General features: G+C 41.3%; 52 protein-coding genes and 1 pseudogene (2 of these 53 running past the window's edge). 25 read left to right on the forward strand and 28 right to left on the reverse strand.

Annotated elements, in window-relative coordinates; genetic code table 11:
- From C1E24_RS08620 to C1E24_RS08650, 7 genes and pseudogenes are all read right to left on the reverse strand, one after another.
- On the reverse strand, window positions 1-1,182 hold the 5' portion of the coding sequence (locus C1E24_RS08620; RefSeq protein ID WP_138480560.1) for an adenylate/guanylate cyclase domain-containing protein. The gene continues 78 nt to the left of window position 1, outside the view; only the first 1,182 of its 1,260 coding nucleotides appear in the window; it begins with the start codon at window positions 1,180-1,182; its stop codon lies off the left edge, out of view.
- Window positions 1,183-1,337: 155 nt separating this feature from the next.
- Window positions 1,338-2,999, reverse strand: coding sequence for a S8 family serine peptidase (locus C1E24_RS08625; protein WP_138480562.1), 1,662 nt, complete (start codon window positions 2,997-2,999; stop codon window positions 1,338-1,340).
- A gap of 394 nt (window positions 3,000-3,393) precedes the next feature.
- Window positions 3,394-3,813 carry a hypothetical protein gene (locus tag C1E24_RS08630; protein ID WP_138480563.1) on the reverse strand — a complete coding sequence of 140 codons (420 nt, stop codon included), beginning with the start codon at window positions 3,811-3,813 and terminating at the stop codon, window positions 3,394-3,396.
- A 23-nt stretch (window positions 3,814-3,836) separates the two neighbouring features.
- Window positions 3,837-4,172, reverse strand: a pseudogene (locus tag C1E24_RS21230) (GNAT family N-acetyltransferase); the annotation flags it as partial.
- A gap of 21 nt (window positions 4,173-4,193) precedes the next feature.
- On the reverse strand, window positions 4,194-4,364 hold the full coding sequence (locus tag C1E24_RS08640) for a GNAT family N-acetyltransferase (RefSeq protein WP_138480565.1): 171 nt from the start codon (window positions 4,362-4,364) through the stop codon (window positions 4,194-4,196).
- 10 nt (window positions 4,365-4,374) lie between these two features.
- The gene (locus tag C1E24_RS08645; RefSeq protein ID WP_138480567.1) at window positions 4,375-4,818 is read right to left on the reverse strand and encodes a GNAT family N-acetyltransferase; all 444 of its coding nucleotides are present in this window, start codon (window positions 4,816-4,818) and stop codon (window positions 4,375-4,377) included.
- A gap of 68 nt (window positions 4,819-4,886) precedes the next feature.
- Window positions 4,887-6,386, reverse strand: a complete 1,500-nt coding sequence (locus C1E24_RS08650; protein ID WP_138480569.1) for an amidohydrolase family protein — start codon at window positions 6,384-6,386, stop codon at window positions 4,887-4,889.
- Between the two features lie 120 nt (window positions 6,387-6,506).
- Between C1E24_RS08650 and C1E24_RS08655 the strand changes: the two genes are divergently transcribed.
- The 11 genes from C1E24_RS08655 to C1E24_RS08705 all read left to right on the forward strand — a co-directional run bounded on the left by C1E24_RS08655 (window position 6,507) and on the right by C1E24_RS08705 (window position 20,741).
- Entirely contained in the window at window positions 6,507-8,354 is a 1,848-nt protein-coding gene (locus C1E24_RS08655) for a tetratricopeptide repeat protein (RefSeq protein ID WP_138480571.1), read from the forward strand.
- A gap of 99 nt (window positions 8,355-8,453) precedes the next feature.
- Complete coding sequence (locus C1E24_RS08660) at window positions 8,454-9,836, forward strand: M20/M25/M40 family metallo-hydrolase (RefSeq protein WP_138480573.1); 1,383 nt, start codon at window positions 8,454-8,456, stop codon at window positions 9,834-9,836.
- A 251-nt stretch (window positions 9,837-10,087) separates the two neighbouring features.
- Window positions 10,088-10,885 (forward strand): DUF6671 family protein, encoded by a 798-nt coding sequence (locus C1E24_RS08665; protein ID WP_138480575.1) that lies wholly within the window; start codon window positions 10,088-10,090, stop codon window positions 10,883-10,885.
- Window positions 10,886-10,894: 9 nt separating this feature from the next.
- Window positions 10,895-11,908 (forward strand): L-threonylcarbamoyladenylate synthase, encoded by a 1,014-nt coding sequence (locus tag C1E24_RS08670; protein WP_138480577.1) that lies wholly within the window; start codon window positions 10,895-10,897, stop codon window positions 11,906-11,908.
- 277 nt (window positions 11,909-12,185) lie between these two features.
- Complete coding sequence (locus C1E24_RS08675) at window positions 12,186-12,617, forward strand: hypothetical protein (RefSeq protein ID WP_138480579.1); 432 nt, start codon at window positions 12,186-12,188, stop codon at window positions 12,615-12,617.
- A complete protein-coding gene (locus tag C1E24_RS08680) occupies window positions 12,617-14,398 on the forward strand; it encodes a hypothetical protein (protein ID WP_138480581.1) in 1,782 nt (593 codons plus the stop codon). The genes C1E24_RS08675 and C1E24_RS08680 overlap by 1 nt, the downstream gene beginning before the upstream one ends.
- 154 nt (window positions 14,399-14,552) lie before the next feature.
- Complete coding sequence (locus C1E24_RS08685) at window positions 14,553-15,449, forward strand: LysR family transcriptional regulator (protein ID WP_138480583.1); 897 nt, start codon at window positions 14,553-14,555, stop codon at window positions 15,447-15,449.
- Window positions 15,450-15,538: 89 nt separating this feature from the next.
- Window positions 15,539-18,703: an HD domain-containing phosphohydrolase gene (locus C1E24_RS08690; RefSeq protein ID WP_138480585.1), complete on the forward strand. Its 3,165-nt coding sequence runs from the start codon at window positions 15,539-15,541 to the stop codon at window positions 18,701-18,703.
- Between the two features lie 135 nt (window positions 18,704-18,838).
- On the forward strand, window positions 18,839-19,819 hold the full coding sequence (locus tag C1E24_RS08695; protein WP_240721971.1) for an alpha/beta fold hydrolase: 981 nt from the start codon (window positions 18,839-18,841) through the stop codon (window positions 19,817-19,819).
- A gap of 98 nt (window positions 19,820-19,917) precedes the next feature.
- The gene (locus C1E24_RS08700; RefSeq protein WP_138480586.1) at window positions 19,918-20,337 is read left to right on the forward strand and encodes a hypothetical protein; all 420 of its coding nucleotides are present in this window, start codon (window positions 19,918-19,920) and stop codon (window positions 20,335-20,337) included.
- On the forward strand, window positions 20,334-20,741 hold the full coding sequence (locus C1E24_RS08705) for a DCC1-like thiol-disulfide oxidoreductase family protein (RefSeq protein ID WP_138480588.1): 408 nt from the start codon (window positions 20,334-20,336) through the stop codon (window positions 20,739-20,741). Before C1E24_RS08700 ends, C1E24_RS08705 begins: the two co-directional genes overlap by 4 nt.
- A 12-nt stretch (window positions 20,742-20,753) precedes the next feature.
- On the opposite strand, the gene C1E24_RS08710 is transcribed toward C1E24_RS08705, so the two are convergent.
- The 13 genes from C1E24_RS08710 to folE2 form a co-directional block, all read right to left on the reverse strand.
- Window positions 20,754-21,293 carry a hydrolase gene (locus tag C1E24_RS08710; RefSeq protein ID WP_138480590.1) on the reverse strand — a complete coding sequence of 180 codons (540 nt, stop codon included), beginning with the start codon at window positions 21,291-21,293 and terminating at the stop codon, window positions 20,754-20,756.
- A gap of 22 nt (window positions 21,294-21,315) precedes the next feature.
- The gene (locus C1E24_RS08715; RefSeq protein WP_138480591.1) at window positions 21,316-21,615 is read right to left on the reverse strand and encodes a hypothetical protein; all 300 of its coding nucleotides are present in this window, start codon (window positions 21,613-21,615) and stop codon (window positions 21,316-21,318) included.
- Between the two features lie 194 nt (window positions 21,616-21,809).
- Window positions 21,810-22,721 carry an SMP-30/gluconolactonase/LRE family protein gene (locus C1E24_RS08720; protein WP_138480593.1) on the reverse strand — a complete coding sequence of 304 codons (912 nt, stop codon included), beginning with the start codon at window positions 22,719-22,721 and terminating at the stop codon, window positions 21,810-21,812.
- 8 nt (window positions 22,722-22,729) lie between these two features.
- Entirely contained in the window at window positions 22,730-25,180 is a 2,451-nt protein-coding gene (locus tag C1E24_RS08725; protein ID WP_138480595.1) for a family 20 glycosylhydrolase, read from the reverse strand.
- 3 nt (window positions 25,181-25,183) lie between these two features.
- Window positions 25,184-26,146: a PfkB family carbohydrate kinase gene (locus C1E24_RS08730; RefSeq protein WP_138480597.1), complete on the reverse strand. Its 963-nt coding sequence runs from the start codon at window positions 26,144-26,146 to the stop codon at window positions 25,184-25,186.
- Window positions 26,143-27,591: a sodium:solute symporter family protein gene (locus C1E24_RS08735; protein ID WP_138480599.1), complete on the reverse strand. Its 1,449-nt coding sequence runs from the start codon at window positions 27,589-27,591 to the stop codon at window positions 26,143-26,145. The genes C1E24_RS08730 and C1E24_RS08735 overlap by 4 nt, the downstream gene beginning before the upstream one ends.
- Before the next feature lie 93 nt (window positions 27,592-27,684).
- Window positions 27,685-28,071, reverse strand: coding sequence for a RidA family protein (locus C1E24_RS08740; RefSeq protein WP_138480601.1), 387 nt, complete (start codon window positions 28,069-28,071; stop codon window positions 27,685-27,687).
- 10 nt (window positions 28,072-28,081) lie between these two features.
- The gene (locus C1E24_RS08745; protein WP_138480603.1) at window positions 28,082-29,557 is read right to left on the reverse strand and encodes an N-acyl-D-amino-acid deacylase family protein; all 1,476 of its coding nucleotides are present in this window, start codon (window positions 29,555-29,557) and stop codon (window positions 28,082-28,084) included.
- On the reverse strand, window positions 29,557-30,429 hold the full coding sequence (locus C1E24_RS08750) for a MurR/RpiR family transcriptional regulator (protein WP_138480605.1): 873 nt from the start codon (window positions 30,427-30,429) through the stop codon (window positions 29,557-29,559). Before C1E24_RS08750 ends, C1E24_RS08745 begins: the two co-directional genes overlap by 1 nt.
- 9 nt (window positions 30,430-30,438) lie before the next feature.
- The gene (locus C1E24_RS08755) at window positions 30,439-31,665 is read right to left on the reverse strand and encodes an amino acid deaminase (protein WP_138480607.1); all 1,227 of its coding nucleotides are present in this window, start codon (window positions 31,663-31,665) and stop codon (window positions 30,439-30,441) included.
- A gap of 130 nt (window positions 31,666-31,795) precedes the next feature.
- On the reverse strand, window positions 31,796-35,005 hold the full coding sequence (locus C1E24_RS08760) for a TonB-dependent receptor (RefSeq protein ID WP_138480608.1): 3,210 nt from the start codon (window positions 35,003-35,005) through the stop codon (window positions 31,796-31,798).
- Window positions 35,006-35,354: 349 nt separating this feature from the next.
- Complete coding sequence (locus C1E24_RS08765; RefSeq protein WP_138480610.1) at window positions 35,355-37,514, reverse strand: S46 family peptidase; 2,160 nt, start codon at window positions 37,512-37,514, stop codon at window positions 35,355-35,357.
- 175 nt (window positions 37,515-37,689) lie between these two features.
- Window positions 37,690-38,580, reverse strand: a complete 891-nt coding sequence (folE2, locus tag C1E24_RS08770) for a GTP cyclohydrolase FolE2 (protein WP_138480611.1) — start codon at window positions 38,578-38,580, stop codon at window positions 37,690-37,692.
- Window positions 38,581-38,860: 280 nt separating this feature from the next.
- On the opposite strand from folE2, the gene C1E24_RS08775 reads away from it, so the two are divergent.
- The 3 genes from C1E24_RS08775 to C1E24_RS08785 all read left to right on the forward strand — a co-directional run bounded on the left by C1E24_RS08775 (window position 38,861) and on the right by C1E24_RS08785 (window position 43,078).
- Window positions 38,861-39,787 (forward strand): endonuclease/exonuclease/phosphatase family protein, encoded by a 927-nt coding sequence (locus C1E24_RS08775; protein ID WP_138480613.1) that lies wholly within the window; start codon window positions 38,861-38,863, stop codon window positions 39,785-39,787.
- Between the two features lie 36 nt (window positions 39,788-39,823).
- A complete protein-coding gene (locus C1E24_RS08780) occupies window positions 39,824-41,986 on the forward strand; it encodes a M3 family metallopeptidase (protein ID WP_138480615.1) in 2,163 nt (720 codons plus the stop codon).
- A gap of 183 nt (window positions 41,987-42,169) precedes the next feature.
- The gene (locus C1E24_RS08785; protein ID WP_138480617.1) at window positions 42,170-43,078 is read left to right on the forward strand and encodes a bile acid:sodium symporter family protein; all 909 of its coding nucleotides are present in this window, start codon (window positions 42,170-42,172) and stop codon (window positions 43,076-43,078) included.
- Window positions 43,079-43,101: 23 nt separating this feature from the next.
- On the opposite strand, the gene C1E24_RS08790 is transcribed toward C1E24_RS08785, so the two are convergent.
- Together C1E24_RS08790 and C1E24_RS08795 are read right to left on the reverse strand one after the other, a co-directional pair.
- Window positions 43,102-43,773: a hypothetical protein gene (locus tag C1E24_RS08790; RefSeq protein WP_138480618.1), complete on the reverse strand. Its 672-nt coding sequence runs from the start codon at window positions 43,771-43,773 to the stop codon at window positions 43,102-43,104.
- Window positions 43,774-43,871: 98 nt separating this feature from the next.
- Complete coding sequence (locus tag C1E24_RS08795) at window positions 43,872-44,555, reverse strand: CTP synthase C-terminal region-related (seleno)protein (protein ID WP_171040834.1); 684 nt, start codon at window positions 44,553-44,555, stop codon at window positions 43,872-43,874.
- A 179-nt stretch (window positions 44,556-44,734) separates the two neighbouring features.
- On the opposite strand from C1E24_RS08795, the gene C1E24_RS08800 reads away from it, so the two are divergent.
- On the forward strand, window positions 44,735-45,988 hold the full coding sequence (locus tag C1E24_RS08800) for an aromatic amino acid transport family protein (RefSeq protein WP_138480621.1): 1,254 nt from the start codon (window positions 44,735-44,737) through the stop codon (window positions 45,986-45,988).
- Window positions 45,989-46,104: 116 nt separating this feature from the next.
- Here the strand turns inward: C1E24_RS08800 and C1E24_RS08805 are convergent, their stop codons facing one another.
- The 6 genes from C1E24_RS08805 to C1E24_RS08830 form a co-directional block, all read right to left on the reverse strand.
- A complete protein-coding gene (locus C1E24_RS08805; RefSeq protein WP_431188320.1) occupies window positions 46,105-46,857 on the reverse strand; it encodes a peptidylprolyl isomerase in 753 nt (250 codons plus the stop codon).
- A 152-nt stretch (window positions 46,858-47,009) separates the two neighbouring features.
- Entirely contained in the window at window positions 47,010-47,522 is a 513-nt protein-coding gene (gene lspA / locus C1E24_RS08810) for a signal peptidase II (protein WP_138480622.1), read from the reverse strand.
- Between the two features lie 67 nt (window positions 47,523-47,589).
- Window positions 47,590-48,825, reverse strand: a complete 1,236-nt coding sequence (locus C1E24_RS08815; RefSeq protein ID WP_138480623.1) for a sensor histidine kinase — start codon at window positions 48,823-48,825, stop codon at window positions 47,590-47,592.
- A gap of 49 nt (window positions 48,826-48,874) precedes the next feature.
- On the reverse strand, window positions 48,875-49,600 hold the full coding sequence (locus C1E24_RS08820; RefSeq protein WP_138480624.1) for a response regulator transcription factor: 726 nt from the start codon (window positions 49,598-49,600) through the stop codon (window positions 48,875-48,877).
- Window positions 49,601-49,607: 7 nt separating this feature from the next.
- A complete protein-coding gene (locus tag C1E24_RS08825) occupies window positions 49,608-49,991 on the reverse strand; it encodes a hypothetical protein (protein ID WP_138480625.1) in 384 nt (127 codons plus the stop codon).
- Between the two features lie 2 nt (window positions 49,992-49,993).
- On the reverse strand, window positions 49,994-52,567 hold the full coding sequence (locus tag C1E24_RS08830) for a reprolysin-like metallopeptidase (RefSeq protein WP_171040836.1): 2,574 nt from the start codon (window positions 52,565-52,567) through the stop codon (window positions 49,994-49,996).
- Window positions 52,568-52,980: 413 nt separating this feature from the next.
- On the opposite strand from C1E24_RS08830, the gene C1E24_RS08835 reads away from it, so the two are divergent.
- From C1E24_RS08835 to C1E24_RS08885, 10 genes are all read left to right on the forward strand, one after another.
- Window positions 52,981-54,459: a helix-turn-helix domain-containing protein gene (locus C1E24_RS08835; protein ID WP_138480627.1), complete on the forward strand. Its 1,479-nt coding sequence runs from the start codon at window positions 52,981-52,983 to the stop codon at window positions 54,457-54,459.
- 66 nt (window positions 54,460-54,525) lie between these two features.
- Window positions 54,526-54,774, forward strand: coding sequence for a RebB family R body protein (locus C1E24_RS08840; protein WP_240721972.1), 249 nt, complete (start codon window positions 54,526-54,528; stop codon window positions 54,772-54,774).
- A gap of 54 nt (window positions 54,775-54,828) precedes the next feature.
- On the forward strand, window positions 54,829-55,116 hold the full coding sequence (locus tag C1E24_RS08845; RefSeq protein ID WP_138480629.1) for a RebB family R body protein: 288 nt from the start codon (window positions 54,829-54,831) through the stop codon (window positions 55,114-55,116).
- 75 nt (window positions 55,117-55,191) lie between these two features.
- A complete protein-coding gene (locus C1E24_RS08850; RefSeq protein WP_390446018.1) occupies window positions 55,192-55,464 on the forward strand; it encodes a RebB family R body protein in 273 nt (90 codons plus the stop codon).
- Window positions 55,465-55,556: 92 nt separating this feature from the next.
- Window positions 55,557-55,832 carry a RebB family R body protein gene (locus tag C1E24_RS08855; protein WP_058029387.1) on the forward strand — a complete coding sequence of 92 codons (276 nt, stop codon included), beginning with the start codon at window positions 55,557-55,559 and terminating at the stop codon, window positions 55,830-55,832.
- Between the two features lie 68 nt (window positions 55,833-55,900).
- Window positions 55,901-56,194, forward strand: a complete 294-nt coding sequence (locus C1E24_RS08860; RefSeq protein WP_058029386.1) for a hypothetical protein — start codon at window positions 55,901-55,903, stop codon at window positions 56,192-56,194.
- A gap of 146 nt (window positions 56,195-56,340) precedes the next feature.
- Entirely contained in the window at window positions 56,341-56,739 is a 399-nt protein-coding gene (locus C1E24_RS08865; RefSeq protein WP_138480630.1) for a RebB family R body protein, read from the forward strand.
- Complete coding sequence (locus C1E24_RS08870; RefSeq protein ID WP_138480632.1) at window positions 56,732-57,004, forward strand: hypothetical protein; 273 nt, start codon at window positions 56,732-56,734, stop codon at window positions 57,002-57,004. Before C1E24_RS08865 ends, C1E24_RS08870 begins: the two co-directional genes overlap by 8 nt.
- Window positions 57,005-57,013: 9 nt before the next feature.
- Window positions 57,014-57,292: a RebB family R body protein gene (locus C1E24_RS08875; protein WP_058029384.1), complete on the forward strand. Its 279-nt coding sequence runs from the start codon at window positions 57,014-57,016 to the stop codon at window positions 57,290-57,292.
- A gap of 222 nt (window positions 57,293-57,514) precedes the next feature.
- Window positions 57,515-57,671, forward strand: partial view of a RebB family R body protein gene (locus C1E24_RS08885; RefSeq protein ID WP_083496525.1) — the 5' portion only. The gene runs 20 nt beyond the window's last position; only the first 157 of its 177 coding nucleotides appear in the window; its start codon is at window positions 57,515-57,517; its stop codon lies off the right edge, out of view.

The raw sequence follows: 57,671 nt of genomic DNA on the forward strand, positions 1-57,671 counted from the left end.
CTCAAGCTGTGACTGCTCGGCCGTTGATTGGCTTATCAATAACTTATAACCCAATGCTTTGGTTTGGCTTTCGATGCGCGCTGCAACATTAACCGTATCGCCAATCACGGTGTAATCCATACAACTGATGCTGCCCACATTGCCCGCAATGGCTTCGCCACTGTGAATACCAATACCGATTTCTAACTGCGGCAAGCCTTCTTTAGCAAACTCGCTGTTTAAAACAGCCAACTGAGTCAGCATTTCTTGTGCGGCTAAAATCGTGTTATCGGCATTGTTACTTTTCTCTTGGGGCGCGCCAAATACCGCCATAATGGCATCACCGATGAATTTATCTATCATGCCATCATGTTTAAAAATCGGCACACTCATGGCTGAAAAGTAGCGGTTTAGCATGCCAGTCACCACTTCGGGATCGTTTTGCTCACACAGACCTGTAAAGCTGCGAATATCAGCCATTAAAACAGTGACGTTACGGCGCTCGCCTCCGGGCTCTATGTCTACGGCCCCGGTTTCGACCGCACTGACCAGCTTTTCTGGCAGATAACGTAATAACCGCTCGCGATGACGCAAACGCGTGTAAGTATTGGTGATGTAATGAGACAGTGACCACGCGAGCAGCCCTGAAAATAGCACAATAATTTGCTCATGTATTTCTATGGTTCGGGCAGTATGACTGTGCTCTAAAATAAGCGTTGTCGAGGCTAAACAACACAGCGTCGAAAAGTAAATAATCACGCGACCTTGCCTGAATGCACTCATGACATTAAATAGGATTAGCGCACTGATCAGCATCAATTCAAATTGTGTTTGGTGCAAATCGCGTAAGAAATGCCCTATCTCAGCCAAATATTCCATTTCTAATGTAATGGCTAAAATAATCACATAATCGAATAAAATTGACACATACTTGAGCCAAGGCTTATAGCTGCCTGTAGTTGCCCAGTGCCGAACCAGCCAACACCAAACTGCTGTTATAACCATCGAACCAAGATCGACACTGATTAAAATTAAATCCAGTCCCTGACCTAACGTACCGACCAGTAATTCGAGTAAAAACAGCGCCATCAAACCAAAAAAACGAATTTTGTTGATGTGGTTCTCCATTTCCATTTCGCGCTGCTGATAGCAATCAGTCAGCAATGCATCAAAGCTGTCATCAGTATGTTTTAACCATTTCATAAGTTTAAGTGTTCTGATTTTTTATTAAACGTAGCTTGTCATAACAATGAGTACGAAAAATGAATGCAAAGATTAGTCACAAGTCGAGAAAAAAGGCAATTTAGTTACCTAAATTGCCTTTAATAACAAAAGTATTGGGAATTTATTTAAAAACGTTACTTACAAGCGCCTTTGTTCGCCCATACATCCCAACGACCTGAGAATTGCTCTGGGTTTTGATCTATGTTCCACCACTTCGCTTCGTACAAATTGCCATTTAATGAAACGCGATCTTTAGATAAGTAAACCTTACCTGCTGACCATGTTGGCGTACCATTACATCCACCCGTATTGCCATCAGTTACCTTGATGACTTCAGATTTACTAGCAACCTGACCAACTGTGTCCCTTACTGTCAACTTAACAGTATATTCTCCAGCACTTGCATAAGTGTGGCTTGGGTTTTTGCTTGAACTAGTTGCCCCATCACCAAACTCCCACGAGTAAGCTGCAATCCCCTTATCGTCATATGAGCTGTCAGTTAGTTGTATGCTTTTACCGTTCAGCGTTACTTTGAAACTCGCAACTGGTTTAGCATCACCCGGGCCTTCACATGTGCTTGAAGCTAAATAGTCGTATGCTGCTTTTGCTTGCACAATACCATGACCATAGGAAGTATCACGCCCTGCAGCACCTTTATCTTTAGCTGTAGAGTTTAATGCATCACGAATTTGCTGGTTGTTACACTCAGGGAAATGACTCCATACGAGTGCTGCAACACCCGATACATGTGGCGTTGCCATTGATGTGCCGCTAATGCTTCGATAGTTGTTATTATTCCACGTCGAATTAACACCAACACCCGGTGCAGCGATTTCAACTTGGCTGTTGTATTGCGAGAATGATGCTTTGTTTTCACGGCTATCAACCGCTGCTACTGAAACAACCGAGTCATATGATGCTGGATAGCTCATAGAACTATTACCACCATTACCAGCTGCGGCAATATGCAGCATGCCTTGCGCATAGCTGTTTGCAAATGCTTGACGCTCTGCATTTGACTGGCCTGAGCCTCCAAGACTCATACTCGTGACGTTCGCACCCGCTAGTTGACATTGCTCAATCGCTTTTACTAAGTCCGAACCATAAGCCCAACGGCCTGAATCGTTAAATACTTTAACAATATGCAAACCAAGCTGACCAGATGGGTTTACCCCCACCACGCCTTGACCATTACCACCAATTGCAGCAATCGTGCCCGCTACGTGTGTACCGTGACCGTTGCCGTCGTTGTACCAGTTACCAGTATTGTTACTGCCGTAGCCGTCATCACCTGTGATCCCCGTTGAAGGTAAGTCAGGATGATTTAAGGTATAACCTGTATCCATGATACATACCTTACGATTACCCGACATGGTGTCTGCTAATTGGTTAGCTTGCACCATATTGATGCCATAAGGCGTGCTTTCAGCCATCAGGTAACGCTTTGGATCTACTTCGATAGACAACACATCTGAGCGTGCAGCTAACAAAGCTTTTTGCTCAGAAGTTAGAGACATAGACACAGCATTAATTGACGGTAAAACTTGTTCAGCTTGAGCCGATACCGTCAGTGCAACTGACTGAAGACGATTCATTTGAAGCTGTTTGGTTTGTTGTGGGCTTAGCTCAAAAGGCTGGGCAATTGTGCCTTGTTCACTTTTAAGTGTAACTATGTAACGCTCAGCCTGATTTGTTTCGATACTGCTTTCATCTATCAGTGTCGATGCATGAACTGCTGGGACCAATGCACCGCAAAAAATAAGTGCCTGTGTAGTTTTGTTCAACTTGGTTTTCATTTTGATTCCTTATCTTGTTTTTAGATCGCAAATGATTAACAAACCATTTACAAGCAACAAGAAAAGAACAAATGTCCAACGCTGTCAATTTGTTTTTATTATAGGTGCAACAACTCTAAATATTTCATTTTTTACTGTAAAACCTCCATTACACTGGTCTAAAAATGCGCATACGTCTAGACGTGTATTGTTTGAGCAAAGTTTGTACTAACTTAAATACAGCTGCACAGAATTTGTTACGAAATTGTTATAACTTAAAGTGATAAGGTATGACTTTATGATTTTAATTGTTCTAAGAGAATGGGCACTCACTTTAACTTTCAGCAAATAGTCAGCGGCCAAATGTCGTAATGAAATGATTTATGGGCTTACAAAAATATAAGCCCATATGAAATTACAGTGATTTTAACAAGCGATAGCCATTGTCACTTAATTGAAAATGCACGCCGTATACGTCGCCACCACCAAACATCACTTTCTTCGACTCAATTTGAATGCCATTGTCTTTGAATAGTTTCTCTAAAGATTTAGCACCATTTTGAAGCGCATTTTGATCTGTGCTGAAACTCGATTCAGACATAATAAATACGACTTTACCTGACTGACCTGCTGCAGCTCTCAATTTAATACCAGCTAACTCAATATCTTTTGTGGCACCGGTCATGCCTGAACAATCTGTATCTAACAGCATATCGCTACAACTCGCTGCAACACTATATGTACCCACCGTCTCACCATTGAAGTTGACTGATTCAGGCGTAGACATACAACCAGAAAGTACAAGAGCAACTGTTGCTATGGCTAATTTTTTCATTATTTACCTTTTATATTTATTGTTTAACGAATGTATTCATATTGGTAGTCATCAATTGACCTACCTTTTATCACAACATTATCTTTAAGTAATGCTGCTTGGATGAAACCTGACTTTTCTAATAACTTTATCGAGCTCGTATTTTGAGTCGAGCAAATCGCTTTCAGCTTTTTTAGATTAAGTACATCAGAAGAAAACGCCTTTACCTTTTTAAGCGCTTCAAACGCATACCCTTTGCCTTGCTTGCAAGGATTTAATAAAAACCCGACTTCGCCAATACGTTGCTCGTGATCAAGTATTTTAACCGAGATATTTCCGACTTTTTCACCAGTATTAGTTTCGGTGATACCAAAACATAACCAATCATGACTGTTGCTATCCTACGGCTGAGTAAAAGCTTCAAAGCCAGCCTCAGCTTCTTCTAACGTACTAGGATCATAACAGTGTTCCATCACCTCAGGGTCCATACATAACTGAATGAAAAGAGACTTATCGCTTTCATTTAAAGGGGCTAAGGTGAGCCTTTTGGTAACTAATATTGTTTTATTCATTTATTTTTTGTTATTTCTTTGGTGCTTTAATCACAAAGCCCTTCTCAATACCCGCTTTAAACCCGACCGACTCATATACTCGGTGTGCGCCAGTGAGATTTTCACCTGAAAGCAGCATAACTTTGTAGCAATTTAGCTCCCATGCTTTTTGAATGCCAAACTCAAGTACTTGTTGACTTAATCCACGACGACGAAATTTTTCTGCGGTGATAACATGTTCAATAATGGCAAAAGGTCGACCGCCATTTGCAATACTCTTATTTAAACCCAGCGCGCAAGTTGCGGCTAACTCCCCTTCGATATCTGCCACCACTATATGTGTTTCTGGGCAGCGCATCATCTCAGACCATACCTGCTCAGAGAAAGACTTTTCAAGCTCGGGGTCGTGCGGACGTAGTTCTCGGTATAAGTTGAGTACTTGTGGAAGATCTTCTAGGTTTGCAAGGCGGATCATGACTTTTCCTTATCAGGTACATTCTCGACCATAAAAACATCTTCCTAAACAAAATGCAATCTACTGATTTATTTTGTTATTTCTAAATCCGTTCTAGACAAAGGCTCACCATTAAGAATAACCGTATCTATATGATTATATGCTTCGACACTCTGTAAAGGGCTGACATTCAGCAACAACAAATTAGCCACTTTGCCCACTTCGACCGTGCCGTATTGTTTATCTAACGAAAATGCCTTGGCATTATTCAAAGTTGCCGCAGCAAGAATACTTGCCAAACTCATGCCTGCGTCATGCATATCTTTTAATTCCCAATAGGTTGCTAATCCCGGTTGTGATGCATAGGTCGGTGCAGGTGGTGTGTCGGTTGCCAGTGAAATAAGGCCTCCGTTTTGGTAGATGTAATTTAAAACGCGTTTACCAAGTTGTTGGTTAAATTCAAAGCGCGCTATTTTTTGTGCATCACTCATGTTGCCCCAACCTGTTTTCATTTCTCGTGCAAACCATTGCCCTGCTTCTGTTTGGTACCAAGCCATTTGTGCCTTGCTCAATACTGTTTTGTATTCCGTTTCAGTAATATGACCTTCACGCATCACATCGGTCAGTGCACGCATGACGTTGAGTGTTGGTTGATAAGCAACACCTGAGCGAATAATGTCATCGGCGACAGCTTTTACTTTAGGTGGTAATTCACCTTTTGTGCCTACCCTGCTTTCGTCGAGCCAATTCCAATTACCGTGCGCCATCACATCCATTTTATGAGTTAACCCTAAACGCTGCATGTCGGTGGCATTGGCATGAGCCATCATTTTTAAACCGTGGTGCTCACTGGCAGATTTGAGTTCATCTAGCGTGTTAGAAGCGATTAACGGAATATCTGAACGCTCACCAAAACCATCCTCAAGATACACTTTGGTGCATATAGCGCCATCATCGGCCAAGCGTTTTACTAATTGTTTAGGTGAATGACTTTCTAATATATGTTTTTCATGCAGGTGACTTGGATCGCCCTGTTGATGCGCATAATATGGGCGCTTTTCATGTAGGTGTTCATAATTTATACCTTGTGCGTTATATCCTTGATAAATTGGCACAGCACCGCAAAAGTAACTTGTTGGTGCCACACCGTTACTTTGAAATAACGACATACTCTCTTTACTCGCCCCCGGCTCAAGCACTTGAGTCACACCATAATATAAGTAATTTTTTCCCTGCCTTTGCTGGTATTTCAGCTGTAAACTTTCAAGCTCAGCAATCTCCTTTTCATTAAACCGGCTAAGCTCAAAGGGTAACCCAGGCATGCGATTTAGATGCACATGGGCGTCCATCAGACCGGGAATTAAAAACTTGCCGGTACCGTCAATCACATTAGCATCCGAGTCGCTCAAGGCTTTTGCCGATATCGTTTTAATTTTATTATCTTTAATGCCAACCCAATGTTTATCTACAACGCTGGCTTGGTATGGGTTAAGCGGTGAAATAACGGTAACGTTTTTGATGATGACATCAAGCTCTTTCGCATTTAAAACAAAAGATAATAGTAAGCTAGTTAACATAAGTGTTTTCATGATGACTCCTTTTTTGAAACTGAAGTCACCTTAAAAAAACACTGGGTTAATTACCTAAAAAGCATATAATTTTACCCTGAATTTTGTCTCAAAATAAAAATAAGCATAGTAATCAAAAAGATGGAAAAGATAGCAGCCTCTTTCAAACTCGCCAATTGGTATGTAGAGCCGCATTTGAACAAGCTCACTTTAGCCGAACAATCGTTAGAGTGCTCGCTGCCGCCTAAAGTTATGGCTTTATTGGTCTTGCTAACTCGTCATCAAAACACGCCGCTAAGTTTAGATTTTATCGCCAAAGAAATTTGGCCCGCTCGCGTGGTTACTGATAGCTCTATTTATCAGGCCGTAGCGCAACTAAGAAAAACTCTTCATCAAGATAAAACCATTACTGAAGCCATTGAACAGATTTCAGGAAAAGGCTACAGACTCTCCCCTAATATTGAGCTGAGATTTGAGCGTGAAGAACAATATTCATTAACAAAAGGCAGTTCAAAGAAACAAGCTTTACAACAAACGTTGGCAGAAAAAATAACGAAAAAGCATAAGTTAACGGCTTTCGCTGTATGTATTCTTGTGTTTGCGGTTATCGTTTTTTGGTTTATGAACAACGGCTCAATCAAAGAAGATTTAAAAGCGCAGTTAAAAAATCAGCCAAATGAACAAGCTTATTTTGAAGATTTAACCCTTGCAGATCATTTGGTCAAACAGCGTGAGGTTAGTGCAATTAACCAAGCGAGCAAACTCTATAAAACCATTTTGAATGAAAGCCCCAACAACGCTAATGCCTTGTTTGGTTTGTGCAACAGCGATTACCAATTGCTTGTTTACGGTCAGCACAGCCAAACGAAAACCTACGCAAGCTGTTTACCCTTGCTGCAAAAAGCCATAGAAATTGAACCTCATCATATTAATGCCATTGCACTACTTGGTGCCCTCCAACAGCAAAAAGGTGACTTAAAAACAGCAAAAACCTATTTCGAGCAAGGACTATTACTAGAGCAAAAAAGTAGTTTATTTCACCTTTTTTACGGTGATTTCTTACTGTCGCAACAGCAAACAACAGAGGCACTCACCTCACTGAAAACTGCGTTCAAGCTAAGCCCAAATGACCCTGAAGTGCTTATAAAATTAGCCTATGCCTATTTAGTTAAGCGCGATCGCAAAAAAGCGCAACAATACTTTGAACGTGCCCGTTTAATTGCACCGAATCTGCGAAATGCGCCACTTTATGCGTTAGATTTCTACACGCTCACTAAACCTATTGCTGCGGACTATGAAGCTTGGTACGAACAATACAGTTATGACAATGAGAATAGTGAGTACAACAATAAATTTGCCCACTTTCAATTACAGCATGTGCTGTTCTTACTCAGTACAAACCAATTAAAGAATGCAGAAGCTTTATTTAAACAAACAGATAAACAATATATTCATAGCGATTTTGTTTGGTATGTTGAAGCGGCACTTGCAGCTAAAGATGGGCGCTTAATTGTGGCATTCGAGAAGCTTAAGCAAAGGTATCAACTCGCTCCAGAATTAAATAGATATGTTATTCCTTACATTCATGGACTGATGACTAATAACGATAATCAAATGGCGTTTAATTTATTTACTAAACACTTTGCTGAGTTTGCGAGTTTAACTGCACCTGTTGAGCAGAACCTTGGGTTATATCTTACTTATACGCAAATTTTGCAAGGTTTAGAAATGGGTAATTCCGTGCATGAAAATTCAGAAACAAGTCAAACACTTGCAAAGCTCACACAGGACTTAGCACTATGGCGTGAACTCAATGGTGAGTTCAGTGGCTTCAATGAAGTTCAGTGGCATGTCATTAAACAAGATGGTGAAAACGTAAAATTAGCCGCAACCAAATTGCTCAATAGCGACTGGTTACCTGACTATAACGACAATATGTTTACTGAAACACTCTTACACAGGTATTTAAAGGAACATAAACACGAATAAGCACGAAAGTGATCTTACCTCGTCCATTCATCGCGAATATTTGTATTTGTTTATGGAACGTTCCAGACTCATTTTAATTTTTACAACAGGCCTATAAAAATGAAAAAGTTATTATTGGCAGCCTTGGTGTTAAGCGCCAATGTGTTTGCTGCCGACACCTTTGATGCACATACGATTAAAGTGACCGAGCAATTAAAAGAGAAGTCGCTTAATAGTGAGTTGGCTTACGATATTGTGGCAAGGCTAACCACCGAAGTTGGGCCGCGTATGGCGGGCACGCCTAAAGATCTTGAAGCCGTAGACTGGGCGATGAAAGAGCTAAAGCGTTTGGGCTTCGACAAAGTTTGGAAAGAACCTGCAAAATTCCCTGCTTGGTTGCGCTATTCTGAATCTGCCGAAATTATTTTGCCGTCAAAGCAGCCTATTCACATCACCGCGCTTGGTAACAGTGTCAGCACGCCAAAAGATGGGACACGCGCACCTATCGTCATCTTTGAAACCTTAGAAGAGTTAGAAGCGGCGCCAAAAAATGCCGCAAAAGGTAAGATTGTCTTTATCAATTATCGCATGGACCGCAGCCTAGATGGCAACAGTTACGGCCCTGCTGTACAAGCGCGTAACCGGGGTGCCGTTGTTGCCAGCCAAAAAGGCGCAGTGGCGTTTATGATGCGCTCTGTCAGTACTGCAAAACACCGCTTTGCACACACAGGCGGCAACCATTACAAAGATGGCATAAAGGCCATTCCAGCAGTCGCGCTTGCAAACCCAGATGCCGACCAAATTGAACGTTTATTGCAACTGGGTCATAAAGTTGAAATTAATTTAAACGTACAAGCTGAATCAAAAGGCATGGGCACTTCTTACAATGTCATTGGTGAATTTACCGGCACGGAAAAGCCAAACGAATACGTGCTGTTAGGCGCGCATTTAGATTCATGGGATTTAGGCACTGGCGCACTTGATGATGGCGCAGGTGTGGCAATTATCACAGCTGCTGCAAAACACATTAGCGAGCTAACAAAAACCAAACGCAGTGTGCGCGTGGTGTTATTTGCCGCTGAAGAGCAAGGTCTTTGGGGGGCGAAAGCTTACGTGAAGAAACATCAAAACGAGCTAGGTAATATTGTTGCTGCGGCAGAGTCTGACTTTGGTGCCGACCTTATCTATGCAGTTGAATCTCGTGTTGCTTCAAACTCATTACCGACAGTACGTGCCATTGCTAAGCATTTAAAAGACTTAGGGGTTAAATACGATGCACGTAATAACGCTTTTGGTGGTCCTGATCTAATTCCATTTAAAGAGTCAAAAGTCGTGCCTATTTTCTCTTTACATCAAGATGGTACTGACTATTTTGACTACCACCACACTGCTGATGACACGTTAGATAAAATCGACCCTGCAAAGTTAAACCAGAACGTAGCGGTTTACGCTGTGTTTGCATACCTTGCAGCACAAAGCCCAACTAAAATGATCGGCAAGTAAGTTTACGTATTTAACCTGAGTTCAGGTTATTTAAGGAGAAACACCCAGTTTCTCCTTTTCTTCACCCATCTTCGCCAGATTTAAAAACCATACGTCCCACTTCCCCTTCTGACAAGGCGAAAATAGTGACAAATTTATACAACTCACCGTATAATAGCGACCCTTTTTAAAGCCTGTTTTTATCAGGGCTTTGAGCTTTTGCTATTTTAATCTCGTTTCGGTAATTGAGTTGTTTGAAGGTCGTGTCATTAATGAATCAAGCTGTAATTATCACTAAACATGATAAAGCTAAGTGCATCGCAAACGCACTCGCGCCACTTGGCTTTGATGTAGTTGAAAGCCATGCGTTTGACACCGATCGCTTAGGCACGTTTGCAGGCGACATTGAGCGTACGCTCAGCCCGAAAGAAGCTGCTTTGAAAAAGGCAAAAATGGCGTGTGAATTGCTCGGTGCCGAATTTGGTTTGGGCAGCGAAGGGAGTTTTGGCAATGGCCCTTATCCGGGCATAGTGAACTGGAACGACGAGATTGTATGTTTTTATGAACGTGCAACAGAGCAAGCTATCTATGCGAGTGCTTCAGGGCCTTTTGCAATCTCGAGTATCCAAGTAAACAGTGAGACTTGCCGCGATACCTTGTTAAAAAAGCTCAATCATTTTCAAGGTCAGCGTTGGTTGCTGAAATTTGATGAGCAAGCCTTAAAAGGGTTAAACAGCGAAACGTTGATTGAAACTTTAGCTGACAAGCAATTAACCGAAGCGTTAATTGAGCCAGATTTACGCGCTATGTATTGCCCGCTTCGCCAGCAAATGATCAGTAAAGCTGCCGACGATTTAGCAAACAGGCTCAGTGCCATTTGCCCTAAATGCAATGCCAAAAATTATGTTGTAAAAGAAGCCATTGCAGGTTTGCCTTGTGAACAATGCGGCCTTGCAACACAACAAATAAAGCAGCATAAGTATTATTGTGAATGCTGCGACCATACTGAATTAAAAAATACCGAACAAACTGCTGCCGATCCCTATTATTGTCAGCTCTGTAATCCTTAAGGTTTACCTATGAATAAATTTGAAACACTCGAGCTTCTCACCGGAGACGAAGGGATCGCCCAAGCCGTTAAGCTACTACAACAAGGTGAATGTGTCGCCCTACCGACTGAAACCGTGTACGGCCTTGCCGCGGATGCGACGCAGCCTGATGCCGTGGCAAAAATTTTTGCCGCAAAAGGTCGCCCATCAAATCATCCGTTAATCGTGCATATTCCTGATGAAACGCATATTGCACGTTGGGCAGACTCTAAGCCTGCTGATCTACAAAAACTTGCTGACGCATTTTGGCCGGGGCCATTAACGGTTATTTTAAACACCAAAGCAGGGCTAAACAACCCAGTTACTGGTGGTAAAGACACCATTGCACTTCGCGTGCCTTCTCACCCGCTGTTTTTGAAAGTGTTAATTGATTTAGACACAGGATTAGCTGCACCTTCGGCAAATCGCTATAAGCAATTAAGTCCAACAGTACCTGAGCAAGTGGTTGAGCAATTAACAGGTCGAATTCCTGCGGTTCTAGAAGGTGGCGCGTGTGAGCATGGGCTTGAATCGACCATTTTAGATTTAACATCCGATGAGCTAAGAGTATTACGCGCAGGCCCAATTTCAGCCGCTGAGATTGAGCAATGCTTAGGTAAACCAGTTACAACGCCGATGGAACATAACGAAGCGGTGCCAGGTAACGTTAAAGCCCACTACCAACCAAATGCACCGGTGACTTTAGTAAAAACCGCTGAGCTTACACAGGCTATTGAAAATGAAAGCAACAAAAACATTGCAGTACTTGCCTACTCAGAGCAGGTTTTAAAAGAGCTGAATGCACTAGATTTTCAGCCAAGTCTCATCAAGCAAATCGCCAGTGATGCTGCGGGTTACGGTAAAGGTCTATACTACGACTTATACTGTTTAGATAAGCTGACACCGGCTAAAATCTTTGTTGAAACACCACCTGTGAGCGACGACTGGCAGGCAGTTAACAACCGTCTTTCTCGCGCCGCATCTTTCGAGTTTATTCCAGAATAAACGTCCCAGGCTTGTTAGCCTAAACATGCTTTAGGCTACTTTCCTCACTTCCCCTCCTTTTACAAATTCTTTTTAAAGCACCCTATAAAACGGATTAATCTAAATTCAACACGTCCTTAAAATCTTTTTTTACTTTTTCTTTGCATAAAACTCATTAAACATTAATTGCTTAACATTTTGCGTCGAAAAAACCGTCAAAACACCGCCTTTTTATTATTCGATTTTCCTATATTATCGCCGCCGTTTTAAACCCCCAACAAAATTCATGGAACCTATTTTGCGTAAAACAGCCCTTCTGATTTTTGCTTCATGCTTATTAACCAGCATGCAAAGCAAAGCCAATGAATATGGATACCAACCATTAAAAAAGACGGCATTCACTCAAACACTAGTAACAAGTGAGCTTAAGCAAAACTTGAGATACGCTTTCGAGCATGAACAAGATGGATTAAATTTAAGAGTTTCATTTTTTTCAACAATTAAAGATGGAAAAGTCCAACTAATCAATAATTCATCATGGCCTATTCAGGTATCAGCGAACTCTGGCCCTGTTCTCAATTTATCTGCTCATGGACAGTTTGATTTACCTTGTGATGCCAATTTTGCGTTTGCCGAATTAGCTTTACTTACGCCGTCACAGACTGTTGATTTACACGAACCTGCGCTTTGTGCTGATTTAGTTGTTATCGACGAATTGGGGGCGAAATAATGAGGGCTTTTGTATTTTTAGTTTCGTTATTTAGCTTAATCGTTAGCGCATCTAGTTTTGCAAACTCGCAAGTCAAGTTTGAAGGCACAGGTAACTTTTCAATAAATGGCAATCAAGTTTCAGTATATGTACCAAAAATCTCGAATCAAGGTAATAACCGTACTGGTACTTTGTATTTAAAACTCATTGCTAACACACAAAATAGTCCAACGGGTAATGCGGTTTATGTATTAGCTGAAGGTAACCTGTCAACCTTTAAAGGCAGTACTGAGTACGGTACATTAGACCCAAACCAGTCATTCGTAAATGTACGTTTTACTACAGAGTTTAGAAGGCCTCCAGCTGGCACCTACTATTTATTCTTGCATGTATCTGAATATCCGAACCTAAATACATCTTTAGACTCGATGGCTGCAACAAACAACCCTTTCGTATTCAGCTCTAACACTAGCGGTGGAGGAGAAGGCGGCGGCAGTGGCGGCTCTGGCGATGGTGGTGGTAGCTCATCTAACTTTAGTTTAGATTGTCCATGCTCATACGATCTCAACAATGGCTTAGTTACGCTTAAAGTAAGTAAGGTTGCAAACAATCAATCAAACACCACTAGTGGCTCACTTAAGCTTAAGCTTAAGCTTTATGCGACAAAGCAAGCCTATAATGGTGGCTCAATTAATGGCTATGTCCTTGCTGAAACTAATTTAGGACAACTACAACCCAATACATATTTTCACAGTATCAATAGACAAGCTAGCTTCAATCAGCCACCAGATGGCGAGTATTACTTAACACTGGTTCTAACTGAGTATAATGGCCAAGACTACATTATGGCTTACCAAAAATTTAGCGGCACAGAAACATTTGATAGTGGCAACTCAGGTTCAGGCTCTGGAGGTGGAAATGGTGGCGGTAATGCATCTCAGAACATTGACTTAGAATGTCCATGTAGCTATCAAATTGAAGGCAGTCGAGTAAATATTGAAGCTGCGAAAGTATCTCACTTAAGAACATCAGGTAGCAGTGGCACTTTAAAACTGAAATTATGGGCAACAAATTCACCTTACAGTGGTAGTGGTAGCATTAACGGTTATGTTATTGCAGAGAAGCAATTAGACCCATTACAAGCAAATCAGTACTATCATAGTATCCGTTTCTCTGAAGCCTATAATACACCTCCAGAGGGCAGCTATTCGGTTACTTTAACGGTGACTGAAGTGCAAAATGGTCAAGAATACCTAATGGATCACGTTACATTTTCGAATCCTCTGGTTGTTTCTAATCAACAACTATCAGGCTCAGATGATTTAGGCCTTGATTGTCCATGTAGTTTTGAAATTTTAGGCAGTACAGTTGAGCTTAAAGTAGACAAAGTTAGCAACTATAGTGATGACTATAAAAACAGAGAAATAGAGTTAAAGTTGTGGGCGACGAGTACACCTTATAATGGTGGTACAATCAGAGGATATACGATTGCACAAGTGAACCTTGGCTCTCTAAATGCCAATCAATACTGGCAAGATATCACTCGATTTACAGATTATGATGAACCACCTTATGGTAATTATTATTTCACAATGACGCTCCATGAAGTTGGTACAGATAATACTATCAAGGCCTACAGCAATTTCTCTGATGTAAAAACACTAGGTAAAAAACCTGTTGTAGATACCAGCACTGGTAATAATGATGACTCTTCATATTATGAAGAGGAAGAGAGCGCTGGCTCACTCAATATGCTTTGGCTAATACTACTAGGTGGCTTTGCATTACGTCGCAGAGCATAAAAATATATTAACTTTCATAGGTTGAGTTAATTATTATGGGCCTGCTTATAAAGCTGGCCTTTTTTTCTAACTTAAAAATTGATAAAGGCAGTATATTTACCATCACTTTCAATGTATTTTTGATAATAAGTCAAAATGTTGAGAAGGTGAGATCTTGAATATAGAGCACTTGAAGTTATTTACACGAATTGCTGTTTGTCACAACATAAGTTTAGCAGGCAAAGAGTTAGGTTTATCTCCTGCCGTTGCCAGCAGTCATATTAGTAGACTAGAAGAAAGCTTAGGTGTGCGTTTAATACATCGTACCACAAGAAAAGTATCATTGACTGAAGACGGCGTCGCATTTTTGCCTCATGCTCAGGAGGTATTAAGTAGTGTTGATGTCGCATTTGCTTCTGTTGGCTCTGGTAATATGTCCCCTTCAGGTAGACTGCGTATTACTGCACCCGCTTCTTTTGGACGAATGCACCTGATCCCTGCTCTGAATGGGTTTATGGCCCAATACCCTGACTTAAATTTAGATTTGCGGTTAAGCGATAGCATTGTTGATATGGTCGAGGGTGGATTTGATGTGGCTATCCGCAACGCCGCTTTATATGATTCAAGTCTGATCGCTCGTAAAATTGCACAAGATACTCGCCTTGTCTGTGCATCTCCGGACTATTTAAATAAATATGGTATCCCTAGCCAACCGAGTGACTTGCTTAATCATCAATGTATCGACCTTATGGGGCTAGATACTTGGACTTTTCAAACTGACGAAGGGCATCAGTCAATTAAAATCAAACATTTCTTGCGTGCAGATAATGGCGAAGCAATTCGTGATGCAGCAATCAATGGATTAGGCCTGACTATTTGTTCTCAGTGGTGTGCTTACAAGGCAATTCAAGCCAAACAGCTTGTCCCCGTGCTCACCGATACACCGCTTGTTAGCAATACCTCTATTTGGGCCGTTTACCCTAGTTCTAGATTACTCGCACCCAAAGTACGTGTTTTCATAGATTATTTAAAAACACATTTTGGAGAAACACCATACTGGGAATTAACCTAATGAAATTTGAAGAACTTTCATTGGAAATATTGTGATTCCTTTTCTAAGCTAGGAACTAGTATATTTTATAAGCATGCAAGGATGTGTTCATGCCCTCAACTAAAAAGTGGCGCTTTTCGATTCGGTTTACGCTCTTTTCTATATTTGTCATTGCCACAACATTAACTGCGGGCATTGCTATTTTACTGCAGTATCACTTCTCTACTCAGCAAGCTAAACAAAGTGCTTTTGAGCAGTTTCAGATGTCATCTGAATATACTAGAGATTACTTAGCAGCAATTGATCACCAAGCCAATGAATTGACCGAGCTACTTTCTACTAATAATAGCTTTAACCAAGTCGAAAGCTTATCGAAAGAGCAGCTGCAAATGTTTTCCAAAGCAATGGAAAACAACCCGCTTTATTACTCTATATTCATCGGCCAACCCTCTGGCCATTTCGGACAACTTATCAATCTGAACTCCCAAGAAATTAAAATTCAATTGAACGCTTTGGCTTCTGATAGGTGGTTAAAAATTGAAATAGCGCCAAATGCTGATATACCGACTAGAACCGTCACTTTTTTAGATAAAAACTTAACACCTCGCATCAGTTACAGTGAATCCCATGACTTCGACCCGACAGCACGCCCTTGGTTTAAAGGCGCAAGTCATGAACAGGTTTATAAGTCAGCACCTTATCAGTTTAAGTCTCTAGAAGCACCCGGGCTAACCTACTCTAAAAACATGCTAGCATCAGAAGCTGTTTTAGGTGTTGATATTGCACTTTCTAGCTTATCTAAGTATCTAAAAAAACATAATCTTGCCATAGAAAGTAACTTATTTGTCTACCAGGCCACCGGTGAGGTTATTGCAACCAATCAGCAACAAGACTCAGAGAATACCAGCTTCGAATATAGCAACTTTTCACTCACAGAAAGTGAGAAAGAAATCGTCCGCAATGCACCGTCATTGCAAATTTCTAATTCAAAAGACTGGAGTCCAATCGACTTTGCCATTTCTGGTCAACCAAGGGGCTATTCAGTTGATAAATTGAACCTGATCGCTCAAATGACAGGTTTAGAAATAGAGTTTGTGAATGGCTTTACTTGGCCCGAACTCGTTCGCAAATATAAAAATAATGAATTAGATGGGCTACAGGCAATCTATAAAACACCTGAAAATGAAAGTATGGGTTTAATGTCTGCACCTTATCTCAATTTACCCTATGCGACAGTCACCCGAGCTAACGCCTCTAAAATTAATGTTATTACTGATCTAAATGGTAAAACCTTAGCAATTGCGAAAGGCTGGTCAATCATCCAACCACTAAAGCAGCAGTTTCCCGCAATCAATCTATTAGAGGTTGACACCATTAGAGACGTTTTTTTCGCAGTACAAAGTGGCAAAGCAGACGCTGGGCTTGACAGCCATTTATCACTTTTACAAACACAATCCCTGTTTTTTATAGAAGATGTCATAGTCAATGAGTCTCTATCATTCTCACATTATGATTTTCCGTCTAATTTACATTTACTTCTCAAACCAGAGTTTGAAAACCTAATTCCAATTATAAATCGTGCAATGGCAAGTATCTCTCATGCTCAAGAGGCAAGCTTAAGGAATAAATGGTTAATGAAATCTGATCCTCACCAATCTAGCGCTCATGCCTTTGCTGTTCCTCACAAAATCTTATTAGAAGCGATCAGCGAAAATAATCTGCAAAATACTCTGCTCACTGTTAGCATTGATAATCAAGAAACCTATGTTTATATCAGCCCCGTTAAGGTAAATGACAGACAAGAAACCTTTTTCGCTATTGTTACCCCAAGTAACCAGCTATATCAAAAAAGCTTAAACCAAGTAAAGGTATCTATTTTTCTAACCGCTGCATGCCTTGTTTGTTTGCTTCCTCTGTCTTACTTGTTTTCAGCACCCATAGTGCAACCCATTCACAAACTCATGGCACAGAACAAAAAAATTAAACGCAGGCAGTATGACGACGTCACTATTGAACACAGCAACATCAAAGAGCTTGATCAGCTTGGCGCGTCTTTAGCAGAAATGTCATCATCGATAAAACAACATGAGAAACAGCAAGCTGCATTATTAGAGTCGTTTGTTGAACTGATAGCACAAGCCATCGATGACAAATCACCTTATACTGCAGGTCATTGTAAACGCGTGCCAGATATAGGCATTAGGTTAGCGGAAGCAGCCTCATCGGCCAATTACGGCATGTTTAGTGATTTCAATTTGAAAACTGCTGAACAAAAACGTGAATTTAAAATGGCCGCTTGGTTACATGACTGTGGCAAAATCACTACACCTGAATATATCGTAGACAAAGCAACCAAATTAGAAACGATTTATAATCGTATACATGAAGTCCGAATGCGTTTTGAAGTTTTATATCGAGACGCTATCATCGACTACCACCAAAACACACAGCTTCACCCAGAATCTAAAGGGTTTTACAAAACCGAACTTGAGCGAAAGTTCAAACAATTACAAGACGACTTTGCTTTTATTGCTAAATGTAATCAAGGTGGTGAATATCTCAGTGAGGAAGCAGTTGCCCGTCTTGAAAATTTATCTGTTATCACTTGGGAGCGCCACTTTGACGATACGTTGGGTTTATCGCAGTTGGAACTGGAAGCTAAACACGGGTTAAAAACCCCTTTGCCTTGTGTTGAAATGTTACTCAGTGATAAAACTGAGCATCTTCAACCCAGAACAATCAAACCTGAGTATTCCGAAAAATATGGGATCAAAATGGATATCCCAGATCTACTTAGTAATAAAGGCGAGCTTTATAACCTAACAGTCTCTCGCGGCACACTTACGCATGAAGACCGATTCAGAATTAATGAACATATGATAAGCACCATCAAAATGCTTGATAGCCTGCCATTTCCTGATGATTTAGCCAATGTACCGCGTTGGGCGTCAACCCATCACGAAACTTTAATAGGCACAGGCTACCCAAGAAAACTGAAGAAAGAAGACTTATCGATCCCTGAACGCATCCTTGTTGTGGCTGATATTTTTGAAGCCTTAACCGCTTCAGATAGACCTTACAAGAAAGCGAAAACCTTATCAGAGTCACTGAAAATTATGCAGTTTATGGTGAAAGATCAACACATAGACTCAGATGTTTTTGAGCTATTTTTAACCTCGAGTGTGTACTTGGACTATGCCAAGCAACATCTCGCCCCTTCACAAATAGACGAGGTTGATATTGATAGCTTGATTGGGAAAGAAAAAGTAGCTTAACCTGGCCAGGTATTTTTATATTTTGGCACTTAGATGAAGTGCCAAAATAAAATTTAATTCTCAAACTTATTTTCACCCCTTTTTAAGCTGTGAATCGTTATACAATAATAATGATAATTTCTGGGAAGAATTTCCATGTCAAAATTTGCGCACCGCATAAAATCAAACAAAGCTCTTTTTGCTTTTTCACTCATATTATTCATCTATATCTTGCTTCGTATTGTTGCCTTTATTCAGCACCAAACCATTAAGATGCCCGGTCAATACTTCACTTATCAAAACAAACAAGTTCGATATTTATGCAAAGGTGATGATGCCCCTTTTGTTTTCTTCGAGACTGGATTTGCAGCTGACTCACAACAAAGCTGGGGCAATATTACCAAAGCATTGCCTAATGACTTTACTAGCTGTTATTACGACAGGCTGGGCCATGGTGGTAGTGATAATGTGCCTGTTACTTTTACAACAAATGAAAAATCAACACTGCAAACTGCACTGATAAAGCATATAGCTGGCAACAAGCCTGTTGTTTTAGTCGCTCACTCATATGGTGGCATTATCTCTAGAAGAACAGCAGCAAAAAATGAGATTAACTTGGCTGCACTTATCCTTTTAGACTCAGCCCATGAATATCAGCATGAAATTATGAGAGGAAAATTCGACCCAATTCCCGATTCGGTTAAAAACTTACAGTATCTCAATGCTGCATTAGGGTTATCTGATATAAAAAATATTTTCAAACATTATGACGCACCGATGCAAAAACGACTTGACCAATATTACGGCAGCTTTAGGTATGCACATGTGCTTTCAAGCTACCGACATGAAAAAGGCTTTTATACGCCTTTAGAAACGTTCGGCTATGACTTTGGCAATTTAAAAATGCTAGTAATCAGTCATGACAAACAAGCTTATGAAAATAACCCGAGATTCTTTAGCATTACCGATAAATGGCAAGCCATGCAACGAAGCATCGCTGCGCTTTCTAACAATTCTGAGCACATCATAGCAACAGGTGCGACTCATAATATTCCAGCAGATGCCCCCGACTTGGTCATCAAAAAGATTCGTGAAACTGTTGAGCTAGCAAGGAACCAAAGCATTAACAGTCTATGATGTGAGAAATGTTTGTTTACCAATCAATTGATGTATTCAAAATAGTTACACGTTAAAGTAGCCATTAAGTTTAAAGAAAATTATTTAAAGGACTCAGAGTGAATATTTTTCTCATAGTAGCCGGTTCTTTAAGTGCCCTCGCCGCACTTATGCATCTGGGTTGCATTTATTTTGGCGCGCCTTGGTATCGCTTTTTTGGTGCTGGTGAACAAATGGCAAAACTTGCAGAGCAAGGCAGTAATAAACCCGCTCTTATTACCAGTGGCATCGTGCTCATGCTTTGTATTTGGTCTGCCTATGCCTTTTCTGCAGCTGGTCTTATTATAAAGTTGCCGCTTTTAAAAACCGCTTTAATCTTGATCTCTTTAATTTACACGGCCCGGGGTGTGGCTGGATTTTTCCTTATTAACAACCCCATGGGTCGTTCAAGCGAGTTTTGGATTTGGAGTTCGGTCATTTGTTTGTCGTTTGGTTTAGTGCATTTTATCGGCTTAAAGCAACAGTGGAGTAGCTTATGAAAAAAGAGGAAATATTACTGGTTTACGATAAAGACTGTTCTGCTTGTGATAACTACTGCCAAGTCGTTCGTATTCGAGAAAGTATTGGTGAGCTCAAAATTATCAATGCCAGAGAAAGTAGCGAAGTATTAGAAGAAATTACTCAACTTGGGCTCGATATCGATCAAGGTATGGTATTAAAGATGGGTGGCGTGATTTATTACGGTGCGGATGCTATTCATTCATTAGCACTTATCAGTTCTCGATCTGGTGTTTTTAATAAATTGAATTATTGGCTATTTAAATCTAAGAGAGCTTCAGCCGTTTTATATCCGGTATTGCGTTTTTTCAGAAACTTACTATTAAAAGTATTAGGTAAAACCAAAATTAATAACCTAAATAACTCAGGAAATGATCATTTTTGATCATTTCCCGCATCATTTCACAAGCGGTAACACTTGTTTAAATACAGGATCGTTTGCGTCTTTTATCAGCTCATACAAACACATTTCAAAACTAGTGAGCTGAATGCCAGCTCGATTTAACTTAGTGAGAGCAAGCGCTTTGTTTTCATGTGTTCTAGAAGAAACACAATCTTGTACTAGCTCAACACCAAACTCTCTTTGTTTTATGCTCATCGCCGTTTGATATACGCAAATGTGAGCTTCAATACCACAAACTAGCCAGTTATCGACACTAGCAGAATCTATGGCTTGTAAAAACTCTTCACTGCCACAGCCATCAAATGTACTTTTTACAATGGCAGGAATATCAGCCAAATGCGCTTGCAGTTCAGGAATAGTTGGCCCAAGTTTTTCTGGTAACTGCTCTAAAAACACGATAGGTAAATCAAGTATTTTTGCAGCTTGTACCAGTTTTACTGTTTGCGCAATCATCGCTTCACTTTCATGCACAAGTGTTGCTAACTTCCCCTGAATATCTACAATCACTAAACCTGTGTTGTATCGATTAAGCATTTAACGCTCCTTGCAATAAACTTTAACAGCCGCCGTCAGCACTACCGCTATCGAAACTACTAGATGAGCTCGACGAATCATTTGAAAGGTTGTGAGCTGTTATACTTGCACCAGCTATGATTGTGGCGTTGGTGTTGTCAGTGCCCTTACCTACTGTTGTTGCTGTACGAGTAGACTTTTCAGGCTTTTTCAAAGTCACAATAAACAGCAATGCACTTAATGCCGCAGTCGCAATAGCATACTTCCAAGTGCCTGAAATAATGCCTATAGTGATAGCCAGTACAAAGCCAGCTAGTGCTAAAATGCGAAGAAATAGTTGCATAGTAAGCTCCTTTTATACCAATCACCTTAATTAAGTAACCTATTTAAGGATTGGTATTTTTCATTAAAAATAAGCTTTTATTATTTAAATAACTAAAAGCATACAGACACCAAATTGCGCTATTTTTTGAACAAAGTAAAGTTTATAAGAGATGTATGTTCATCCCATAATTTTTTAAGAATCCTTTCGACCAGTTAAAACAAGCGACCAACTCCGTTTACTCGTGTCATTTCTATCGCACCACGCTTTTGCATAGTCACGTACAAAGTACGACCATCTTTACCGCCGAACGCAACATTAGTTGGATATTGGCCTTTTAAAGTTATGGTTTTGATTAATGCACCTGTCGGTGAAACAACCGCTACCTGCCCTGCTCCATAACGTGCAATATAAAGATTGCCCTGTTTATCGCTGCGCATTCCATCTAATCCAAAGTCAGCAAAACTAATCAGTAATTGTTTGTTAGAAATATTACCCTTTTCGTCTAAGTCATAGCGCCATACTTTGCGCTGCACGCTTTCGTTCACATAAAGGGTTTTATTATCGGGGCTGACTTCAATACCATTGGTCGTCCCCATATTCGCTTCTAGCAAGGTGACTTGACCATCTTGGGCGATCCGCCATAAATTCCCAGTGCTATTTGCCCAGTTTGGATCGCTGGCAAACAAAATACCTTTGTCGGTAATAGCAATATCATTTGGTTGATTCATCCGACTGTCTTGGGCAAATACACGAACCAAACCAGACACGTCTTTGCCTAGTTTCAGAGCATCTGCAGACACGGTTAAAATATTATGATTAACATAATCTGCGATAAACATATTACCCGCGCTATCAAATCGGATGCCATTGCCTATTGAACCGTTTACGAGTGTAAGCAAAGGATCAACTTGATTTTGTGCTCTAACTCGCCCTATCGTGCCTTGTTTTTGGTAATTAACCGCATACAACACCCCGTTTTTATCAACTGCAGGGCCTTCAACACCTTGGGTAAAAACGCCATCAAGTACAAAGTCTTGTGTATCATATTTTATTGCTGCCACGTCATTTGCAGCAGCTCTAAAGGCTGTGCAGAACAATAAACTAGAGAAATAAATGGCTTTCATGGTTTTCCTTAATCTTGCTTTAATTCTGAATGTTGCACTGCAGCACAGTGTAAAAATAACCGACGAACAGGGTAAATGCCGGCGATAACCAATTCATCTGTTAACGCTTGTAATGCAAGTAAGCGCTCATCTAAATTTTCTGTCTGTTGCTTACCCTGACAAACCTCAATAGTGCGCTGGGTATAATTGGCAAAGCGTTGTAAATTTTCATAGGTTGTTTGTAAGGACTTTAACTTTTCGCTTTTTGCCAATAAACCTTGTTCAGCGTTTAAAGCACGCTGCCATTGCTCAAGTCGCTGCTCAATGTCTGTAAGCGCGCGGGTATTGCCAGCAATATATGCTTTTACGTGTTCTTTTAAGAAGCGTACCTCTTTACTCTCTACCGCTAAAAAATCCACAAACAAATCTAAAGGCGCTAGCTGGTGGTATTCATCGTTCAGATGTTTAATGTGATGGCGAGTGTAATAATGACTTGGCTCAAGCAATAGAGCCAGTGTGTTCAACAATGCCAAAGTTTCATCCTGCTGTTGCTTTGTAAGGTTTGGTGGTATTAACTCCGCCCAACCTGATTGTTGTTGGCTGAAGTGCAAAAGGCCAATAACTTGATCTGCATATTCACTGATCACATCTAAACGCGCATACATGTTGTCCGCTTGCTTCACTTCGGCTGGTGACCAAAGCCGTTCAGCAATGGCGAATAATCTCGGCCACACTCTCACATCAATGTTATCTTTGGTGATCATTTCACTCCACATAGTGGCCTCACCTCCTAAGATCAGGGCTTGCTGTTTTGATGAAAGAGCTGGGGCAAGAGTTATCGGCTTCGGCGTTGTTAACTCGCTGATAGTAAACGGGTAACGGCTATTGCCGATTAAAACGAAACCGGTACTTTTTGCAAAATCGAATTCAAAACTCAACGGTCCCATCCAGCTATCAAACTGAACAGCAAGGTGTTCCTCTAGAGCTAACTCAGTCTCTCGCTTTGCGAGTTGATGATGATTGTTGTTCAACTTAATTAGTACTTGCTCGCCAAGGATCAGTAATTCCCCCTTCACAGGGCTCCCCTTTAAACGCTCAATCACAAATTGTTTTGCATGACTTTTAGGGTGCGTTAAATCCACAAGCGGCGAGACAAGATGAGGGTCGTTGCGGTAGTGATAATCGGTATATTGAGGCTGATCGATATAAAACCCCGTCGACAAAACACCTTGGTAACCTGCTTTTGCCACCGCATTTAATGAATCATGGCCGCGCCAAGATTGTACCAAGATTTGTTTAGGCAGTTGAGGATGAAAAATTTCATCCCACCCAGCCATTTGGCGGTGATGTTTCGCAATAATTGGTTGGATTTTACTGTTAAAGTAATTTTGTAGATCGGCACCATTTTGTAAATTCTTACCGCTCATAAGAAGCCGGATATGTTCATCTTCCAGCCAGTGTTCAGCGTCGACTTCATCCCCCCCGATATGAAAATACTGCTCGGGGAATAATGTCACCATCTCACCTATCAGAGTATCTATAAACTCATACACTTTTGGATTCGCGATATCGAGTAAAGGCTTGAATACCCCCCAGTGACGCTCCATGTCATACGTTTTGTCTTTGGTCATCAACTGAGGATAAGCCACCGCAATGGCGCTTGCATGGCCAGGCATCCCTATTTCGGGCAACACGCGAATACCCAACAAGCTTGCGTATTCAACGACTTCTTTGATGTCTGCTTGAGTATAAAAATCGCCATCAGATGCTTTAGCAGTCAAAAGCGGATACGCTTTGCTTTCGATACGCCAGCCCTGATCATCAGTTAAATGCCAGTGAAATACGTTAAGCTTGGCGGCGGCCATTCCTTTTAACTGGCGTTTAATGGAACTTATTGGTAAAAAATGGCGCACACTGTCAATTAACAAACCTCGCCATGCAAAACGCGGGGTATCTTGAATAACCACATTAGGAATAAATACTGCGCTCTTTGCCGGGACATTTTTTTGTTGTGAATATACTAACTGCACTAACGTCGTCAACGCATGCTGAGCACCAAATACACTTTGCGCCTCAATGCGAATGCCGCGCTGATTAACAATTAGCTTATAACTTTCGTCTTCACCATATTGAGGCACGCTGAGCCCTTGCTCTTGCTGTTGAATATCAATAGTTAGGTGAGCGTTTTGCTTTTCATCTTCAAAAACAGTAAACGTTGAGTTGCCGACGCGATTAAGGTGTGACTGAAAACGCTGCAATTGAAAACGCTTTCTCTGTTCACTCATGCCCTCAATATGAACGCTTAGAGACGACTCAAGTTTGAGTGAAGATTTTTTTATATCTAACTGTTTTGGCATTGGCATTAAAGCAGCATTATCTAGGCTGGCCATGTTTAGCTTTAACGATGCTTGAGCCGAAGGTAAAAAGCAATTGAGAAACAATATGCTAAGAAAAATAAAACCAGTATGCTTACTTCGCATCTACTACTCCTCAGAAAGATATTTTGTGAGTTTATCTTTAGGCATGAGCGCACCATGGTGTTGGATCACTTGACCTGCCAGCCTATGCGCAAACTTGGCAGCATTTTCAAACGTCTCGCCTTGCAACGCTTTTACTAAAAAGCCAGCAGCAAAAGCATCGCCTGCTGCAGTGGTATCGATTATTTTTTCTTCGGCAATTTTTTTAGGGGAAGTTTCAAGGACATCATTTGGGGCAACGGCAATCACACAAGGCGCACTGCCACATCGAATAACTAGCATATCTGGGGCGAGTTCTTGGCTAAAGTGGTGCGCAATGATACTGTTTACACACTGAGTGCCGTGGACCGCGTATTCATCTTCATCCGTTAAAAACGCAACATTTGCCAATGCCATCAGTTGTTGAAACCACTTTTGTGGCGTCTCAGATTGCCATAGTGCTGCGCGATAATTATTGTCGAAAAAAATCACACCACCGTGTTGCTTGAATTGTCTTAGTGCTGCGATGAATTGTGCTCTTTGCTCTGGGCATAAAACAGCAAGTGATATTCCAGATAGATAAATGGCGTCAAACTGCTTATGTTTAAGTGCAGCTAGTAATCTACTGTCTTGATTAAAATATTGCCGCACCGGGCTATTGAGTCGATCAAACTCGAAGTGGCGCTCGCCATTTTCAGCTAATTTAACCCAGTATTGCCCCAATTTTTTATCTTGAACTGTGATTAAGTAAGGGCTTTCTAACCTTTCTTGTTGAAGGAGCAAGGCTAAATTCGAGCTGGCTTCATCATCACCGATTGCACTGGCATATTGAACAGACAGGCGTGTTTTATCTTTATTAAACTGAGATAGATACCAAGCAGTATTAAATGTATCGCCCGCAAAACTGATATCGCTATCAGCACGGTGTTCGACCATACATTCGCCAAAAAACACCATGCTTTTTATAGTGTTAAAAACTAAGCTTGTCATAATGATTGCTCGCCTATATTGGTCTCATTTGCAACGGTAATAGACTCATCATTGTGAGTTTTGGTCAATATGCTAACAAGAACGCCCAAACTTAATGCGCTGAAAACAGAGGGGATTATCGGATTACCAAAAAACGCCAGCCACTGACTATTTGCACCGACAACAATGCCCGCTAACGCCCCACCAAGCAGCGTAGCAAGTGCCCCCTGCCATGTATAGGCTTGCCAAAACCGACCTAGTAATCCCATCACGCATAAGCCACTCATGAGTATCGAAATCATCTTGGTGATATAACTCACTATATTGTCTGACCACAGTGCCAGTAACAGCGCAATGAGTATGGTGAGCAGCATAGCAACACGGGAGTATAACAATTGTTGCTTGACACTTTGTGACTGTGTACTGAAAGCGCTAAATAAATCACTCATCAACACGCTCACCCCTGCAATGGCATCTGAGCTGGCACTCGATAGTGTGGCTGAAATGCCAGCGAGCAGAATAAAACCGCCAAGCATCATAGGCAAAACTTCTAAGGCGAGATATGGAAAAGCATACGCGGCATTATCTAGTTGAGCGTTAATCAAATAAGCACTTATGCCAATCAAAGCGGGTAATAAGGCGAAAAATAAATACAAAACGCCAGAAATCAAAAATGAGCGTCGAATAGTTTTGACACTGTCCGCGGCATAAATGCGCTGACGAAAAGAAGGCGTAGCTAAAACGCCAACAAGCACCGCTAAAAACATTGAAAGTGCGGGTAAAATGCCGACATTTTGAAACGAAAAAATGCCCTGTTCAAGCACACGCTCGCTGCTATTTACCACCTCGAACCCACCGACAAACTGCACCGAGAAATAAGCCATGAGTATAAAGCCAATAAACAACACGATGGCCTGTAGGGCGTCTGTCCACACAACCGCTGAATAGCCGCCAAGAATAATAAAAACAGCTAGACCTGTACCGATTAATAATTTGGCCTGCATGGCAGTTAAATCAGTAAGCCAAGATAAATACATACCGCCACCGATGAGGTGCGCGCCCAACCAACCGATACTTGCCGCATAAATCACAATGGCGAGGGTATTTTTAACGACTCTGTGATTACCGACATAACTGGCCAACTCTTCACTCATTGTGGTAAATGCTTGCAGGCGTGCTGGTGCAAACAGCCAAGCCAAAAGCAAAATACCCGCTGCACCACCTAAACCATATAATGCCCCCGCCCAGCCGTTGTCATAGGCAAACCCGACAGCGCCCATTGATGACCCAGTTCCCACCATAGTGGCCACTGTGGTGCCAAGGGTAAGAAAAAGGGGCACTTTACGTCCAGCCAATAAGTAGTCACTGGCATTTTTTTGCTTTCGTGACGCCAACCAACTGACCAAAATCATCACCAGCAAGTAAGCCAAAAAGGCCAGCAAGAAATATAATTGGCTCTTAGACATACGTTCTCCCCAGGGGGTGTTAGCTATTCTTAATGTAACTAGGTATTAATTAACCTGATCTCTGGATAATTAATCTCTTAACCAAATCTCAGATTAATTACCTTTGTAACAAGTGACATCGACTTCGACCTTACAGTCCACCACAAGATCTGCCACCATACAGATCCGCGCAGGAGGATGCGCCCCAAATACTTCAGCAAACACTTTATTAAAAGACTGGAAGTAACGGGCATCTGTCAAAACCACTGACACATGCGTCACATGCTCAAGGCCGTAGCCCGCTTCAGTCATAATTTCAATGCAATTATTAATCACCAATCGCGACTGTTCAATAATGCCGCCTTCGACCACTTCACCGTCTTTCATCGGTGTTTGACCAGAAACTTTTAGCCAACCACCCGCTTCAACGGCTCTGGCAAAAGGTAAATGCTGACCGCCGGTGCCCGTTCCGCCTTCGGCGCCAATTCTTCTTATGCTCATAACTTCCTCGTTAATTATTTTTATGATTATGTCTTGTTAAAAAACGTCCAGCTCGGCCTTCTGGTGCATGTGCATGGCAGCACTGCATGGCATTAAAACTTTCTACACCATTAACCCAAACAGCTTGAATGCCTGAAGCACTTTGCTTTGGCTCGCTATAACTGGCGTTATCAATGATTTTTTCAGGGTCGAATAAAACCAAATCAGCAAAATAGCCTACTTCAATTTTGCCGCGCTTTTGTAATTTAAAATGCGAAGCTGGCAGCGCTGTCATTTTATGTAAAGCAAGCTCCAATGACAGTAGTTGCTCATCTCTACAATAATGCCCTAGCACTCTAGGAAATGTGCCCCACAGCCTTGGATGCGGATGAGGGTCGCAAGGAAGTCCATCTGAGCCCACCATACTATGCTCATAGCCTAGAAAAGTTTGCACATCAGACTCCTGCATACAGTGATAAACCGCACCTGCAGGTTGCAGTCGTTTTGCCGCCTCTAATTGGGTTAACTCCCATTTTTGAGCGATGTCTTTTAAATGCTGTTTTGCCATGTCAGGAAATGATTCAGACCAAGTAATGAAAATATCAGTGTCTTCATTAACTTGCTTTAAATCTAACGTACTTGAACTGGCCGCGTAAGGATAACAATCACAGCCGATGTGTTGGTGCTGTTTTTGTTGCTCAAAATGCGCAAGCACCTCTTCTGAGCGACCCCAGTTTTCTTTGCCAGCACATTTTATATGAGAAATAACCAAGGGTAATTCGGCCTGTTTTGCCGTCGCAAACGCTTCGTCCATAGCATCAATGATCCCCTGAAATTCAGTGCGTAAGTGCGTGGTATAAAGTCCATCAAACGGGGTGACAACTTTCGCCAGTTGGTTCACTTCATATTCACTGGCTTGTTTCGCATTGTAATAAGCAAGTCCGGTACTTAAACCCAATGCACCTTGCGACATTGCTCGCTTTAATAAACCCTGCATTTGTACAATTTCGCTTTCTGAGGCTGTACGCTCTAAATTATCCATCACTTGCGCACGAAGACTAATATGACCAATTAACATGGCTAAATTGACACTGGGTTTCGCCTTTGCAAATGCTTTTTGGTAGTCCTTTAACTCTGGATAAACAAACTCATTTTGCTCCCCTAATAGATTAATAGGGTCGCGTAAACCGCTTTTGACGCTGGTTGGCACTGCACTGATCCCACAATTACCTGCGATCACTGTTGTGACACCTTGACTTAACTTTGCAGGCACAGAGGGCTGCCTTAACACTTCAAGATCGTCATGGGTATGCACGTCAATAAAACCCGGTGACAACACCAGACCATCAGCGTCAATCACTTGCTTTACTTGTATTGTCAGCTTGTTAGCAATCGCAATAATGATGTCGTTTTTAACTGCAACATCGAGCTGCTCTGTGGGGTTATCTTTATCCATGAAAACGCGTGCACCACGAATGATGAAATCGGCTGAAGTGTCCACAATCATTAATCTCCCAACGGAAAGCGTTTATCAGCAGGTGGCATGTCGCTATTTTTATCACGATGAAGATCGAGTTGAATTTTAAGGCGACGTAACTTCTCTTTAGAGCGCCGCTGATTTCGCATCGCTACTTCGCTTGAGAGAATATCCAATGCGGCCATCATCACGTAACGTGCCGCACTGGGTTTGAAAATATAATCGCTTTCTTGGGTTTTAATGGGTAAGTGAAAATCAGCAAGTTGCGACAACTCACTGTCAGGGCAGACCGTAATGATGTGCGCCCCGTATTCTTTGGCAATTTTGGCCCCATCCATGACATCCGGTGATACACCACTTAATGACAAACAAATCACCACATCATCTTTGTTAACCGTAGACGCAGCCATGCGCATCATCATTGGGTCACTATGTGCATTCGCAAGCACATCGAGTCTAAAAAAACGATTTTGACACTCTTGAGCAAGCATACTGCTGCCACCACCGACACCAAAAATCAAACAATGTCTGGCATTACACACGGCACTACTGGCCTGCTCTACGACGACTTCATCGATTAACCCAGCATTGAGCTCTAAAATTTCTTGAATTGAGGTATAGACATGAGAAAGTTGTTTTTTCTCAACTATCTCTGGGTTGGTAAAGCGCTCACCAATGGCGGCTGATTGTGTTAAGCGAAACTTTAAATCACGCACATTGTCACAGCCTAAACTTTTTGCAAGGCGAGTGATACTCGCATGACTAACTTGTGCTTTGTCGGCAAGTTCATTAATAGATGCACTCGCAGCAAAGTTGAGCTCGGCTAAAATCAATTTTGCCACTTTATCTTCTGCCGGACTAAAGTGCCCTAGGCCTTCTTTTATTTTACTTATTATGTCCATTAGAAACCTTTAAAACTGTGTTGAAATCGTCTTAGCGATCACCCAGTCATGTTCAACAACCCCGATCTGGCGCCATTTATCGAACGTTAAACAAGGGTGTGAAGTTGAGAAATTGAGCATGTCGCCAACTTGTAAAACCTGCTGCTCGGGGTAGCGCAACATGCTATGTTGATCCATCATTTTTTCAATTTGAAGTTTACCAGTGCGCGTTGAAAGCACAGCTGTTTTGGGCGAATAAATCAACTCTGCTGTGGGAAAGCCCGCATCAAATGCCACATCACGTTTTCCCATCCCAATAATGGCAAGACCCGGCTCGGGCAGTGATAACACATAGGCCCAGACACTTAAGCTAGACTGAAGGCTACCATCAATATCACATGCCAACTGGCTTCTTGATAGCACCGCTTGTTGAGCCTGATGATAGATACCTGTGTCATGGATTAAATAACAGCCGGGGCGCAGCACAACTCTGAACTTGTCTGCAAATTCATGCTCTGAAAGTGTTTTTGCAACTATGTCGTACCAAGCTGAGCCTGCACCTGTAATAATAGGAGCATGCGAATCAAAGCCTCCACCTGCCGCTATGCGCTGCGAAAGTGTAATAACGTCGTTTACAAAGTCTGCCACTTGCTGCTCAGGGCGCTCACCGCTGACAACCCCTTCATAAAATGCCAGACCCATTAAATTCAAACTTGAAAATTGTTTACAGGTCGAGACCAAACTTGAAATATCCTTTGCTGAACGTAATCCGCAACGCCCCCCCTTTATACCTACTTCAAGTAAGATGTTGAGGGTTAAATTGCGTTCAGCGAAAAATGCGCCAAGCGCTCTTAAATTTTCTTCAGAATCGGCAAAACAATAAAATTCTAATGATGTTGATGATAGCCAATGTGCAACTTGCTCAAAATGAAACTGACCCACTAACTGATTCGCCATAATGATACGAGATATACCCGCTTCAATCGCGCAGCTGACCTGTGGAATGGTGGCTAATGTGATCCCCCAAGCGCCTGCTTCGAGTTGCTGTGTAAACAATTCTGTCGACATGGTAGTTTTACCATGAGGTGCAAGTAACATGTTATGTTTACTGGCAAACTCTGACATCCATTTGGCATTTTGCTGTAGTTTTTGCAGCTGAATAACGGCAACAGGCAGGCTCACTTGCTCTTGTAAAATATCCCAACCTGCGGCTTCTAGTTGCTCATTGCAACCACTGCCTTTAATAAGTTCCGACACTGTCACCCCCTTGCACCATTCAATAAATTATGCTTTCAAAATTCTTTGAATGCTTTTCATAAAATAAAAATTAAACTTTTAGCGATAAAAATACCAGCTCTGCTAGCAACAGAGCTGGTAGCTGAATGACTTAGAAAGTCGCGCGTACACTTAGCGCATAGCGTCTATCGGTTGTAAAGTTAAGTGCTTGAGTTCTTGTGCCAGCCTGATCCATTTGATATTGGGTCTTGGTCTCTGTATCAAGTAAGTTACTTGCTTCAAAGCCCACTTTCCAATTGTCGTTAATGGTGTAGTAAATACTCGCATCCATCATACCCGTTGCTTCAGCATACGCCGGAACGTACTCTTCTGATTCACGCAGAGTCAATAAGTATTCTGAGCGCCATGTATAAGCAACACGCATAGAAATCTTATCAAATTCGTACATACCAACGATGTTCAGATTTGTATCTGAGTAGCCCTGCAGCGGTAAACCACTAAAGACTCTGAAAGTGTTACGGTTATCTGTGATTGGGTCGCCATTTTCGTTAAACGCCAATGTACCCGCTGATACCTCATTCGGGTCTTCTAAGCCGTCTTGATCAATATAGGTAAAGTTAAACTGTAAACCTAAGCCGCTCCAAGCACCCGGTAACATGTCATAAAACTGAGAGTAAGAGAATTCTGCACCTTGAATATTACCCGAACCAGTATTAGCAGGCCCGTATGCAGAAATGTCGTATTCTTCACCATTAAAAGTGACATCCATGTCAAATGCACGTTTGCGAATGATGTTATCGAGTTTCTTATGGAATAAACCAAATGTGATATAACCTGCGTCGGCAAAATACCACTCAGTGGTTAAGTCTAAGTTGACCGCTTCTTCAGGTTCGATGTTTGGGTTACCAGATAATGCCGTAACTTCTATGTCATCAATAGCCACAACCGGGTTATTGGCTTCATCGTAATCGGCACCTGGCGTTTGTAATCTGCGTGTGTAATCAAGATTAATGATGCTGATGTTTCGAGCATCCACTAGACTTGGGTAATACAATGCTTTTGATGCACCAAAACGCACAACCACATCTTCAGTGACACCAAAGCTTAAATTTAGGCTTGGTAGAATGGTGCTGTAATCCGTGCCATTGACGGTACTTAGCTGTGACTCACCATTAGCGAGATCATAATAACGCTTGTACTCTGCTTGCTGCATCACCGTATTTAACGATGTACCTTCATCACCACGTTTAATCGTCGCTGGACGCACGACTGCGCCAGTTGATTGCAGTTGATAGTTGACGTAACGAAGACCCACATTACCCACTACTGGGATATCATTTAGTTCAAAGTCAAAGTCACCTCTTACGTAAAACTCGGTGCGTTTTTCATTACTTGCACTGATATTGTGCGCAGCAAATGGTCCTTCAACACGGTCTGCTTTGTCTTCATAAGGTACATAGGTGCCAGAACAAACACCATTGTTTGCTGCACTATTAGTCGCGTTGTGCCAACCGTCTTTACATCCCTGGCGTAAAGAGTTCGCATAATCTCTTACTAAGTCCATTTTCGGAAATAAGAAATTATTTACGTTCCCCACCAACACTTGACCGTTGTAATAGTCACCAAAATCAACGCGCTCAAACAGCTCTGGACGATTAATTGCAGAAGCCGCATTGCGGTCATCTTGATTCCAAGGAGTACCAATTGCAGACCAACCTTCATAAGCGGTGTCACGGACGGTTAAATCTTTATCAGACATGTATGCGCCGGCACTAATACTCGTAAAATTACCGTCTAATTCATATTTAAAGTCGATTTTGTAGCTATCCGCTTCGGCTGTATTGTGTTCAACCTGCTCCATACCACTGCCTAAAAATAGGTTTGGCACAGGACCATTCCAATCTTCATTTGGTGACCAGCCTGCAGTCATGATGTTGTCGCTTAAAAACTCAACTGTTGGTCTGCTGCCACGCATATCTAAGAAATAAGGAGAAACCACATGCACATGGTTGCCTCGTGTCTGACCTGACATGCTGTAATCTTGACGATGCTTTTCTGAATCAATCATTTGATAATCAAAGTCGATTGTGAGCCTATCAATCGGTTTCAAAGTCAGCTTGAATGATGTGTCGTTTACTGTATTTTCATTGTAGTTCCAACGACTGCGATAGAAAAATGGCGTTTCAGGACTGACACCTAGTGCGATACCTGAAGTGACAAAGTTATTGCTGGTTGTTAGAGGGTAACCATTGGCTGCATCATCTTGCCAATTTTGTGATGAGCCCATAAACCCCTTAAAGCCTTGTGCTGCCTGACCAATTTGACGCTCATTCCATTCTAGTGACGCTTTTGAGCGAATGTGTTCAATGGTTGCCACTATGGTTTCATCATCATTTGCCCACTGTAATGACGACGTTAAACCTTGTCGTTTACGGTCGTTATCTGCGGTGCTCATGTGTATTGCCACAGGCACATGCCAAACACTGCCTGCAGGTTGACCAGGTAGTGCTGGACCGTCAACCGGTGATGATGGATCAACGCCGGTGATCCCACCCCACTGATCTAAGGTTGGTACAAATGAATCACCACGCGAATGGAAATTACCTAGACCAACGCCATCACCACGAGTTTGATATTCAGATTGAGATGCGGCAATCAAGAAGCCAAATTTGCCCGAATTGGTGTCCCAAGTATCAGAAAAAAGCGCAGAAAAAGAAGGGGTTGTTTCACCTCTAAAATCACCATAATTGGCTTTAGCATTGACTGAGATTAACTGCTCATCAGAATCGAATGGCTTGCGAGTAAGCAAGTTTACAGTGCCCGATATACCGCCAGAAATCAGATCTGCAGTTTGGTTTTTAACAACTTCAACGGCACCTAATAACTCAGCAGGAAAATCTTCATAGCTTAACCCGCCATTAGGATTAGCACTGAATGCATCACGACCGTTTACTTCTGAACGCACTCTATCTAAACCACGAACTAAAACGCCCGTTCCTTCGTCAGCATAATGCTTCGGATCGTCTGAAGAAGCAAAACGTTCAATGGTTACACCAGGTACACGCTGCAATGCTTCTGTCACCGATTTATCAGGTAATGCGCCAATATCGGATGCAGTGATCACATCTTTAACGGTATCAGCAAAGCGCTTAATGTTTTGTGCACTGTTAATACTGCCACGAATACCACTGACTTCAATGACTTCGATTTTCTCATCCTTTTTGGCAGCGCTGTCATTTTCAGCCGACGCATTCGCAGCAACAAAAAGTGGGCTTAATCCCATTAACGCATAAGTAACGGCAAGGCTTAACCTTGTTCGTTTATTTTGATTGTTTCCTGTATCGATGACTAGTTTTGACATTTTTATAATCTCTTTTTTCATAAACCAGTGAGCAAGTAATACAACTACTCATACCAAATTAACGATTGGTATAACGTACCCCTTGAATTTAAGGCAAAGATTACATTGTCTTATGTAATGATATTTGCCCGCTCAGTTATTGATGTTACTTTTTAACTTAAAACTAAAAAACAACCGTTACTTTTTAACATAGGTACAATTAATGTAAAGTAATTTTTGTTAAAAATTAATCAGTTTGATAGCTATAAAATTTGAGACGAGTAGACAGGATTAAAGGTAAGTTATTGTTATATAATAAAAAGCGCTCACAAAATATGAGCGCTTTTCTGAATAAACTAAGGACTAACTGTTATTTAACAATGTTCATTTCTTTTAGTAGGTTTTGTGCATTATCTACTTTGTCCATTACCCAAAGCATATAACGTGAGTCTACGTGGATAGAGCGATTTAGGTTTGCATCATAATCCCAGTCACCTATGATACTTTCGTACACACCGTCGAATAATAAGCCAACTAGTTCAGCTTTACCGTTCAGTGTTGGTGAGCCTGAGTTACCACCCGTTGTATCTACATTTGATAAGAAGTTAACAGGTACTGTGTTCATGCCACCAGTGTATGCACCGTAAAGTTTTTGTTTAATTAATTCATTTTGTTTCTCTGGCGAATTGAACGGCTCAACACCGGTGTTTTTAGCTAATAAGCCTTCAAGAGAAGTAAATGGTGTCGCCACTAGACCGTCTTGTGGTGAATATCCGCCAACGGTACCGTAAGTAACACGTAATGTGCTGTTTGCATCAGCATAAACTGGTTTACCTAATGACTTATTATACGCAATGATGGCTTCCATTAATGCCGGGCGAGCTGCTTGCTGTTTACCCGCAAGCTCCTTGTCTTGATCTTCAATTTGCTTCATCACAGTAAAAATAGCTTTGGCATATTGAACGAATGGATCTGCACTTGCATTAATTTGTGAGAACTCAAGATCTGCCATCCATAAACGGGCTTTTTCATCAGCCAGTTTTGAGTTTGCATACATGTCATCTAGCAATGCTTTTTGTTTCGCTTTATTAAAGCCATTAGTTAGATTGAATGCTTTATCAACTTCAACTAAACGCTCTGACTTTGGCAATGCAGCATAAAGCTCTAAGAAGTGAAGTAAGATGGCCTTGTCTACCGTTTCATCATAACGGCGGCTCATACTCTTAAGGCGCGCTTGAATTCGTGGTAAGTCACGCTCTTGATAGCCGCGCTCACGCTCTGCATCTGGCTTTTGCTTTTCAACTGCTAAACGGTAAAGCATACGTGCCGTAGAAATCATTTGTGAACGGTGCACATAACCTAGCATACGGTCACGTTGATTATGCGCTTGAGATTCAGCAACTAGCTTATTCAGATCAGTTAACACTGAACCATATTTTGCTTTACGATCGCTATTGGCATTGATCCAAGCCGCTAAGTCTTGTTCGAACTGTTGCTTACGCGTATACATTGAGCCTTTTTTGAAGCTCTCAATCATAGAACCATAGTTCTTGATGTAATTGTTGTAACCTGCAATGGTGCTCTCGTAAGCAATGCGCGCTTGAGACCCTTCAGGTGCATTTTCTTCAATTAGTTCAACATACTTAGAGTTGTGCTTTCGTGCTAACGGGTAAGCTGTATTGAACACGTAATCAACTTCAGTCGCAATACGGTAACGGTTAGTACGGCCCGGATAACCGGTTACCATTACAAAGTCACCTTCTTGAACGCCCTTGGCACTCACGCTTAAGAATGAGTCAGATGCAAATGGTACATTGTCTTTTGAATACTCAGCAGGTTTACCGTCTTTGCCTACGTATGCACGATAGAAAGCAAAGTCACCTGTATGACGTGGCCACATCCAGTTATCGATATCGCCACCGTATTTACCAACACCCATCGCTGGCGTGTAAGCTAAACGTACATCTTTGATTTCAAGAGATTTAATTAAGTAGTACTCAAGACCACCGTGGAAGGTATAGACATTACAACGGTAGCTACCGTCAGCTTCACACTCAGCTACAAGGGCTTTGCGGTTTTTATCAATTGCTTCGTAACGTGCTTTACCCGATAGACCATCTGTACCTTGGTTTACTTGTGCTGTCACATCCGTCACTTCTTCAGTTACATAAACGCGTGAGCCCGGTGCTGCAGGTAAATCTTCTGATGGTGTTTTCGCTAAGAAGCCATTTTCTAAAATATTGTTATCAGTTGTCGAGTTGTACTGAATTGAACCATAAGCACAGTGGTGGTTTGTAACCACAAGGCCTTTTGGTGATACAAATGATGCTGTACACCCACCTAGGCTGATCACGGCATTCATTGGGAATTCTGTTAGTTTAGAGATCGATTTAACGTCAATTTCTAACCCTTTTTGTTTTAATACAGACTCTAATTCAGGTAATTGATGTGGTTGCCACATACCCTCGTCAGCAATCGCAAAGTTGCTTGCTGCAAGCACAATCGCGGCTGTTAATGCTTTAATACGCATGATTTCCCTCAATATTATAATTGCTGAATTTCTATTTTTGTTAGATTCAGCTGCTTGTTAGTGTTTTCACTTATCCCCAAAGGGAAAGAATCGGGTACTTTAATGTGCGCACCTAAAATAGCAATTGTTTGCGGTACGCTCTGGTTATTAAATTGTTTCAATTTATGAATAACAGTTAAAATTTACTGTCATGCACAACGGCATTATGCGCATGTAAACTCTCTTGGTGCTCGATTTTAAACTGGTAGTTTGTCACTGAATTCATTGACTCAAGCGTCGCTTTCAATCTTCTGGCTGCATCTTCGCAAAACATCAAATTCTCCGCATTAAGTGCGGCAAAAGCTTGTTCATCCTCTCGTTTAACAGCGGTTTGTACCGGTGTGCCAATACTTTGCTCAAAAAGTGTCACCAAATCAGCAAGTTTAGGAAATACTGACTGAGCTAGTGAAAACTGAATGTAGGCATACGAACGTTGGCTATGCGGAGTTGCAATTGAGCCCTCTTTGCTCTCCAACCAAGCTTTTAATTGTGCCTTATCAATTTGAGTCTGCTGCGAGAACTTAGCTTCTACCGCATCACTTAATAATTGCCTTGATAACGCGGCAGAACATGGGCAAGTGCTGCTGTAAGGTATTGTCAAAGATACATTAATTTGCATTGATTGCTGACTTTGTACTGCCTCTATTTCAATTGGATAGGCATTATATCCGCTGTTACTGCTTAACAAAGCAGGCTTTAGAATAGGTAGTTCAAACTTTAGATTTAGCTTTGCTTGCTGGCTTAAGCCTTTTTGCGAACTCAGCATCGCATCCATCATAGCTGTAAGTGTTTGCTGATTAAATTCTTGCCCTGCAATATACTCATTCAGTAGTAAATATAAACGCGACATATGAATGCCTTTTGCGTCACTGTCTAAGCTCACAAACAAGTCTGCTTGCCCATTGACTGCAGTATAATTTTTATTAACTTCAATGAGTAAAGGCACAGATATCTGCTCCATACCTACCCACTTCAAATGTATAGGAAACTCTTTATTCTGATTCGAAGTGATATCAGGTAGCAGCATTATTTTTATCTCCGACGATTATTTTTGGTCCAACATTGCTATCCATACAACGTGCTCTAAATGCTTTTAAAGATTTTCAAAGCTGAACTATTGGAAGTCTGTGGCATATCGGCAAATGTCTTTCCGAAGAAATTTCGGTTTTAGCAAAGGCATATCCAGAACATGACGTTTTGGTCTTACCACTTATCGTACACCTCTGCCATTTAACGCAATAAAGATTGCATCAATTAATGTTACTTTATAACATATCACAATATTCAAGTTTTTCAGAAGCACGTTGATGAATAAATTTTTCAAGCACTCACTTTTTACTTGTTGCGCCACTATCGCACTCAGCGCATGCAGTACGGTTACTAATCCAGAAGAATCACTGGTGGTTGCTACATGGAATATTGAACATTTGGCTGAGAATAATGGCCAAGGGTGTAAAGCGCGCAATGAAACTGACTATGAAAAACTGAAGGAATATGCAAGTAACCTAAAAGCAGACGTTGTAGCATTACAAGAAGTTGAATCAGCCAAAGCAGTTTCGCGTATCTTTCCTGAAGATGAGTGGCAAATAGTCATCTCAGACCGCCCTGATTCTCAAACTTATACCTGTAGAGAAAGTGGCCTGACATCGACACAGCAAAAAACTGCTTTTGCGGTAAGAAATTCACTGAAAATAGACAGTGTTGAACAACTAAAAGCCATTGCGATACCTCGACCGGGTTTAAGGCAGGGGATAAAGTTAACTATTCAACATGCAGATGAAAAGCTTCACATCGTCAATCTTCACCTTAAAAGCGGTTGCTTTGTGGATGATTACCTAGACTCTGATAGAGAGTCTTGTGCTGTTCTTGCTCAACAAGTAAAGGTTCTTGATGACTACTTAGAATCTCAGCCACTAAATCAAGAAAGTTGGATTGTGTTAGGTGACTTCAATCATAGACTGGCGAACCCTAACAATCGCTTCAGAAAAGATCTATTTCACTCACCGGGTTTATTTGCTGGCACTAGCTTACCTAACAAGCAATTACAAAACCTCACTGACGGCAAAACCGGCTGTCATCCGAAATACCCAGCGCCAATTGACCATATTTTTATCTCAAGTGCTTTAAGCACTCAATACAACCATGAGTCTTTAAAGTTTCATTATTTCGACAATATGAATATTGACGACATGTTAAGTGACCATTGTGCTTTAAGTGCACGCTTTTCCTTTTAACCATCTTAGTTTTAAACACATAAATAGAGAAAAACAATGAAAACACTGATCGCTACCGCTATTAGTTCAGCACTTTTATTAAGTGCTTGCTCAGAGCCAAGCAATACAACAACAAATAACACTGCGCAAAATGAGCAAGTTTCTGCTTCAATTGAAAGTACAAACCCACTTTTTGTGAAAAGCCCTTTGCAATTTCAAACACCACAATTTGATTTAATCAAAGACGAGCACTTTGTACCTGCTTTCGAGCAAGGCATGAAAGAGCAACTTGCTGAGATTGATGATATTGTGAATAACACTGAAGCACCTAGCTTTGAAAATACCATTGTTGCGATGGAAAAAAGCGGTGAGCTACTGACTCGTGCAAGTCGTATTTTCTTCAACTTAAACGGTACTGATTCAAACGACGCACGCCGTGCTATTCAAACAGAAATGGCACCAAAGTTTGCGGCACATGGCGACAATATCAACTTAAATAAAGCGCTTTTCGAACGAGTTGAAGCGGTTTATAACCAACGTGCTGCACTTAACCTAACCGCTGAAGAAAAGCGACTCGTAGAAGTGCTTTATAGAGGCTTTGTTCGTTCAGGTGCGAAACTAAACGAAAACCAAAAAACGCGTATTCGAGAAATCAATAAAGAACTTTCTACAATTGGTACTCAGTTCAGCCAGAACATTATGGCGCTGATTAAAAACAATGTCGTTATTGTTGAAGGTAAAGCACATCTTGCTGGTCTGTCTGATGCGCAGATCGCTTCACTTGCAACTGCTGCGGCAGAAGCGGGCCATGATGGCAAGTACCTTATCAAAATCACGAATACGACACGTCAACCAATTCTTGCCTCTTTAGAGAATCGTGACCTTCGTGAGAAAGTTTGGCGTGCATCTGCTGAGCGTGCTCTGACAGGTGAAAACAGCAACGCTGATATTGTGCCTACCATCACTAAATTACGTGCTGAACGCGCTGCACTATTAGGCTATGACAGTTATGCGCACTTTGGCCTTGAATCACAAATGGCAAAAGAGCCACAAGCTGTGCTAGATATGCTTTCAAGCATGGTACCTGCGCTTCTTCAGAATGTAGATGCGGAAGCCGCTGCAATTCAGGCTAAAATTGATGCCTCTGGCGAAAACTTCAAACTAGCACCTTGGGACTGGTTCTTCTACGCAGAGCAAGTACGTAAAGATAAGTACAACCTAGATGAAAATGCGGTTAAAGAGTATTTCGAATTTAATCGTGTACTGAAAGATGGTGTGTTCTTCACTATGAACCGTTTATACGGCATCACTTTCAAGCCGCGTCCAGACTTACCGGTTTATCATGAAGACGTAGAAGCTTATGAACTATTAGACGAAGACGGCTCTAGCCTAGCTATTTTCTACGCCGACTATTTTGCACGCGAAGGTAAGCGTGGTGGTGCATGGAAGAGTGCTTTTGTTAAACAGTCTGGCCTAGACAATCAGCGTCCTGTGATTGTGAATGTAATGAACATTCAAAAAGCCCCTGAGGGTGAACCAACGCTTATCAGTTACTCAGAAGCGACCACTATTTTCCATGAAATGGGCCACGGTGTTCATGGCATGTTATCTCAAGTGAAATACCCTACTCTTTCAGGTACTTCTACATCTCGTGACTTTGTAGAGTTCCCTTCTACCTTCGAAGAAGACTGGGCAATGTATCCTGAAGTTATTGCAAACTATGCAAAGCACTACAAAACGGGTGAGCCAATTCCAAAAGATTTACTTAAAAAAGTGATCGAGTCTCGTAGCTTCAACCAAGGCTTCGATACATTTGAATATGTTGCAGCTGCACTGCTAGATATGGAATGGCACTCATTACCAGCTTCTGCGCCAAAACAAGATATTGTTAAGTTTGAGCAAGCTGCACTTGAAAAACATGACGTAAACATTGATTACATCCCGCCTCGTTATAAATCGGCGTACTTTAATCACTCAATGGGTGGTTATGCAGCAGGTTACTACGCATACATGTGGAGTGAAATTTTAGCGGCTGATGCGTATGCGTATGTGCAAACGCAAGGTGGTTTAAACCGTAAAATTGGTCAGAAGTATCGTGAGAATATCCTTGAAGTAGGCAACACTCGTGACCTTATGGAATCTTACAAAGCATTCCGCGGACAAGAGCCAACGACTGAAGCGTTACTTAAGCGCCGTGGTTTATCGGTGACCGTTAACTAATTCAACATCATAACCAATTAAAGCAACTAGGTATTGTGCTAAGGTCACTTTCAACCTAGTTGCTTTTTTAGCATTATTTCCAATATATTCAAATACATTAAGCACATTTGTTGATGTGTGCTTTTGCTATATCAATCACCAATATTAATAGGTAGTATGAAATAAAAAACACATCCAACTACGATGCATCTATCACTTCAACTTTTTCCTCTGTGGGCTGTTATCTGCTCTATTATTGCTTACTTTAACCCTAGCCTGTTTACAGGTTTTAAATCGAGTATTGTGCCGCTGTTAATGTTTATCATGCTAACGATGGGTTTAACGCTAAAACCAGCGGACTTTAAACGGGTCGTTGAAAATAAAAAAGCAGTAGGGCTCGGTCTAGTTTTACAATTTACGATTATGCCAGTCACCGCATTTTTGCTCAGCCAACTATTTGCATTGAACACTCATATGCAAATTGGTATGGTGCTTGTTGGTGCTGTTGCCGGTGGCACCGCAAGTAATGTGTTGTGTTATTTAGCAAAAGGCGATGTTGCTTTGTCTGTCACCATGACAGCAGTCAGTACTTTAGCTGGGGTTATCATGACACCGCTTTTAACAAGCCTTTTGATTGGTCAGAATGTTGATATTCCTATACTTTCGATGCTGAGTAGTTTGGCTAAAATTGTCTTATTACCTCTTTTAACTGGCATTGCGCTCAACTACACCTTTTCCAATGTTATTGCGAAGATACAAAGCAAATTGCCAATAATTGCCATGTTGGCAATCATTTTTATCATCAGTATTATCGTTGCGTTAAATCAACCAAAGCTGCAAAGCTTGAGCCTATTAATTGTGGCAGCTGTGGTTATTCATAACCTTATCGGGCTAGCATTAGGTTATTGGGCACCGAAAAAATTAGGATTTAACGAGCAGGTTTGTCGCACAGTGGCATTTGAGGTGGGTATGCAAAACTCAGGCTTGGCAGTGGCGCTTGCGATTAAATTTTTTACCCCAACTGCGGCCATTGCGGGTACGCTATTTTCAATTTGGCATAATATCAGCGGTTCAATCTTAGCCGGATATTGGCAAAGAAAGCGCGCCGATTAAAGCGCGCTAATTCGACTTAAATATTACTTTTCTTGAAAGTCTTCAGCTTCATAATAAAGCGGTTTTAACGTACCGCAATTTACAAATTTATAAGTAAGCTCGCTTTCTTTCGGCACGCGCTTCGATGTTCTGAATTTTTGCAAGCAAGCCCCTGTCATATCAATATGAATCAAGTGACTGAAGCTAGGGGCTTTTTGAATTTTATGAATGTATAAACGTTCATTGCCTTTTATATCCACATAATCATATTCTTGCCACTGAGAAGAATCTTGCAACTCTTTAAACTCTCTCGCATAAAGCTTTTCCGTAAACTCTATAGTGCGGTTTGCATAAAAAAGACTCCCCCCCCTATCGAAATGCCCCATATAGACATCGGCAGTGACCGTAATTTCTTCACCTCGAAGCAAACGCTGGATGTTAAATGCTTGCGGTTTAATCGTTACCAGTTCCGCATCTTTGACTAGATTTAAAAAAGCAACATCAGGGTTTTTAATTTCATACACAACTTGAAGGTCATGGGGCATACGATAACCAGACATATTCATAGCATAAATATTTGAGCCTTTATTAACCAGCACCATAGGATGCTCAGCATGATATCCAGGATCTAACGGTTCTGGCTCTGGCTTTTTTTCTTCTTCGGCAATGACAGCAGATGTAAAAAGTAAACCCAGTAACAAATAAACTAATCTCATATTACTTCTCTTTAACCTTATGATTAAAAAGCAGTATAGCAGTTGAGATTGGTAAATATGATGATAGAGCAATAATATTTTTATTACTCTGTTTTAAGCTAACCTAGGCAAGCATTTAGAAAGGCTTTGATAATTGGGTGTTGCTTATTCTGTAAAGCGCTTCGCTCCGGCTGAAAAGCCGTACCAATAAAGAATGGGTGAGATTGCAGCTCTAACGACTTTGGGTCGCCATGATGGTCAACACTGCTAAAAAGCAAATCACTTTCGGCAAACAAGCTCAGGTATTTTGGATTCACACCAAAGCCACAGTTAAATTCTTCTGTAATTTCACTCTGCTCGTATAAATGTCTTATTTTGCAACCTTCTTTTAGAGCAATACCTTTTTGCTCGTTATTTAAACGGCATACTAAAGCACTGATCAGAGGCATGGGTGTTTCTAAATTCACTTCTGCATTACCCGCTTGTTCATACCCTAACGCATTTCGAGCAAACTCTAGCGCGGCATGTTGGTAACCCGCACAAGTACCCAAAAATGGTTTTTTATTCTCACGAGCAAAACGGATCACAGACAAAACGTTTTCCATATTATCATAAGGGCTTTTCGGTACACACCAAATGCCATGGAACTGAGATAAGCCTTTTAAGTCAACCTCTGATGAATGAATCCAATAATACTCCACCTTCTGAGACGTATTTAATTTCAATGCCTTAGGAATCGCTTGGTGGGCAAGGACTTGTGAGTCGAAGTCTCCGATTAAAGCAATTTTCAATATCTCGTGCATTGACTGTCCTTTAAGCAATAACAAATACATAAATTAACCAATTCAGGAACAAACTGCAAATTCGTCAAACTCCCTTTACAGTATTCAGCAGTCATTAAGCCTTTATAAATGCATCTTGCCGCCAATTTCTATATGATGCGCGCGAAAAATTATTCTTATTAATTTCTAGGACAACAAGTATGAGTAACTCCCCAGAAGCCATGACGTTAGATATGTCTTCAGCCAGTAGGGGTGGCTGGACTCAGCACGACACACAATGGGTATTAAGCCTATTCGGTACAGCGGTCGGTGCGGGTATTTTATTTTTACCAATTAATATCGGTATTGGTGGTTTTTGGCCGCTACTAATTATGGCCTTATTAGCCTTCCCAATGACATTTTTAGCACACCGTGGTCTTGCCCGTTTTGTGCTCTCATCAAAGCAAGATAACGCTGACTTCACAGACGTGGTTGAAGAGCACTTTGGTGCTGGTGCAGGTCGCTTAATCTCTCTACTCTATTTCTTCTCTATTTACCCTATTCTACTTATTTATGGTGTAGGTTTAACTAATACAGTAGATAGCTTTATGGTGAACCAGTTAGGCATGGAGTCTATCCCTCGTGTGGCGCTATCTGGCGTACTGGTTGCGTTTATGGTGAGTTTAATGCTGGGCGGTGAAAAGCTTCTTATGCGCGCTTTTTCTGCGCTGGTTTACCCATTAGTCGCGATTTTACTGTTCTTATCACTTTACCTAATTCCTAACTGGCAAATACCTGCAGTGTCAGCACCGGATATCGGTGAACTGAGTAGCACATTGTGGCTGTCAGTGCCTGTGATAGTATTTTCATTCAGTCATGCTGCTGCAATTTCTAGCTTTGCGAATGTGCAGCGCCGTCACTACAAATCAGAAGCGGTTGCTAAAAGTGAAAAGATTTTAAGATACACGTCTTTAATGCTGATCTTATTTGTATTACTTTTTGTGTTCTCTTGCATTTTCTCTTTAACACCAGAGCAAATGGAACAAGCGAAAGAAGCAAACGTGTCGGTTCTATCATTCTTAGCTAACGTGTATGACAACCCATATATTGCCCTACTTGGTCCTTTCGTGGCATTCGTTGCCATTACGTCTTCTTTCTTAGGTCACTTCTTAGGTGCACGTGAAAGCTTTAATGGTCTGGTTACAAAGCAAACTAAGCTAGGTAATGCGACTGCGGATAAAATTGGCGTTGCTGTGATGTTTGTCACAATTTGGATCTGTGCGGTAATTAACCCAAGTATTCTGGGTATGATGGAAGCAATTTCAGGCCCTATCATTGCGATGATTTTATTTGTCATGCCAACTATCGCCATCTATAAAGTACCAAGCCTTAATAAATACAAAGGTCGCTTAAGCACGTACTTTGTATTAATCGTTGGTTTGCTTGCAGTATCTGCGTTGTTATTCAACTGGTAATCAATATTTAAATAATACATATCCTCAATCATGCTTAATTTAGAGGGTTAATATAAAAAGCCCAGACTAATTAGTCTGGGCTTTAATTTTTTAAGCGGACTTTGTTTTTAAGAAAACTAGCGCTTTCTTCTAACAAATAAGCCTGCACCTAACAGCATCAACATACTAAATAAGCTACCTGAACTGCTTTCTGAATTGTTATTACCAGTATCAGGGTTAGTAGTTGTCAGTAACGTATTTTTCTTAGGTTCTAAATTTTCTGCCGTATTTTCACTGTCATCAATAATCGTTACCGCATTGATTGTTATGAAATTGCTCTCGTCTGGGTTGACCTGATCGTCAGCACATTTTTCTTGCGAGTAATCAACCAAGGGAATTGAACCACAACGATCTAATTTAGCAATTTTATCAACGATATCCATGCCATCACCAATCACCTGACCAAATACAGTAAAGCCACCGTTTTGCACGTCTAAATTAACACTATTGTCTTTAAGGTTAAAAAACCACTGACTTGATGCACTATTCGGATCACCTCCCAGTTTCGCCATCGCAATGGTACCGCGCACATTTGAATAAACAGGCTCATTATCTACATTACCAAATGACTCTACTTGGCTTAGCGGAATACTGCCCTCATAAAAGAAGCCCCCACCTTGTAACACAAAGTTTGGTTCTGAGCGGTGAAAAATTACATCTTGATAACGGTCCGCGTTGACATATTTCATGAAGTTTTCAACCGTTTTAGGCGTGGTTTGATCAAACAGGTTAACTTGGAAACTACCTTGGGAAGTTTGAAACTCTACAATGGTTGCCATTGCTGAGCTGCTAGCAACTAACAGTGCTGCTGAAAATAGATGTTTAATCAATGTCTTTGCCTCAAATATAATACTGGGTGCTAAGACTACTGGTTAAAAGATAAAATGAAAAGAGAGTGCAAGCTTTGTGTAACAATTAATAACAATTACAAACACAAAGCTCTAATTCATTGACGGTGGGCTATTGTAAAAAGTTGATAAAACTAAGAACTAGCAGTCTGTTTCGCAGCACGCTCTTCTTGCCAACCATAAAATAATAGCATTCCTGCTCCAGCTAAAATAAACATATCGGCAATGTTAAAAACCCCTGTACGTAAGCTACCGATGCCCACATTTAAGAAATCAATAACACCACCATCATTTAATACTCTATCTAGCCAATTACTAGCACCACCAGAGACAATCAGCGCCCAAGCGACCGCCATCGGGTTTGTCAATTTCTTATCTCTTAAGACGTAAATGATAATACCCAACAGAAAAGCCCCAACCACACCAATGAAAGCGACCTTCCTCATTGATTCAGGCATCGCACCGCCCAAACTCAAAAAAGCACCATGATTCTCAGCATAACCAATTCGAAACACATCATTAAAATAACTCGCCATTGGCCAAGGTTCTAGAGAAGTAGCAGCCCAGAACTTAGAAAGTTGATCAAAAACCAACGTGAGTAGTGTCACCACAATAAAAACTGTTTTAGGGGTATTTTTTGTAAACATAAGTACGACCAAAATAAATATGTACCAAATTTTATTCCAAAGTATCTAAGTCTTAAATAAATGGCAATCATCTTGGGTTAAATGGCAAAACCAAACAAAAGCATGCGCCGCCTAACCCCTGGTGCTTTTCAATAACTGTTAATTCACCGCCATGCAGGTGCGCGATTGATCGCGCTATGGCCAACCCTAGGCCGCATCCGCCTGAATCTCTTGAACGACTAGGGTCAAGGCGTGTAAATGGTTCAAAAATACGGGTTATTTTACCTGGCGGGATCCCAATACCATCATCTTCAACAATACAGTGAATTGAGTCGCTGTCTAAAGTTAGACTGATTTCACATTTACTTTTAGCAAACCTGCCAGCATTACGAAGTATATTAATAAGTAATCGAGTTAATAAATGTGTATCAACCTCAGCTTCTATTTGACTGTTTTTTACCTCAAATTGAATGCTTGGGTAAAAAGCCTCGACTTGTTTCTTTGCTTGCCTTATCAGCTCAGTAAGTACACAAGACTCTATATTTAGCACTGTTGACCCATCTTTTAAACGTGCATAAGAAAGCAGCTCTTTTACTAAGTCATCTAGCCCCTGCAATGCCTTTTGCATTGATTGAGTTAAGTCTTGTCTATCTTGTTCTTGAGCGTCTTCTAACATATCTAGTGCAAACTGAATTCGTGCCATGGGGCTTCGGAATTCATGAGCAACACCATGCAGAAGATCTCTTTGCAAGTTTAATTGAGTTTGATTTTGCGCACTAATATCGGATAAATAATGTTTTATTTGGATAATTTGCTCGTCAATTGACCTTGAACGAGGGCTGCTTTTCTCATTGATAGTGGCGATATTATTTGCCAAGCGCTTTTGTTCAGACCAGCAATAAAATGTAAATAAAGCCAATGCGCCGAGATTCAGTAAACAAGCTACCAACCATAAAAGCCAATCAGAAAGCCAGTTCGTTACGCTATCAAAATACACATTTTCGAGCATCACTAATTGCTGCTCATCAAGAATATAAAACACACTGGATGTCGAAAGGTCTATAAAACTCTTTTGATTCTCTTCAAGGGCTCTTGAAAATAAGTCTTGCTCATACACTGCAAGATTTTCAACCAATATTATATAAGCATCAGATCCATAACGTTCACTGGCTTTAAGCGCTTCACGCTCCCAATGTGTCGCTGAAGTATTAGTAAAGATTATTTCAAGATTATTGGCTACTTTATAAAGGTGTGCTTCCCATTCATCAATGGCCTTTTCAACTAGAGCAGGTTGAGCATAGTGGTAAGTGACATGCGCTGCCACTAAATTACATAGAAGCAAAAAAAGAGCGCCAAGAACGACTTTATTCAGGTTAAGTTGCAAGTAAGTACCCTTTATTTCTGACTGTAGTCAATAGTTTAGGCTGCTTAGGATCATCTCCTAATTTTTTTCTAAGACGAGATACTCTTAAATCTATAGATCTATCCATGGGATCATAATCAAGCTTAAAAATGCGTTTATGCAGCTGTTCTCGAGAGAAAATCTCGCCAGGTGAACTTGCAAAAATTACTAGCAAATCAAATTCAGCACTCGATAAATCTATATCTTGAGATAAATATTTAACACGTCGATTAGGTAAATCAATCTTTAGGTCGCCATCACAAGATACTAGGGTTGTTTGCTGCTTCTCGGTTAAACTTGATTGTCTTCTCAATTGAGCTCGAATATGCGCTAGAAGCACCCTAGGTTTAATGGGTTTACATAAATAATCGTCAGCACCCACTTCTAGACCAGTCACTTCATCTATGTCATCGATTAAAGCGGTGAGCATAATGATGGGCCCAGTAAAGCTTGGTCTGATAGCTTTACATATCGTAAGTCCATCGGTGCCTGGTAACATTAAGTCAAGAATGATTAAATCTGGCTGCTCAGAAGCTATTTCTTTGATTGCATCACTGCCATCATTAATAACACTAACTTTATAACCATTTTGAGTTAAAAATTGGCTAACTAAGTCGGTCAGCTCAATATCATCATCAATTATTAAAATTGAATGCACGTCTGTATGCCCTGCTTTGATACATTTTTCATCTAACATAAGTGTATCATTCAACAGTATCTATTGAATCAGTAGCTGAATTTAAACAGTGCTTTAACATAGCTTGGTTAAACGATTTTGCGAAAGCATAAGCATCTCTGCGCTTTTGTTTATCTTCTGTGCTCTTAATAATGTCTGTGCTGTTGTCGACGTAGCGCACTCCACACATTTTCTTTAATTTCGCAGTGTCTTCTTGCTCTAAGCCCGGAAAAACTAGACGCCTGCTTGCCAAGGCAAGCAATCTATAGTCATTTCTTTCTACTGCCTGTTCTATTTGTTTTGTCATTTCACGCTGACTGGTTTGCTGGGCACTGGCCTGAGAAGGTTGTGCAGTATATGCACAACCTACTAAGCACCCAGCTAATAAAGCGATACTGGTGAGCTTTATCATTATTATTTCCTCATTCTTCTTAAGAATAATGCAGCAAGTCCTAGCAACGACCATAAGCCGAATGTTCCAGAACCACCATCATCATTACTTGGCTCAGGCGTTGGAGGCGTTACTGGCGTCGGATCCTCTTTCACTGTGACTTCTACCTGTGCGGTGCTTGTACCACCATTACCATCTGATACAGTGTAATTAAATGTTTCTTTCCCTGAAAAACCGCTTGCTGCTGAATAGACAAGCTTGCCCTCTTTAATCTCGACTGTGCCTTGTCCTTGGTAATCAACACTCTCAACGACCAATGTATCTAAATCTTTATCTGAATCATTGCTAAGTACATCCAATGTCACTTCACTGGCTTCAAAGTCCACTTCAAAAGTGTCATCTTGCGCAACAGGTGCATCATTAACCGCTGCAACTGTAATTGTTAGCTCAAATACCTCACTGATAAGCTCACCTCTAGATGCGGTAACCGGCACTTTAAGCAAGCCATTAAAATCAGCAGTGGGCGTGATGGTTAAGTTGTCCAGTGCATAATTTTCACCAGGCTGCAGGGTGAGCTTATCAACAGGCTTTGCTGTTGCATAAGTTAAATCAGAGGTCTTTATTGTGATGCTACTATCTTCATTCACTGACAACGCGATTTGACCCGTAATTTGTGGGGCGACTTCTGTGGATGGGCCTTCTCCAACCTCAATGGCAAAATTACCAGAATTAACCGCAAAGAAGATGTTATTGCTACACATCACTTTTATACGCGCTTGAGTCGTTGTTATATTATCGAGTTGAACATTGAATTGACCATTGTTTGCAACGCCTTGCGCCAAGGTAGTTGTAAAGCTTTGTCCGGCATCATCCGAAAGTAGAATATCCACTTTTTCACAAGAGACCGGTGCGTTTTCAGTACCCGCTGTATGCCAAGTAACAACTTGTTCATTATCACGCCAATTACTTGATTGGTCAGGTAGCGTGACAGAAAAACCTTGCTCAACTTCAACTACATTAACTTGCATGGTGTCATCACTAACACCGCCTTGGCCATCGCGAACAACTAAACGAAAATCTAGCGCACGCGTTGTGGTTGCATACGCTTCGCCGTAACTCAGTTCACCTTTTAGGAGGTCGCTCATCTGAGGCACAACACGGGTTGGATCTGAACTTGGATTAAACGTTCTAAACAAGGGTCGCTTACCATCATCAACACTGTCTTGTTGTTTATCAGCAGATGCAGGCCCTAAGTTAAACTGTTGCCAGCTATAATTGAGCGTGTCGCCATCGCTATCTTGCGCTGAACCTACTAATTTAAACGCAGTTTTAGCCGGTATAGTATAGTTTTGACCTGCTTCAACTGAAGGTTTTGCATTCGTTCGTTGTTTATGAACACCACACGTATTACCCGCCCCTAAACGACTGTAGTTATTCATTTGATCTAATGAACGAATATGAAAATAAGGATCTGAGTTAGCTTGTAAATCTTGCTCATCACAAATGCCTGTGTAGCCCATGATGGTAGAACCACTGCCTGGTTCATAGGCACTGTGATCTACTCGGTTTCCATCACACGCCCCAGCTAAACCATTATAGGTGTGATCTGCACCTAGCTGATGCCCGATTTCATGGGCGACATAATCAATATGAAATGCGTCGTTGGTAGGCGCTTCACTGCCTGTTACACCTTCAGCTTTGAACTCAGTACACACCACTTCAAACCCAGCTAAACCGCCGCCGCCAGTTCCTACTAGGTGGCCTATGTCATAGCTGTCTTGTGAAATTAAGCCATTAATTTGCTCTGTGAGAATATCGATATCTTCATCGGTATTTGCAAATGGGTCGGTTTCAGGGTCTAAAAAAATCAGTTTGTCATTGTCACTCACTATCTCAAAATTCATGGCTAGATCTCGCTCATATACATCATTGAGACGATTCACCATGGTCACGATAGCCGCCATCACTTTTTCTTTTGTGCCACCATGAAATTGGCTGTATTCCCCTGTAGTAGTGAACGCAATACGGTAAGTGATATGTGTATTTGGTACGGCAATTTCTTCTGCCTGAGTTTCGCTCGATTGTATTTGTTCACGCTTTAACTGACTGCTTTGTAGGCGCTTAATCGGAGCACCTTGCTTAATTAATTTAGATGTATGCAGTGCTTTAGCTTCGTAGCTGCGATAAACATGTTCTGACTGCTCTGGATCTATAAATACCCGTGATTGCCCTTGATTAAAAACTCCAAAGAAGCCTTTTGGTCCAATATCGAAACGGCCTGTGTTAGCTGGGTTATCAACTTGAAAACCCACAAAGGTTTTTATGTCTGGAAACTTTTCCGCCAGAGTATCAGACATGACTTTACTGGGTTTAAGTCTAAATACGACAAACTCACCACTGGGTAAGGGTAATTGAACGTCCACCTCTTGGCTTGGCGCCATGAGCTTAGCTTGTAATTGACTACTTGCAAGATGATACCGAGCAAGCTGTTTAAGCTCTGAACTGCGGTTTTGTGTGGTTTGCTGCCATAACTCACTCGCCTGAGCGGGTAAATAAATAATTTGGCTTAGTACTACTGCTAACAAAGTTTTTTTCATTGTGTTGTCTTCCCATTGATGAGTCAAAACCACTGTATCGATATTAAACCACCTTTTGGGTATCCGTTTGTGATTCATTTGTATCAAGCTTGATACAAATATGCGCAATTGCAATTTTTGCATTTGGCTAGCTCCTTGCACTTTTCTACTTTGGCAAGCGCTTATCCATTTTTTTGGCACTAAAAGCCTAAACGATGTTAATAAGACGTTTTCTTAATAGGTGTAATAAATTGTAATCACTATTCGCTTGATTTCCCCGATTTAAGGCCCGTCTTTTCCAGTACTTTGCCAATTACACACTACTTTCACCACAAAAATGCTGATAAAGGATTTTATTTAACACCGATTTTTATTGTTTTTTTTTGGATAAATAAAATAGAAGCGTGTGGTGGCTAACCAACCGGAGAAATAAAATGGAAATTCGCTCACAAGTGAAAAGGAACCCTTTAGATGTAGCGCTTTTGTTCAATAATTCAATTGCACAGCTACTAGACAATAAATTTAATCACTTAACACGTTGTGACTTTGTGGTTGAATATCAAACCTGCCATGCTGTTTCACATTTTTGGCCTAAATCGGCGCAGTTTGAAAAGCCCATTTCAAAAATCCCCATTAATTATCAAAGAAAACAGCTTGGTACATTACATTTACTTGTTGAAGTAAAGCAGGGTTCAAGCGAAGAGCTTGCATTTAAACAATTTGCAAGCCAGCTCGGATTGATGCTTGCGAGGCTCAGAGTCGCACAACTGAGTGACGAAAAATTTGGCCAAAGCTTTGCGCTCCAAGGCTATAGCGCAGAGATAAACAAACTTGAAAGACTCATAGAAAAGTGTGCCAACACCTTATTCCCCCTCGTCTTAAATGCACCACCAGGAAGTGAAACGCTCGCAACAGCGATTAGCATTCATATGTTAAGTGATAAAAAAGCAGGCCCTTTTGTTGAGCTTGATTGCACATCTATTGACGCACATAACTTTGAAAGTAAATTAAAACAAGCATTCGAACAGGCGCAAAATGGCTCTTTGTTAATCGCCAATGTCAGCCATTTGCCGATGTCGCAACAAACTCAGCTCAATGCCCTGCTGACTAATCAATATAGCCTAAGACAAAACACGTCTCAGCCCAGGTTACTTTCTAGTAGTGAACACAATTTATATGCTCGGGTTAATCAGGGGTTATTTTCTCGCAGCCTGTTTGAAAAACTAAGCTTTCTTGAGCTACCAATCCCAAGTATAAAAGACAGAAAAACTGACTTACCTTTACTCATCAATACCTTATTTGACTATCATAAGATTAGTGCCAAGCAAAGCCTTGCAAAAGATTGCTTTGATTTACTCAGCCAGTACGATTGGCCTGGCAATATGATGCAATTAGAGCAAACTCTGGTTAAGCTAATCGCCCTTTCGTATCAAGACGATATCAGCTCAGAGGTACTTAAACAGACACTGCCTGAATTTAGTCAACAACTAGAAAATAGTGCGGTCCAAACGTTAGGAGAGCACCGAAAATCTATCATCACTATATTGTTTAAAAAACAAGTTGCTGAACAAAGAGCGTTACACCCAAGTTTGCTGAAAGCGTTAATTTATATGCAGAACAATTGGCAACAAGAGATCACGTTAACAGGCCTTGCTAATCAGGCATTTGTCAGCCCCTCTCATCTGTCTTACTTATTTAAAAACACATTAAACAAAAGTTTTAAGCAAATTTTGGCTGAACTAAGAATAGAACACGCCAAAGCCATGATAGCCCAAGACCCTAACATTCGTATTACTGATTTATGTTTAGAGGTTGGGTTTGGCGACTTAAGCCACTTCGAAAAAATCTTCCGACGCTATACCGGTATGTCACCTCGCGACTATAAAAAACAATACAAACCATACCGAATCTAGACAAGCCGATATTCGCGGCAATTGTTAGCACAATTGCCCGATTAACAAAACGTTGCAACCCCTAATATGACCTTATCGAAACAAGCACGGATAACGGTGATGGAAGACTTAAGCGCACAAATAGAAGACTTAGTTAACCAACAATCACCTCAAGTTTCTCGTGCCATGTTAGTGCAAGCAACAGCACAAGCACTGGGTAATGCAGCACACAATGCCACTTACTCTCAACAGCAACACAATGTGCTGATCAAAACGAATACCGCCATTGGAGCGAATTTAATTCTCTCTCTTGGCGCCAAGTATGCGAAAGCATAAAAGCTCAAACCGCTTGGAACGAGCAAAATATCAACATGAAGAAGGAAACAAACTATGGCAGCAGCAGCTGGTGGTGCAGCAACACCACTTCAAGTAAACAGCCAAGTCACTGACTCAGTAACACAAGTGAACACCAGTGTCGTTGGCGAAACACCTGCGATGGCAATGGGTAACGTGCATATGTCTACCAGTCAAGCATTAGGCACAGCAGCGTTAAATGCAACCACAGGTAACCAACAAGCTTCAATCACGATGCAAGCAGCGACAGTACAAGGTGTGAATTCACTAATGTCGATTGGTAGCTCAGTGATCGGCCGCGGTACCGCAGAGATTTTATCTTAATTGAGCGGTTTTGCTTGGCAAAACTTCTCTCTTAACTTTACGACTTAACAGTCAAAATTAACTTAAAGAAAGGAAATTATCATGACAGCAACAGTTAATGGTGCAATCACTGATTCAGTAACTCAAGTAAACACTAAAGTTGTAGGCGAAACGCCAGCAATGGCGATGGGCAACCTATTAATGTCAACAAGCCAAGCATTAAGTAATGCTGCGCACAATGCAACATCAGCACAGCAACAAGCGCAAATTACAATGCAAGCTGCAACTGTGCAAGGTGTTAACTCACTAATGTCAATTGGTGGCTCCGTAGTAGGTCGAAGCGCTGAAGGCATCATCGAAAAAGGCTAATCGCGCTCAGCGCCATACAATGTGTATGGCGCTTTTTAATTCTTAATTTTATTTATTCTTAACAAGGACCAATTCGGTCACAGGAGAAAATCATGGCAGATGCACTAACAGTAAACCCGCAAGTTACTGATTCAGTTACGCAAGTAAACACTAAAGTTGTAGGTGAAACACCAGCAATGGCAATGGGTAACCTACTCATGTCAACAAGCCAAGCATTAGGTAACGCTGCACACAATGCAACAGCGGCACAACAACAAGCTGCAATCACAATGCAGGCTGCAACTGTGCAGGGTGTTAATTCATTGATGTCTATTGGTAGCTCAGTGATTGGCCGCAGCGCTGAAAGCATTATTGAGCCAGGCGCTTAATCGCTTTTTCTGATGCCTTCAGGCCCTTACTTGCCTTGCAACTAAGGGCTTTTTTGCAGGAGTAAAATATGAGTAATCTAAACCAAGCCCCTGAGGCAGGTGAGTCTGCAGTTAATAGCGCACAACAGTCAATCGCCCAATCTACCGCCTTGGCAATGGCAGATGCAACTGACAATTTACGTAACCTCAATACCTTAAGTACAACTGCAATTGGTGTCGCGTTATCACAATTTCTAGAAACGGGTGATAGCAAATATGTTGAAGCTATTTCAACGGCACAATCTATTGTCTCTCAAGGTGCTGAAAACTTCAGTGTGGTGGGCGAAAAAATTGCCACTGTATTACACGAGACCGCCGAATAATCACTTTGGGGATGAATCTTACTGTCTTAATCATCCCCGTATTTTCAGTAAAAAGCCCCGATTTTGTTCAAGCGATAGGCGATAAGCTGTATTTAATTTCTAACTAATCTACGCAGTTTTTGCGTGCTTAAAGCAAGGACAAAGCAATGAGTGACGAACAAAATACCACGAACCAAGTACCTGAAGACAACCACCCATTTTCACAGCAGCCAACCAGTATGGTTGAAGCTACCCTCGCTGAAACATTGGGTTTGTCGATGCATAATGCGATCACCAACCAACAAAGTGCACAAATGACCACTTCTGCATCGATCACCAATGCCTGTGCTCGATTATTGCAAACACCGACTCATTTACCAGCGTCGCCTCAACAAACTCATGCTGCGCCCCAAGCTCCTTCAGCTCCCTTACAGCTTGAGCAAGATGCAGATATTGAAGATGTAGAGCTTGAAGAGGAAGTAACGCCCCCGCCTCCACAAAAAAAGCGCTTCAACTTGTTTAACTTTTTAGGCAAAAAACCCAAAGAGTCAACTGACGATGAATAGTACCGAAACAATTCAAGCTCATTGTGCTGAGCAATTAGCACAAATTACTGCGCTCACAAAAAGCAAGCAGCAAGAGGTCAATGCGCTACTTCAAGGCAATAAAAAAGTGCTAAACGAGCATCAGCCTTTTGAAGAAGCGAGCAAAATTTCTAAACACGTTGACGCCATGCTGAATGACGTTGACAAAACACTCAATCAAGCCATGTCAGCACTCAGTGAACAACTTGGTGTGCCGGCAACGCAAGAAGACAATCAAACGGAATAAGGACTCATTATGGCCGACAAACAACTCAATAAAGTCAATGAACAGATCACAGACTCTATTACTCAAGTAAATACCAAAGTACTGGCAGATACCCCAGCGATGGCAATGGGTAATTTCTACACTGCGCTCGGATTATCACTGTCAAACGCAGGTAATAATGCCACCAGCGCACAGCAGAATGCCAATATCATGGCACAAGCTGCAACCGTGCAGGGTGTTAATGCGCTCGGTGCAATTGGCAGTGCGGTACTGGGCAGAACGACCGAAGAGTTAATTGAGAAAGGGTAATACCAATCCTCAATAATACTCAATCATTTTGAGGGACTAAAACTGACGCTAACTTCGTTGAAAATTCCTTATTTAGAACAACTAAATAGCAAAATTTTCGCCTCGTTACCGACAAGTTTTTCTTGCCTCAAAATAGATCGCTTAATTAAGAGGATTGGTATAACTCAATTTCAAAGCATGTTTGGGGGCTAGGTTAGCTCCCATTGTTATCTAGGAGTAAGCATGTCTGATAGCAACGAAAAAACCATTTCTGACATCATCACACAACTGTCTGATTCAAGCCTCGCAGACACCGTGGGCTTGATGATGCAAAATGCAGTGACTATTCAGCAAAGTTCGCAAACTGTGAGTACGGCTTCTGTCAGTACTTCATGCGCCA

Source organism: Pseudoalteromonas phenolica, from assembly GCF_005876835.1.
GTDB classification, from domain to species: domain Bacteria; phylum Pseudomonadota; class Gammaproteobacteria; order Enterobacterales; family Alteromonadaceae; genus Pseudoalteromonas; species Pseudoalteromonas phenolica_B.

Bases quoted from the DNA above. Each gene is read 5' to 3' on its own strand.
- C1E24_RS08625 (WP_138480562.1), bottom strand. From the start codon at position 2,999: ATGAAAACCAAGTTGAACAAAACTACACAGGCACTTATTTTTTGCGGT.
- C1E24_RS08630 (WP_138480563.1), bottom strand. From the start codon at position 3,813: ATGAAAAAATTAGCCATAGCAACAGTTGCTCTTGTACTTTCTGGTTGT.
- C1E24_RS08640 (WP_138480565.1), bottom strand. From the start codon at position 4,364: ATGAATAAAACAATATTAGTTACCAAAAGGCTCACCTTAGCCCCTTTA.
- C1E24_RS08645 (WP_138480567.1), bottom strand. From the start codon at position 4,818: ATGATCCGCCTTGCAAACCTAGAAGATCTTCCACAAGTACTCAACTTA.
- C1E24_RS08650 (WP_138480569.1), bottom strand. From the start codon at position 6,386: ATGAAAACACTTATGTTAACTAGCTTACTATTATCTTTTGTTTTAAAT.
- C1E24_RS08655 (WP_138480571.1), top strand. From the start codon at position 6,507: ATGGAAAAGATAGCAGCCTCTTTCAAACTCGCCAATTGGTATGTAGAG.
- C1E24_RS08660 (WP_138480573.1), top strand. From the start codon at position 8,454: ATGAAAAAGTTATTATTGGCAGCCTTGGTGTTAAGCGCCAATGTGTTT.
- C1E24_RS08665 (WP_138480575.1), top strand. From the start codon at position 10,088: ATGAATCAAGCTGTAATTATCACTAAACATGATAAAGCTAAGTGCATC.
- C1E24_RS08670 (WP_138480577.1), top strand. From the start codon at position 10,895: ATGAATAAATTTGAAACACTCGAGCTTCTCACCGGAGACGAAGGGATC.
- C1E24_RS08680 (WP_138480581.1), top strand. From the start codon at position 12,617: ATGAGGGCTTTTGTATTTTTAGTTTCGTTATTTAGCTTAATCGTTAGC.
- C1E24_RS08690 (WP_138480585.1), top strand. From the start codon at position 15,539: ATGCCCTCAACTAAAAAGTGGCGCTTTTCGATTCGGTTTACGCTCTTT.
- C1E24_RS08695 (WP_240721971.1), top strand. From the start codon at position 18,839: ATGTCAAAATTTGCGCACCGCATAAAATCAAACAAAGCTCTTTTTGCT.
- C1E24_RS08705 (WP_138480588.1), top strand. From the start codon at position 20,334: ATGAAAAAAGAGGAAATATTACTGGTTTACGATAAAGACTGTTCTGCT.
- C1E24_RS08710 (WP_138480590.1), bottom strand. From the start codon at position 21,293: ATGCTTAATCGATACAACACAGGTTTAGTGATTGTAGATATTCAGGGG.
- C1E24_RS08715 (WP_138480591.1), bottom strand. From the start codon at position 21,615: ATGCAACTATTTCTTCGCATTTTAGCACTAGCTGGCTTTGTACTGGCT.
- C1E24_RS08720 (WP_138480593.1), bottom strand. From the start codon at position 22,721: ATGAAAGCCATTTATTTCTCTAGTTTATTGTTCTGCACAGCCTTTAGA.
- C1E24_RS08725 (WP_138480595.1), bottom strand. From the start codon at position 25,180: ATGCGAAGTAAGCATACTGGTTTTATTTTTCTTAGCATATTGTTTCTC.
- C1E24_RS08730 (WP_138480597.1), bottom strand. From the start codon at position 26,146: ATGACAAGCTTAGTTTTTAACACTATAAAAAGCATGGTGTTTTTTGGC.
- C1E24_RS08735 (WP_138480599.1), bottom strand. From the start codon at position 27,591: ATGTCTAAGAGCCAATTATATTTCTTGCTGGCCTTTTTGGCTTACTTG.
- C1E24_RS08740 (WP_138480601.1), bottom strand. From the start codon at position 28,071: ATGAGCATAAGAAGAATTGGCGCCGAAGGCGGAACGGGCACCGGCGGT.
- C1E24_RS08745 (WP_138480603.1), bottom strand. From the start codon at position 29,557: ATGATTGTGGACACTTCAGCCGATTTCATCATTCGTGGTGCACGCGTT.
- C1E24_RS08750 (WP_138480605.1), bottom strand. From the start codon at position 30,429: ATGGACATAATAAGTAAAATAAAAGAAGGCCTAGGGCACTTTAGTCCG.
- C1E24_RS08760 (WP_138480608.1), bottom strand. From the start codon at position 35,005: ATGTCAAAACTAGTCATCGATACAGGAAACAATCAAAATAAACGAACA.
- C1E24_RS08765 (WP_138480610.1), bottom strand. From the start codon at position 37,514: ATGCGTATTAAAGCATTAACAGCCGCGATTGTGCTTGCAGCAAGCAAC.
- folE2 (WP_138480611.1), bottom strand. From the start codon at position 38,580: ATGCTGCTACCTGATATCACTTCGAATCAGAATAAAGAGTTTCCTATA.
- C1E24_RS08775 (WP_138480613.1), top strand. From the start codon at position 38,861: ATGAATAAATTTTTCAAGCACTCACTTTTTACTTGTTGCGCCACTATC.
- C1E24_RS08780 (WP_138480615.1), top strand. From the start codon at position 39,824: ATGAAAACACTGATCGCTACCGCTATTAGTTCAGCACTTTTATTAAGT.
- C1E24_RS08785 (WP_138480617.1), top strand. From the start codon at position 42,170: ATGCATCTATCACTTCAACTTTTTCCTCTGTGGGCTGTTATCTGCTCT.
- C1E24_RS08790 (WP_138480618.1), bottom strand. From the start codon at position 43,773: ATGAGATTAGTTTATTTGTTACTGGGTTTACTTTTTACATCTGCTGTC.
- C1E24_RS08795 (WP_171040834.1), bottom strand. From the start codon at position 44,555: ATGCACGAGATATTGAAAATTGCTTTAATCGGAGACTTCGACTCACAA.
- C1E24_RS08800 (WP_138480621.1), top strand. From the start codon at position 44,735: ATGAGTAACTCCCCAGAAGCCATGACGTTAGATATGTCTTCAGCCAGT.
- lspA (WP_138480622.1), bottom strand. From the start codon at position 47,522: ATGTTTACAAAAAATACCCCTAAAACAGTTTTTATTGTGGTGACACTA.
- C1E24_RS08820 (WP_138480624.1), bottom strand. From the start codon at position 49,600: ATGTTAGATGAAAAATGTATCAAAGCAGGGCATACAGACGTGCATTCA.
- C1E24_RS08825 (WP_138480625.1), bottom strand. From the start codon at position 49,991: ATGATAAAGCTCACCAGTATCGCTTTATTAGCTGGGTGCTTAGTAGGT.
- C1E24_RS08830 (WP_171040836.1), bottom strand. From the start codon at position 52,567: ATGAAAAAAACTTTGTTAGCAGTAGTACTAAGCCAAATTATTTATTTA.
- C1E24_RS08835 (WP_138480627.1), top strand. From the start codon at position 52,981: ATGGAAATTCGCTCACAAGTGAAAAGGAACCCTTTAGATGTAGCGCTT.
- C1E24_RS08840 (WP_240721972.1), top strand. From the start codon at position 54,526: ATGACCTTATCGAAACAAGCACGGATAACGGTGATGGAAGACTTAAGC.
- C1E24_RS08845 (WP_138480629.1), top strand. From the start codon at position 54,829: ATGGCAGCAGCAGCTGGTGGTGCAGCAACACCACTTCAAGTAAACAGC.
- C1E24_RS08855 (WP_058029387.1), top strand. From the start codon at position 55,557: ATGGCAGATGCACTAACAGTAAACCCGCAAGTTACTGATTCAGTTACG.
- C1E24_RS08860 (WP_058029386.1), top strand. From the start codon at position 55,901: ATGAGTAATCTAAACCAAGCCCCTGAGGCAGGTGAGTCTGCAGTTAAT.
- C1E24_RS08865 (WP_138480630.1), top strand. From the start codon at position 56,341: ATGAGTGACGAACAAAATACCACGAACCAAGTACCTGAAGACAACCAC.
- C1E24_RS08870 (WP_138480632.1), top strand. From the start codon at position 56,732: ATGAATAGTACCGAAACAATTCAAGCTCATTGTGCTGAGCAATTAGCA.
- C1E24_RS08875 (WP_058029384.1), top strand. From the start codon at position 57,014: ATGGCCGACAAACAACTCAATAAAGTCAATGAACAGATCACAGACTCT.